28 protein-coding genes (1 of these 28 only partly in view) are annotated in these 43,953 nt (G+C 50.1%); 20 read left to right on the top strand and 8 right to left on the bottom strand.

Annotation, left to right across the window (positions count from 1 at the left end; all coding sequences use genetic code 11):
* Positions 1-264: 264 nt before the first annotated feature.
* Complete coding sequence (locus DDZ15_RS14230; RefSeq protein WP_109647764.1) at positions 265-1,125, top strand: nucleotide excision repair endonuclease; 861 nt, start codon at positions 265-267, stop codon at positions 1,123-1,125.
* A 336-nt stretch (positions 1,126-1,461) separates the two neighbouring features.
* On the opposite strand, the gene DDZ15_RS14225 is transcribed toward DDZ15_RS14230, so the two are convergent.
* A complete protein-coding gene (locus DDZ15_RS14225) occupies positions 1,462-4,242 on the bottom strand; it encodes a hypothetical protein (RefSeq protein WP_109647763.1) in 2,781 nt (926 codons plus the stop codon).
* Between the two features lie 399 nt (positions 4,243-4,641).
* Between DDZ15_RS14225 and DDZ15_RS14220 the strand changes: the two genes are divergently transcribed.
* From DDZ15_RS14220 to lgt, 4 genes are all read left to right on the top strand, one after another.
* The gene (locus tag DDZ15_RS14220) at positions 4,642-5,961 is read left to right on the top strand and encodes an amidohydrolase (RefSeq protein ID WP_242979054.1); all 1,320 of its coding nucleotides are present in this window, start codon (positions 4,642-4,644) and stop codon (positions 5,959-5,961) included.
* A 297-nt stretch (positions 5,962-6,258) separates the two neighbouring features.
* Positions 6,259-7,647 carry a carboxypeptidase-like regulatory domain-containing protein gene (locus DDZ15_RS14215; protein WP_109647762.1) on the top strand — a complete coding sequence of 463 codons (1,389 nt, stop codon included), beginning with the start codon at positions 6,259-6,261 and terminating at the stop codon, positions 7,645-7,647.
* A gap of 240 nt (positions 7,648-7,887) precedes the next feature.
* Positions 7,888-10,821 carry a BamA/TamA family outer membrane protein gene (locus tag DDZ15_RS14210; protein WP_109647761.1) on the top strand — a complete coding sequence of 978 codons (2,934 nt, stop codon included), beginning with the start codon at positions 7,888-7,890 and terminating at the stop codon, positions 10,819-10,821.
* A 585-nt stretch (positions 10,822-11,406) separates the two neighbouring features.
* Positions 11,407-12,426: a prolipoprotein diacylglyceryl transferase gene (gene lgt / locus DDZ15_RS14205; RefSeq protein WP_109647760.1), complete on the top strand. Its 1,020-nt coding sequence runs from the start codon at positions 11,407-11,409 to the stop codon at positions 12,424-12,426.
* A 358-nt stretch (positions 12,427-12,784) separates the two neighbouring features.
* Here the strand turns inward: lgt and DDZ15_RS14200 are convergent, their stop codons facing one another.
* Positions 12,785-13,810, bottom strand: coding sequence for a porin (locus tag DDZ15_RS14200; protein ID WP_158278723.1), 1,026 nt, complete (start codon positions 13,808-13,810; stop codon positions 12,785-12,787).
* Between the two features lie 313 nt (positions 13,811-14,123).
* Between DDZ15_RS14200 and DDZ15_RS14195 the strand changes: the two genes are divergently transcribed.
* The 5 genes from DDZ15_RS14195 to DDZ15_RS14175 all read left to right on the top strand — a co-directional run bounded on the left by DDZ15_RS14195 (position 14,124) and on the right by DDZ15_RS14175 (position 21,932).
* Positions 14,124-16,163: a heavy metal translocating P-type ATPase gene (locus DDZ15_RS14195; RefSeq protein ID WP_109647758.1), complete on the top strand. Its 2,040-nt coding sequence runs from the start codon at positions 14,124-14,126 to the stop codon at positions 16,161-16,163.
* 94 nt (positions 16,164-16,257) lie between these two features.
* Positions 16,258-18,501, top strand: coding sequence for a S9 family peptidase (locus DDZ15_RS14190; RefSeq protein WP_109647757.1), 2,244 nt, complete (start codon positions 16,258-16,260; stop codon positions 18,499-18,501).
* A gap of 18 nt (positions 18,502-18,519) precedes the next feature.
* On the top strand, positions 18,520-18,957 hold the full coding sequence (locus DDZ15_RS14185; protein ID WP_109647756.1) for a nucleoside deaminase: 438 nt from the start codon (positions 18,520-18,522) through the stop codon (positions 18,955-18,957).
* Positions 18,958-19,068: 111 nt separating this feature from the next.
* Complete coding sequence (gene trkA, locus DDZ15_RS14180; RefSeq protein ID WP_109647755.1) at positions 19,069-20,415, top strand: Trk system potassium transporter TrkA; 1,347 nt, start codon at positions 19,069-19,071, stop codon at positions 20,413-20,415.
* Between the two features lie 2 nt (positions 20,416-20,417).
* Positions 20,418-21,932 carry a TrkH family potassium uptake protein gene (locus tag DDZ15_RS14175; protein ID WP_109647754.1) on the top strand — a complete coding sequence of 505 codons (1,515 nt, stop codon included), beginning with the start codon at positions 20,418-20,420 and terminating at the stop codon, positions 21,930-21,932.
* Here DDZ15_RS14175 and DDZ15_RS14170 read toward each other — a convergent pair whose 3' ends face one another.
* A complete protein-coding gene (locus tag DDZ15_RS14170; RefSeq protein WP_109647753.1) occupies positions 21,933-23,636 on the bottom strand; it encodes a potassium channel family protein in 1,704 nt (567 codons plus the stop codon).
* Between the two features lie 180 nt (positions 23,637-23,816).
* On the opposite strand from DDZ15_RS14170, the gene DDZ15_RS14165 reads away from it, so the two are divergent.
* Together DDZ15_RS14165 and rlmN are read left to right on the top strand one after the other, a co-directional pair.
* Complete coding sequence (locus DDZ15_RS14165) at positions 23,817-25,076, top strand: hypothetical protein (protein WP_109647752.1); 1,260 nt, start codon at positions 23,817-23,819, stop codon at positions 25,074-25,076.
* Between the two features lie 2,313 nt (positions 25,077-27,389).
* Entirely contained in the window at positions 27,390-28,505 is a 1,116-nt protein-coding gene (rlmN, locus tag DDZ15_RS14150; protein WP_109647749.1) for a dual-specificity RNA methyltransferase RlmN, read from the top strand.
* Between the two features lie 243 nt (positions 28,506-28,748).
* Here the strand turns inward: rlmN and lepB are convergent, their stop codons facing one another.
* Genes lepB through lepA form a run of 3 tightly spaced genes read right to left on the bottom strand, consistent with a single transcriptional unit; the run spans position 28,749 to position 32,286 of the window.
* Positions 28,749-29,846: a signal peptidase I gene (lepB, locus tag DDZ15_RS14145; protein WP_109647748.1), complete on the bottom strand. Its 1,098-nt coding sequence runs from the start codon at positions 29,844-29,846 to the stop codon at positions 28,749-28,751.
* A gap of 24 nt (positions 29,847-29,870) precedes the next feature.
* Positions 29,871-30,452, bottom strand: a complete 582-nt coding sequence (locus DDZ15_RS14140) for a hypothetical protein (protein WP_109647747.1) — start codon at positions 30,450-30,452, stop codon at positions 29,871-29,873.
* Between the two features lie 22 nt (positions 30,453-30,474).
* Positions 30,475-32,286 carry a translation elongation factor 4 gene (gene lepA, locus DDZ15_RS14135; protein ID WP_109647746.1) on the bottom strand — a complete coding sequence of 604 codons (1,812 nt, stop codon included), beginning with the start codon at positions 32,284-32,286 and terminating at the stop codon, positions 30,475-30,477.
* A gap of 161 nt (positions 32,287-32,447) precedes the next feature.
* On the opposite strand from lepA, the gene DDZ15_RS14130 reads away from it, so the two are divergent.
* Entirely contained in the window at positions 32,448-35,030 is a 2,583-nt protein-coding gene (locus DDZ15_RS14130; protein WP_109647745.1) for a M14 family zinc carboxypeptidase, read from the top strand.
* A 142-nt stretch (positions 35,031-35,172) separates the two neighbouring features.
* Here DDZ15_RS14130 and DDZ15_RS14125 read toward each other — a convergent pair whose 3' ends face one another.
* A complete protein-coding gene (locus tag DDZ15_RS14125; RefSeq protein ID WP_109647744.1) occupies positions 35,173-35,418 on the bottom strand; it encodes a YkoF family thiamine/hydroxymethylpyrimidine-binding protein in 246 nt (81 codons plus the stop codon).
* 134 nt (positions 35,419-35,552) lie between these two features.
* Between DDZ15_RS14125 and DDZ15_RS14120 the strand changes: the two genes are divergently transcribed.
* The 7 genes from DDZ15_RS14120 (at position 35,553) to hisA (ending at position 43,056) form a co-directional block, all read left to right on the top strand.
* Positions 35,553-36,416 (top strand): DUF4382 domain-containing protein, encoded by an 864-nt coding sequence (locus tag DDZ15_RS14120; RefSeq protein WP_109647743.1) that lies wholly within the window; start codon positions 35,553-35,555, stop codon positions 36,414-36,416.
* A gap of 355 nt (positions 36,417-36,771) precedes the next feature.
* Positions 36,772-37,650 (top strand): ATP phosphoribosyltransferase, encoded by an 879-nt coding sequence (gene hisG / locus DDZ15_RS14115; RefSeq protein WP_109647742.1) that lies wholly within the window; start codon positions 36,772-36,774, stop codon positions 37,648-37,650.
* Between the two features lie 75 nt (positions 37,651-37,725).
* Positions 37,726-39,024: a histidinol dehydrogenase gene (gene hisD / locus DDZ15_RS14110; protein WP_109647741.1), complete on the top strand. Its 1,299-nt coding sequence runs from the start codon at positions 37,726-37,728 to the stop codon at positions 39,022-39,024.
* A gap of 193 nt (positions 39,025-39,217) precedes the next feature.
* Positions 39,218-40,288 (top strand): histidinol-phosphate transaminase, encoded by a 1,071-nt coding sequence (hisC, locus tag DDZ15_RS14105; protein ID WP_109647740.1) that lies wholly within the window; start codon positions 39,218-39,220, stop codon positions 40,286-40,288.
* 96 nt (positions 40,289-40,384) lie between these two features.
* Positions 40,385-41,272, top strand: a complete 888-nt coding sequence (gene hisB / locus DDZ15_RS14100) for an imidazoleglycerol-phosphate dehydratase HisB (protein WP_109647739.1) — start codon at positions 40,385-40,387, stop codon at positions 41,270-41,272.
* Positions 41,273-41,407: 135 nt separating this feature from the next.
* Positions 41,408-42,052, top strand: coding sequence for an imidazole glycerol phosphate synthase subunit HisH (gene hisH, locus DDZ15_RS14095; protein ID WP_109647792.1), 645 nt, complete (start codon positions 41,408-41,410; stop codon positions 42,050-42,052).
* A gap of 287 nt (positions 42,053-42,339) precedes the next feature.
* Positions 42,340-43,056: a 1-(5-phosphoribosyl)-5-[(5-phosphoribosylamino)methylideneamino]imidazole-4-carboxamide isomerase gene (gene hisA, locus DDZ15_RS14090; RefSeq protein ID WP_109647738.1), complete on the top strand. Its 717-nt coding sequence runs from the start codon at positions 42,340-42,342 to the stop codon at positions 43,054-43,056.
* Between the two features lie 23 nt (positions 43,057-43,079).
* On the opposite strand, the gene DDZ15_RS14085 is transcribed toward hisA, so the two are convergent.
* On the bottom strand, positions 43,080-43,953 hold the 3' portion of the coding sequence (locus tag DDZ15_RS14085) for a serpin family protein (RefSeq protein ID WP_109647737.1). The gene runs 374 nt beyond the window's last position; 874 of the gene's 1,248 nt are visible here — the last part of the coding sequence; its start codon lies beyond the right edge, outside the window — the gene reads right to left on this strand; it ends in the stop codon at positions 43,080-43,082.

The following is a 43,953-nucleotide window of genomic DNA, read 5'->3' as shown; positions in this document are numbered from 1 at the left end:
TTCAAGGTGCATGGTGCAGGGTGCAGGGTGCAGGGTGCAGGGTGCAGGGTGCAGGGTGCAGGGTGCAGGGTGCAGGGTGCAGGGTGCAGGGTGCAGGGTGCAGGGTGCAGGGTGCAGGGTGCAGGGTGCAGGGTGCATTAAAACTGTTTATAAACTATTTAAATATCAATTTTATTAGTAACTTATAAGCTTATTTTAGACTGCCTTCTGCCTTCTCAAGCCCCCATGACAATACGCTGTCACTCCGCTGGCTTATCCTGAGACATGGACGCGCAAACACCTTCATTTTTTTCGGCAGAACCGCTGCTTGAGCGCAGACTGGGCAGAGGGCCGTTTGATGCGGTTCCCTCTGTACCGGGCGTCTACCGGTTTTATGACCGGAACGGAAACCTGCTTTATGTAGGCAAAGCCAAAAACCTGCGTACGCGCCTCTTCAGCTACAAGCGCGCAAAGCCCGGCCAGGTCTCGCGAAAGGTGTCAGAACTGATCGGGCAAATCCGATCATTTGTGTATGTCGAAACTCCCACTGAGAAGGACGCTCTGCTTCTGGAAAACAGGATGATCCGCGGTGAGCGTCCACCGTACAATCATGCCAATAAAGAGACTGAAACGTACTATTTCGTCTACCTCAGGCCTGATAATGAGGGTCTCGAATTTCGATTGGCCATGCGTATTCATAAGGAGACGGATCCGAAATACTGGCACGGCTGCTACAAGGGCCATGCACCGGTGCGACAGGCGCTGGGATGCCTGCTCCGGCTGCTCTGGATGGCTGAATATGAAATCACCGATCCCATGCACCTCCCCGTGAAGCTGAACCGAAACCTGACACCCATGCGGTTTGCGCTGCCCTGGAATACGTCGGCTTCACCCGCCCTCACAACCGGGCTTCCGGATCTGCTGGAGCTCTGGATTCGAGGTGAAGACGATGAGCTGACCGACTGGCTTGCCGTACAGATAGAAGCAGGACGGCACCTACCCCCTTTTCAGCGTCTGTGGCTGGAATATCACCTGGATCAGATCACCGGATTTTACAGAAAGAAACTGTCCCGGCACCATACGCTTCGTAACGGGCGAAACCGAATCGCGCAGGATGAACTGGATGATCTTCTGGTGAAGGCATGAGGGAGAAGAAAAACGGGAGACGGGAAAGTATTTCGTCAATAGTCATTGGTCAATCCCTTCTCAATACCCAATATTCAATAATCAATACTCACTACTCAATACGATAAGTCCACATGATCATGTAGTGTCTGCAAACCAAACATCGCGTAGATTAATCACAGAGAGTTACACATAGATAGTGATTTACTTATTTGACATAGAGAGAGCACATTGAACTGAGAGCGGCTGTTACCCCCAGCCAGATCCCTTACGATCATCAGAGACGTTTGAGCCCGCCGGTATGAAAGCCGGCGGGCTTTTTTTTGAACCGCCCCGAACTTCGGGGAGGTAAACATTTTATCTGCCGGTTCGGGCGCTGCGCTTGCTGATGCTGAACGAGCTGTTCCTCAGCAGGTCGCCATATCCGTCACCGTCGTGATCCGGATCAAACTGTACATCAAAATGCCAGGCTCCGCCGGTGTAGACAACGGATAGCGTACCGCTACCGGGAAGGTCCTCACCCTGCATCAGGGCACTCAGCTTATAGGTCCATTCATACACGTCATTAGGTGGACGCACTCCCTGCGCGGTGGACTCCACCCACTCCATTTCATCCACAGCCAGCGGATTTTCTTGGCCACCCGAACGGGTACCGGCAATACCATCCCCGCCCCGGCTGGCGATGACGTCAACAATATCCAGACCCGAGTCATCGCTGATACTGAATGTTGCACTCTCCAATCCGTCCAACAGTCCGTCATCGTCTGAATCCGGATCATTATACTCAGGTATGCCATCCTCATCCGAATCAGCGTCCAATTCGGCGGCTGTATCTGCTGACTCTTCTGAAGGAGGATTGTCACCATTATTCGTCATGCCCATAACGATTACTTTCGTTTGTGAGGGTGCAACCTGGTTTCCGGGAGGAGCATTTGGGCTACTTCCGCGATCGTCAGAACGACTATCGGATGCTGCAGACCCTAAATCTGATGCCATAATCTCCAGTTCAAAATGAAACCCATCCGCTGCCACATCGCCATATCCGTCACCGTCCAGATCACCCCCGCCAGCCGCGAGCGCATCCTCAGATTGGTATATCGCATTTGACCCGGCGTTTGTATCACCCTCATAAATGGGGCTTTGACTGCGTCCGGTTCGTGCGCTCCGTTTGCTGATGCTGAAGGATGCGCTTTTCATGAATTCAGGGAACCCATTCTGATCGGTATCCGGTTTTAGATTTGTCGGATCATCTACAGCTATACCGTGAATAGACGGTGGAATGGCTCTTGTGTTTACCTGTCCGTCTGTACCGGTATCACCCGTATCCAAATCAGGATTGGCAATGGCACTGGTACGGTTGCTGCGACTGGAGTTATGATTCTGGGCATCCATCCTCGATGTCATTGTGCTGTCCGTACCCGCATTGCTGCCTCCCCCGTTCAGATCAGGATTGGCAATGGCACTGGTGCGGTTGCTGCGACTGGAGTTGTGGTTCTGGGCATCCATCCTCGATGTTGTTGTGCTGTCCGTACCCGCATTGCCGCCTCCCCCGTTCAGATCAGGATTGGCTATCGCGCTGGTGCGGTTGCTGCGACTGGAGTTGTGGTTCTGGGCATCCATCCTCGATGTTGTTGTGCTGTCCGTACCCGCATTGCTGCCTCCCCCGTTCAGATCAGGATTGGCTATCGCGCTGGTGCGGTTGCTGCGGCTGGAGTTGTGGTTTTGGGCTCCGGATCTCATACCCTTTTGCGAGTTGGTTGAGATCTTCATCGTGGATAGAGACACGCAATACGACCCCGGCTGCATATCATACCGCCAAACCTCTGATACAGCATCGTTTTCGTTATTGTCGCCGCTATCTCCATCGCTGGCCTGGCCTTCATAAAGAGGATTTTCAGTCTCACCGGTTTCTTCATGCAGCGGATTGCCCGGTCCTGCGCTCATGGTAACCGAACCCGCTGAAACAACAGTACCCAATGGGTTGATCAGCCTGGCCATCATATTTGCTTCATGCACAAATTCGCGGTTTCCACCGCGGTCATCCCTCCGAATTTCCGTTCTGGGTCTGTTAGACCGGCTGGAATTGTAGTCCTGTGCCGTTTCCACCGTATCGCCTGGGCGCGGACACTCCCCCTCATCGTTGCAATCACCGGAATCTGCCGGTATCCGGTCATTTCCAGCTGCTGTTGGACAACGGTCTGCCGACGTCACGCATTCGCCCGACGGACAGCGAAATGGCGCGGAAGAGGGACAGGCCGTCGCCGGCGTTGCTGCGGGGTTTCGGGCAGCTATGTCCCTGTGTATAATTCCTTCGGGGTGCAGTCCGCGCGAGGATGATTTCCCGAACCGTATTTTAATCCCTGCGTTGGCAAAAACGTTGGTTCTTGGAGCTGTTTCGGTCCGCTGAACGACCGGTGCATTATCGAATTGAAAGTGCATCTCGTAAACATTATCCATCGGTCTCACGTCCGAGAGATCCCGTGCACTGTAGGTCATCTCCCTGTCGGACAGCTGGTGCTGAATACCCGTCGTTACGTTAAAGCTGAAGCGGTCGCTGAAACCCGGACTGAACTCCAGCTGAAGCTGGGGCCGCAATGCGGTGCTCCATCCCGCATCGGCACTCCCGTCCATTTGGGCAAGTACAATATTCGTGTCAAAACCCGCATTTTCCATCTCACCGGTAGGATCGTTAAACCTTACTGATTGCGTGGGCCCTTCCTGATAGTTCATCGACAGGTCAAGGCCCAGCTTCAAGCTGAAAATACGGCTCAAATTCTGCTCAAATCGCGGGCCTGCGTTGATAAAAAAGGATCTCCAGCGGTCATCATCCTGCTCAGAGACAGTATACTCTTCAAAACCCGTTCTGTACTGATCGGGACTGAAACCCGAGTCAAATCTGTACAGTCCAGCATTGATTCCAACCCCCCATGCACCGGGCATGTAGCTAAAGCCCACCTCGGGCTGAAATGCTGTGCCTGTACCGGAGTTGCCAATCAATCCGCCGCCAACATTCAGATCAAGTGAAAATGGCCGGTCGCTTTGACGCGCACTGGCTGATTGAAGTGTAAAACAGATAAATATAAATGCGACTGCAAACAGGATAAACGGTTCCCGTTTGGAAAATGGTAGAACTCTCATGTCTGTGATGATTTATTTAAAAACGAACTTCAGGTTCAAATCCCGCATTCTGAAGTGATTTATTCGATGGAAGAAATAAGAATGTTTGCATTTAACCAATAAATTGATCCCATGTTAGAGAATTTTACACTTTTCATTCTCATGATATTGGCTTTCTTCATCTTAGGAAAAGATGCATCTATACACTAAACGTTACAATGCAATGGGTGCAGGGTGCAGGGTGTGAATGATTGACGAACAACGAATCACGATAAACGAACTGCGATCTTTTCACTTCTGCCTTTTGCCTTCTGCCTTCTCACTTCTCAAGACTCAAACAACCAACACCTCCACTCAATCCTTGCAAAATTCAAATTCCCGTTGTTAATTCAACTTTCCCATCAATCAAACACTCTCTCCATGCATATTCGAATGACTCTGCTTCTCCTTCTGGCTGCCGTATGTTTCGACTCTTCACCCTTGATCGCCCAGAATGGTTCCGGTATGGACTGGCAAACCTATATCGATTCAAAATCCGAAGAACTCTATGAGAACGTAGTGGAGTGGCGCCGGCACTTTCACCAGTATCCGGAGCTATCGAACAGGGAATTTGAGACGGCCACCATGGTTGCGGAACACCTGCGCTCACTGGGTATAGAGGTGGAGACGGAAGTGGCCCACACCGGCGTGGTGGGTGTGCTGAGGGGTGGTAAACCCGGTCCTGTAGTGGGGCTGCGGGCCGACATGGACGCACTACCCGTAAAAGAGCGCGTGGATATCCCCTTTGCCTCGCAGGCTGTCGGTGAATATATGGGAAATGAAGTGCCGGTGATGCATGCCTGCGGTCACGACACACACATCGCCATCCTGATGGGCGTTGCCGAAATGCTGGCCGCACAAAAAGAGGAGCTCCCCGGAACCGTTAAATTCATTTTTCAGCCGGCTGAAGAGGGAACACCTCCCGGCGAGGAGGGCGGTGCCGAAATGATGGTGGAAGAGGGAGTTTTGACGAACCCGGACGTGGATGCGGTTTTCGGGCTTCATATCTACTCCCAGTCCCCGGTGGGTACAATCACCTACCGCTCGGGAAGCATCATGGCTGCCTCGAATCGGTTTTCCATTGACGTGATGGGGGCCCAGACGCACGGCTCACAGCCCTGGGGAGGCGTGGATCCCATTGTTGCATCGGCACAGATCATCAACAATCTGCAGTCCGTTGTGAGCCGCCAGACGGAGTTAACCAAAGAAGCCGCTGTGATTACGGTTGGCATTATCGATGCGGGTGTCCGAAACAATATCATTCCCGAAACCGCCTACATGGAGGGAACCATCCGCACACTTGACACCGAGATGCAGGAAAAACTGTTTGAGCAGATGCACCGAACGGTGGAATATACGGCCAAAAGCTTTGGTGCTGAAGCCAAGCTGACGATCTATGATGGCTATCCGATTACGTACAACGATCCCGATTTAACTGCCCGGATGGCGCCAACTCTTAAGCGGGTAGCCGGGCCCGAGAATGCCATTGTCATAAATGCAATCACCGGTGCTGAGGACTTCTCCTTCTTTCAGAAAGAAGTGCCCGGCCTCTACTTTTTCATCGGCGGCATGCCGGCGGGAATGAACCCCGAAGACGCAGCTCCGCATCACACTCCGGACTTCTACATCGAGGAAGAGGGTATGAAAACAGGGTTACGGGCAATGGCCAATCTGACGATCGATTACATGATGGAGAACTAGGTTTTGGCTGGTTGTGAGTGGTGAGTGGTTGGTTGGTTGCTTGCCTGATGCCCGGCACGGGGAATGAATTCCCCGCTCGCATGTGCCTTTCTCCGGTCTTTAAGAATAGGATTTCATTCTTACCGGAACCTGGCTCCTGTTGCTCCCGAGACCCCGTGACATGCCGCCTGAAACCTGCTGCCTTCCGTTGGCAACTTCGCAGGCTGATATCTTGCCAGGGAATGCAACCAACAACTATCCACTGACCACCGCAAACTTTCCCCTTGACACTATACTGCATTATTAGTACTTAGTGCAATGCACTGTTTTCGCTACATATTGCCCTTTCTTTATACAGTTGTATTCTGGCAGAGTGCACTCAGTCAGACGCTTCTTGAGGGAAATATTTTAAGTGCAAGCGGTGAGGCTATTCCGGAGATCTATGTAACCGTTATCCCGCCCGGCCCCGCCGATATCTTTACAGATCACCGTTCAACTGTTAAGGCAGACCAAAACGGTTTTTTTCGGGCCGAACTGACCCAAAAAGGCCTTTATTCCATTCGTTTCAACGGCATCTATCATAAATCGTCCTATTTCCTGCTGCTCGCAGACGGGCAGCCATCCCTTCGGTTCACAATCTATCTTATTCCACACCGGTTTAATGAAGGAGAATATTTTGTAAATGATGACTATCTGAAATGGATCCGGGTAACCGGAAATTTCAATGAATACGATTATATGTCCGGATTCTGGTTCCACCATGCAGATGACGGTTCCATTTTTGCATTCATTCCTGCCCAAACCGACACGCTGCGTTACCAGATACGCGGTTTAAGCTACGGATCCGGCTCTCATCCGCATCCTGATGCCGACGGTTACAATCTGCGTGAAGACGGCACGTTTGAATCCGTTTTGCATACCGGCCTGCCGGCCGATTCCGTGGAAATCCGCTATACGCCACGGCAAACCATGCCGTACCAGGAGTTTTACCGGGGATTGGATTTGCAGGGAACCGGACCATTAAGCGCATTCATTGTCTTTGAAAACCCGGATGACCGTCACTGGGTAATGCCCCTGATGCAGATACGACGATTTCCGCAAACTCTTATGGTTATCGAAAACCCAAACGAATCGCAGGTTTCAATGGCCAACCATTTCAGGCTCCTCCTTGATGAAAACAAGCCAAAATTTCCCTACCAACCGGATCGTCAGGTACGACTGAATGAAACTGAAAAGTTCATACTGGATGAGACACTTACCGAAACCCAGCATGGTCTTTTGTACCTTTTATACGCGTCTTTACTGCAGCAGCATCAGATATACAGCGAGTACCGTGCATTCCTGCCCGAACCGCATTCGTCGGAACTTCCCGAATACGACAGGCAGATTCTCATGAAGATTCCAGATACCATTCATCCAACGCATCCTGCATGGGCTATAAACCGTACGCTTCCCGGTTTCCTGCTTCAGATAGTGCCGGATTATGCACCTCTTGCCGCCTATCTGAGCGAAATCATTGCCCTGCATCCGGCGGATGGTGTTGCGGAACAGGCAGCCATTGACCTATTCCGGGCAACCGCATTAGATTATGAGTCGGCCGATAGGGTCCCGGCATTCAGGCTTGCCCTCAACCGCTTTGGCGACAGGCGTATTGTTGCGCAGTTAAGACATCTGTTTAATACAGAAATCGACGGGGAAGGAATGTAGATAGTGGTTAGTGGTTGGTGGTTCGTTAGCCCCGGGAATCCGGAAGCAGTTGGCAAATCCTGAAGTGAATATGTGATAATTCATTGGAAAGGAAATTTCAATTCACAAATCACAAATTCCAAACAACGGACAACCAACGACAGACAACTGACCACCAACAACCAACAGTTGTTTTTTATTCAAAATCGGTTAGATTCATGTGCATGTTTTCATTTCATTCATCTGCTTCGAACTCTGACCATGAAATTTTTTCTCTCACTATTTGCGGCAACCCTTTTTTTTGTATCCGGCCTTTTTGCCCAGGGGTTTAACTCGATCAACAACCGCAACCATCCCTACCTGAAGTGGCAGGTGGCTGAGACGGAACACTTCCGGATCATTTATCCGGAGCGCATTGCGGACATCATACCGCTTGCAGCCTCTATTTCCGAGGCATCCTATGATGCACTCTCTGCCAATCTGAACGTAGAGTTTGAAAAGAAAATCCCCGTCTATCTCTCCGATGAGGATGAAATCGTCAACGGGTTCGCCAACCCGATTGGCAAAGGCTATACGATGATCTGGGTAAACCTGAACGATTACGCCGATACCTGGACAGGAAGCGCCAAGTGGCTTCGTAAAGTGATCGCGCACGAGCTGGGTCACATCTTTCACTTCAAGGCGATCTGGAGCAACATGGGACTCTGGCAATACACCTTTGCAGAACCGCTGCCACGGTTCTGGACCGAAGGGCTGGCACAGTATCAAACCGAGCTGTGGGACTCCCAGCGCGGCGACCGCTGGCTTCGAAAGGCTATTTTCGACAGCAGGCCGGGATTCAATGACGGACAATCTGCCGAAAACGGCCGCCTGATGTACGCATCGGGTAACTCGCAGCTTCGCTATTTCGCCGAAACCTATGGCGACAGTTCACTCGCAAACCTGCTGGCCCATCGTGAAAAGATACTTGGAATATTCGAATACCACGATTTCTATGGGGGTTTCAGAAAGATTGTGGATGGAGGGTATCGTGCATTCTACGAGGACTGGAGAAAGCACATGAACGTCTATTACAATACACTGGCGTCTCAAATGGAGCGCACCGACTCTCTCGATACAGACCGTTTACCGCTTCCGGGGCAATTCTACTCCGACATGGCTTCAAGTCCGAACGACAGCCTCATCGCAGTGCTCTCGCTCACTTCCCTGCAGCGGCCGGTCCGCAGACTCTACATCGTCAACAACGACTCCTCACGGTCAACCAGAATCGTTGCCGAAGGAAGTATCAACAATGATCTGAGCTGGAGCAGGGACGGCAAAACCCTTTTTTACAGCCGCAGAGTGAGGGGCAAAACATCATCCCTGATCAATGATATCCATGCGCTGAATGTTGAAACCGGTGAAGAAAGACGGCTCACGCACAGTCGCCGGGCGCGCTATCCCGTGCCGGGACCGAAACCAGAAACAATCGGTTATGTTGTAAATGAAAACGGTACGGGCAATTTGTTCATCCTCGATCCGGAGACGGGCATTGAAACCCGGGTAACCCGATACACCGGAGATATCCAGATGATTCATCCCGTCTGGGTTGCACGGCAGAACCGATGGCTCTTTCATAAATTTGACGCCGACGGCAGCCGGTATATGGTACTGTACGATCCTGATTCGGACGGTGAGATGCTCCTGGATAACCCGGACCATGACAACCGCCGGTTTGTTTTGAATCATGACGGGTCGAAGGTGGCCTACAACTCGCTGCGCGACGAGGTGCCCAATGTGTTTGTCTATGATTTTGATACCGGTCAGGAGTCGCGCATTACACGTCTTTTCACGGGTGGCGAGGTGTACGGCTGGAGTGCGCCTAGCGATTCCCTGCAGCACGGCTCGCTCCTTGTGAGGGCCAGTGAGACCAAAAGACGCGATCACGCCTGGTGGGTGGATGCCGGCAGGCAGACGATCGATCGAGAGCCCCTTCTCCCCGGGGCCTATGCCACATGGAGAAACAAACAGGCTCCTGAATGGATCCCATTTGACCTTGAACCTGACGATAGCCTTATCATATCAAAGGCACCTTACCGCTCTTTCCGTAACATAACGCACGCTGCAAGCATCGTACTTCCCTATTACGGCGACAGGGAGAACTGGGGCCTTTTCGGCACCACCGGCTGGGTGGAACCGCTGGCCAAACACATGATCGCGGGCAGCGGCAATGTATCCTTTGGCAATGCAGACAACTCCTACGGCCTGCTCAGCTACATCAACAATCAGCTGTACCCAACCCTTTCCGTCAATATTTACAAAATACCCGGCAGCGCCTTTTTCTACGGCGACCGCTTCCTGGTTCAGGAGCTGCGGGGGGGCGACCTGGCCATGAACATGCCACTGGATGCACTGGAAGCGCCCTATCAGAACGGATCCGTGTTTGCGCGGCTTCGTCACGTGCTGGTTAAACCGTATGAGGCCGATCAATTTGACAACACAACCCTGATTCCGCAGCCCGAACGTGCGCGTCAGACCGACCTGACAATTGGTCTCTCCGTAAAGAAGCAGCGGCCCTGGCGCAACAACATTGTACACCCTCTCGACGGGTGGGGTCTGCGTGCCATGATTACCGGAGCGGAAGAGATTCTGGGTTCCGATGTTCGCTTTGCCACAGCCGACCTGAGCGCATACAGCGTATTGCCCGGGTTCGGCCTGCAGCGTCTCTATCTCTACGGGCGTTTTCAGCAGCAGTGGGGAGAGCCGCTGCCGCAGGATTTTATCGGTTTTTCGCGAAACGACAACATCAGCCTGAATCTGCCGGGACAGGTACCGCTGGAACTCTTTTCGGAAGCGGAGCGGGTGCGGGGATACCGCAGCTTCATAGCCGGCGAGCGCGTATTCTTCAGTTCGCTTGAATACCGCATGCCCGTCACGCCCTCGATGGATACATCCATACTGGGTGGCGTGGTTGACCTTGGCTCCACATCGCTCTCACTGTTCACCGATGCCGGCGTCGTTTGGAATGCACGCAGGTCGGACGGTACGATTGGAACGGAAAAGCGCTGGGGTGCCGGCACCGAGCTTAAGAACCGGATCAATCTTCTGGGGATTCGTTTTGCACATGCCATAGGCATTGCTCAGCCCGCAGAAGAGCTGTTTACGGATGCGGATATAGACCTCTACTACCGTGTGAGGGCCGTGGTACCTTTTTGATATATCTTTTAGCTCGCATTTCGCCTCCATAGTTCGTGATCAATCGAAGTTCATTCACGGACAGGGTAAAAAACAGAAGAACAGATGAACGGAGAAACCGAGCAACAGAACAACCGATTAAGTAAGATGGGAAACGTAAGACGAACTGGGATTTACGATGAGTGACTGGTCCCGAATTCTCGGGAGCGATTGATCCCGATGCGGCGCGGGTAAGCTGTAGTTCAAACAGGTATTCAGATGCGCCGCACAACGGCTCGCCGTGCAGTTGTCATCCCGACCGGAACCGTCCCGAGCCTTTCGGGACGGTGAAGTGGAGGGATCCCCTGACCATGCATACCCGTACGTTTTGTCAAGTCTGCCCAAGAACCACGTATGGGGATGTCTCCGCCCCACTCCAGCTTCTGCCTTCTGCTTTCTGCATTTTGCCTTCTGCCTGACACCGTCTCAATACTCAATACTCAATACTCAACATTCACAACTCCCAACTCCTAACTCCTAACTCCTAACTCCTAACTCAAAATATAATCACAGCACATTCCTGCACTCTTTTGTATTTTGGCGCTGACTTTCAAACCAAGCCCGACTATGGACTCATCCAACTACATACACTGGAATGCGGATCCCGTAATCTTTACCATACCGGAATTCGACCTGCCTTTTCAGATTTCGATTTACGGTATTCTGCTTGCCGCCGTACTCATGTGGCTGGGTTGGGGTAAAATAAAGCCCAAACCCACCGGCAAAAAAGGAAAAGGGCAGGCTGAGGAGCCTGAGGCATGGAAAGTGCTTGGGCTGGCCCTGGGAGCCTTCATCCTGGGACAGATACCTTTTCTGTTTATTTCCTCTCCGGGTTTTGATTCAATAGGTCCCATTCAGCCACGCTGGTACGGACTGATGTTTGCCATGGCCTTTATATCCGGTTATACCATCGGCAGCAAAATGTATAAAGACGCCGGTAGAACCCAGCAGGAGCTTGACCGGTTACTGATCTATGTGCTTGTAGCCACCATAATCGGGGCGCGGCTCGGACATGTCTTTTTCTACGAAGCGGAGTTCTATCTCAGGAATATCCACCTCATTCCCCAGGTGTGGACAGGCGGGCTGGCCTCGCACGGTGCTGCGGTGGGTATCATCATTGCCATGTGGCTTTATGCCAGGAATACCAAAAACACCAGTTTTTTATGGGTTGCCGATCGCGTGGTGCCCGGAGTGGCCATCGGCGGCATGTTTATCCGGATCGGCAACTTTTTCAACTCCGAAATACTGGGCGACCCCACTACCCTGCCCTGGGCGGTGGTATTTGAGCGTATTGATATGGTCCCGCGCCATCCCTCCATGCTCTATGAATCACTTTCCTGTGTCATCATCCTGGCGGTTCTCTGGTGGATCTATAACAAATATGACCGCAAACCGCCGGAGGGCGCCCTCTTCGGCACCTTTCTGGTTCTCTTATTTACCGGAAGGTTCTTGATTGAGTTCACCAAACAGACCCAGGCCGACTTCCTGGCCGGTGCCCCCTTCGACATGGGTCAGCTGCTCAGCGTACCCTTTGTGCTGATCGGCGCGTGGCTCCTCTGGAAAAAGGTAGATTGGAAGAAGAACTAGCGAACGGGTTTTGGATTTCAGCGCGAATATGTGAGTGGTTCGTTGTTAGTGGATAGTTGTAGTTGCATTGCCGGGTAGAGATTGACTTTCGCAAATTCAGCCTACTTATCTTTTCTGAATCAATTGCCAATTCAATCGATTCCAGCATTATAGGGCTATTTCCAAAAGAACCGCAGTGAGCGCAGCGATAAACGCGGAGGGCGCGGGCAAATAGTTGTACGTTGCCAATTACGGGATACTGATTAATCAATCATTACCTGTAGCCTGAAGCCATTGTATGTAATTAGTCCAAGGGGTACTCAGAAAATTTGCATCCTGCAACCCGTACCTGACCACAAACCACTAACCAACCCACTTCCTAAAACTGAAACTGAAGATTCGTCTTCACACCAAACTGGTTTTCCCCATTAAACTCCTCAGAACCGAGAAGGGCAAGTCCGTTAATATGAATACTGATGAGGCTGGTCACTTTTCGCTTAAAGGCCAGAATCAACAGATCGGATTCCTGATTTATCACATCATACTCAAGGTGATCCCACCGTGCAATAACCTGGTCCCTCTCGCTGATATTGGTTCCAAGCGTGGCAAAAAAGCCGGAGATGGTCTCCTCGGCCAGAAGCTCAACTGCGTCAAAGCTGGACTGAAGGTACTCAAAGGTTCCAAACAGTGGGTTTTTTTCGAACTGAGCATAGATGCCGTACAGCTCTCGGTCGCCTGCTGAGGTCAGGCCGCTTTTGCCCACACGCTCATTTTCAGTTTGGTTGAAGGCACCGTTCAGGGCAAATTCAAGCGAGTTGCCATCTTCGCCGAAAGTGTAGGAGAGGCGGCCGGTGTAGAGAAATCGTCCATCGTTTTCGTTCTGCAGCCGGTTACCGTTATACATCCCGAATGCATAACCCCAACCGGAGCTTTCACCCAGCAGAGTAATCCCGATTTCCCGGTTGTTCATCGTGGCCCCAACCTGCCGGGCACGGTCAATAAAGTCGGTGATGCCGGGATTTGGGTCAAGATCGGCACTGAGTCTCGGCTTGAACGAACCCACCTGAACTTCAAGCTGATCGGAAAAAGTGTATCCCAAACGTGCATCCAGAATAGTGGGTGAATCCGTGTACTCGAGTTGAAGCCGGTAGCTAAAATTTCCATCCAGTACACCCCTGAAACCCAACCTATTGGCATCCAGCTCAAATCCGTTCGAATCGTTGAACTCTCTGTCGGTGAAGGTCACATTTCCAAACGTCTGCATGAGAAAGGTTACATTGAACTCTTCCGATTTCAGTTTCTCTTTCATGCGGTCACCCAACGGTTCATCCTGAGCCTGAAGATTGGGGGCGGACAGAAGTATGATGAGTAGTATTGTTGAGAAATAGGTTAGCTTGATTGACATGGTTGAGTCTATATTAATTTCATTCTGATTCTGTTGCGAGCAATGGTTCAACGTACAAACCTGCTGATGAACTCTGAAATATAAGAACAGTTGGTCGTGCTGGAAAGTGAAACCGGGTTGAGCCCGCTTCCGTTCAAATCGGTTCGAATGATACCCTGGCCGTGAATCAGGCATGAAAGGCCGGTTTGCAATCTATGTTCACGATGTATGGTTCTTTTAGCATTCCAGCCGCCTGAAACGTACATTAAAAGAGTACTGCAATTCGTTACTTCCAAAATGCCAGTCAGTTAAAAAGGTGTAGAGTACCTTCAAAATGTCCTGTTGCAGCCATAAACAAATACAAAACGGCGAAACCAATGATGCCCTTAATGAATACCGGGGCTGGTTCACAGCAGCATCCACCGGTGGACTCATCCTGGGCGCGCTGGCTCAATTCACCTCACTGCTGCCCGGTTTTCTGGCAGTACCGTTTTTCATCATTTCATACATCGGCGGCGGGTATTTTGGAATCATCGAAACCGCGAAAAGCCTCAGAAGCTTTCAGCTCAACATCGATTTTTTGATGATCGCCGCGGCCGCCGGGGCCGCGTTTCTGGGAGAGTGGATGGAAGGCGCTATTCTGCTCTTCCTGTTTTCCCTGAGCGGCACCCTTGAGAGTTATGCACTGGGCAAAAGCCGGAATGCCATCAAGTCTTTGATGGAACTACGTCCCAACGAAGGATTGATTCGCCTGCCCGACGGAACGGAAACGCAGGTGCCCGTGGAGGAGATGAAGCCCGGTGATATTGTGATCGTCAAACCCGGTGAGTACATCCCGATAGACGGCAAGGTGATTAAAGGCCAATCCGCAGTGAATCAATCGGCCATTACAGGCGAAAGCATCCCGGTTCCAAAAGAGAGAGGGGATACGGTTTTTGCCGCCACGCTGAACGAGAATGGAGTGATAGAAATTGAGGTCACCAAGTCGGTCAGGGATACGACTCTGGCAAAAATCATTTCACTGGTTGAAACCGCTCAGCAAAACCGAGCCAAAACACAGCATTTTCTGGATTCCTTTGAACCGCGCTATGCGGTTACGGTCGTATTCTCGGTATTGCTTCTGATTTTTATTCCATGGCTGATTATGGGACATGATTTTGACAGTACCTTTTACCGGGCCATCACGGTACTTGTGGTTGCCTCGCCCTGCGCTCTGATTATCAGTACTCCCGCTTCCATTATTTCTGCCATCGCCAATGGTGCCCGAAACGGTATCCTTTTTAAAGGAGGAGCCTATGTAGAACAAACGGTAACGATAGACACCATTGCATTTGATAAAACCGGTACCCTGACGATCGGTGAACCGGCGGTTACGGACCTGATCCCTGCTCCTGACGGAACCGTCTATCCAAACCAGGTTACAGAGCTGGAAAACCGCCTTCTTGCGATAGCAGCCGGTTGTGAGCAGTACTCCGAACACCACCTGGCAGGTGCAATACTGCGGGAAGCGGAACAGCGTGGAATAGCGCCCGCAGATGTTGAAAATATGAAGTCGACACCCGGACAGGGAGTGCGCGCCAGCATGAACGGCAGTTCGGTAGCTGTTGGCAACCTGACCATGTTTAACTCACAGATCAGCAATGAGAGCTGGAGTGATGAACTTCTGGCAAATGCCCATGAATTGCGTAAGAACGGAAAAACGGTGATTTTTGTCGCCCAGGATCAAAAACCACTGGGGTTGATTGCACTTGCAGATCAAATACGTCCGTCTGCACACGAAGTAATCAGTCAATTGAAAAATCAAGGAATACAGAATATTGTGATGCTCACCGGCGACAATATCGGCGTGGCTAATGCCATCGCAGAACAGCTGGATATCGATCGGGTATATGCTGACCTTCTGCCTGAAGAGAAAGTGGAGAAGCTGAAAGAATTGAAAAAAGAGGGTATTGTAGCCATGGTGGGCGATGGCGTAAATGATGCCCCTGCTCTTGCAACAAGCCATCTCGGAATTGCCATGGGTGCGGCCGGAACCGATGTAGCCCTCGAAACGGCCGATGTTGTATTGATGGGCGACGATCTCACGAAACTCCCGTACCTTATCAGTCTCTCTCGTAAAGCCCGTAAGGTAGTCTGGCAAAATATCATATTCAGCCTGGGTGTTATCGTAATGTTGCTGGCGGGTGTGTTCTTAATCGACCTGCCTCTCACCCTTGGGGTTGTGGGCCATGAGGGAAGTACGCTGATTGTAGTGCTGAACGGACTGCGTCTTTTGAAAAGAGATCGTCACTCAGCAGACAGGCATCAGCCCAAAAAACCGCGGCCTGCCGAAACACCGGCGACAGACAGGCTGACGGCAAAAGCTGCTCTCTGATGTCTTCTTTTTATATATTCCGGACAATTATTGAGCCCACATCCGTTATTTACTACGAATTTCATCCCACAATCAAAGATCATACACTGGATACATGAGAAGTTTATTCCTGAAGCGCACCCCTCTGTTTTTTATTCTGTTCAGCCTTATCACAACGGTATCGGTCAGTGCACAAAGCGACCGCCAGAGCTATCAGAGCCTTCAACACGCACTTTTTTCGGCATCTCAGCTAACCGGGGAGCAAGGGCCTCAAAATGTGATATGGATTGAGGGCGGGGAACGATACTCCTATATGGAACGTGATCCCCTGACCGGTGAAGTTGAAATACGCGCCTACAATCCTTCAACCGACGAGGACGAACTGATTTTTCAGACCTCACGCCATAACTTTCCCGGAACCAACACACCTTTTCGCTTCCGCTCCTTTCAGTGGTCGTCTGATTATCAAACACTGGTTTTTCAAACCAATTTTTCACCTATTTACCGCTATTCGGGCACCTCAGACTATTATTACTATTCCCTGGAAAATGAGAGCATGGAACTGATCGCCGGTGCCGCCTTCACGGCCGAGCTTTCACCCGACGGGCAAAAAGTGGCGTACCATCGGGATGGTGAACTCTATATTTTCCGCCTGGATACCGGAGAAGAGATACAGCTTACAAACGACTCTGCCAATCACTTTTACAACGGACGTTTCGGGTGGGTTTATGAAGAGGAATTTGGCAAGGTGCAGGCCTGGAAATGGTCTCACGACAGCCGATACATCGCTTTCTGGCAGACCGATGAACGGCATGTGGAGCGATTTGTCTCCACTAACTATGAAGGCTCCTACCCTCAATACACCGATATCCCCTATCCAAAGGTTGGCTCCGAAAATCCAATTGTAAAAATCGGAATCATCGACACGCAGACGGGTAATCGTCAGTGGGCCAACATTGAAATCGGTGACGGACTCATACCACGAATCTACTGGACTTCCGATCCTGACGAGCTTGCAATCGTTTGGATGAACCGTCAGCAAAACCACCTTAAGCTCTATTTTCACAATGTGGAAACGCGCATGGCTGAACTGATTATGGAGGAAAAAGACGAGAATGGCTGGATTGATGTATTCGATTTCTTTGCAGGCATTGACGACTATTTCTTTTTTCCTGAAAACAGGCAGGAGTTTTTCTGGATTTCGGATCGTGACGGATACAAGCATCTGTATCGCTACAGCTACGACGGTAAGCTCATGAACCAGGTTACCGAAGGCGACTGGCGTGTTACAAACGTGTTTGCAGTCAATGAAGAGAAAGAACGCCTTTACTACGAATCAACAGAGGAGAGTCCCCTGGAGCGTGACCTTTACTCCATCGGCTTCGACGGCACAGGAAAAGAACACTATACGCCCGACTCCGGCTATCACTCCTTCAGCATGGGACCCGACGGCACCTATTTTATCGATACATGGTCGAACACCGAAACGCCTGTACAGGTAGACCTTCGCAGTACAGCGGATGGAGGCATCTTTCTGAAAAAGCTTGTAGACAATGAAGCGGTTAACAGTTACATCAATGAGTATGCCTACTCACCCCGTGAGCTTTTCTCATTCACTTCAGCTTCAGGAGTTGATCTGGACGGATATCTCATTAAACCGCCTGATTTTGATGAAAACAAATCGTATCCGCTGGTCCTCATGATATATGGCGGTCCGGGCTCCCAGGGAGTGTATAATGCGTTTGAAACCAATGCATGGGCTCAATACCTGAGCCAGCAGGGATATGTGATTGCCAACGTTAATAATCGCGGCAGCGGCGGGTACAGCAAAGAGTTCGAAAAGACAGTGTATCGGCGGCTTGGAATTCTTGAAGCGGAAGATTTTACTCACACCGCCAAATATCTGGGCTCATACCCCTGGATTGATGAAAACAGAATAGCCATCCGGGGTCACAGTTACGGCGGCTATATGGCTGCTCTTACCATGGTGCTTCATCCGCAGACTTTCAAGGTTGGCATAGTTGGCGCACCCGTTACCGACTGGCGGCTCTACGACACGATTTACACGGAACGATACATGGGTCTTCTTACCGATAATCGCGATAACTATCAGAACGGATCCGTTATGGCCCATGCGAGCAATCTGCAGGGGAACATGCTGGTTGCGCATTCATCCATGGATGAAAATGTTCACGTCCAAAATACCATGCAGATGATTACAGCTTTCACCAATACCGGCAAGGATGTGGATCTGAGGATCTACCCGCCCGGCGCCCATGGTGTAGCCTACAATCAGCAGAGCTACCTGCTGCTTCATCAGGTATACACATCGTACCTAAACCGGCACCTGAACCCCTGACAGGAAGAGTTCCGTTTTATGCTTAAGCCATATTTGAGTCATATGCATGCCGCTATTGAAGCTGCTTCAGCCGGCAAAACGCCGTTCGGTGCTGCAATTGCCATGGGAGATGAACTTTTTGTCACCGCTGCGAATAACACAACATCCCTGCACGACCCTACCGCCCACGCTGAGGTAATGGCCATCCGCAAAATGGGATCGCAAATTCAGAAAACCGACCTGTCCGGGTTTACTCTGTATACCACTTGCGAGCCATGCCCCATGTGTGCATCCGCTGTTGTGTGGTCTGGCATTGGTACGGTTTACTATGGGTGTACTATTCCGCAAATAAGCACCAGAATGGATCAGATAACCCTCAGGTCTGATGAACTGAACCGATACAGTTTCCGTAATGTGGACTGGATCGGTGGCGTATTGGTTCAGGACTGCCTGAAACTTCTGAACAGATATTCATAACCGCCTTCTCACCGAATGCTTTGGATGCATTCTGATGTAAACCCCGATTTATTTAATCACTCAAATGTGATACATTTGCTTGAGACAGACAACCTGTAGCTATATTCTGTTTTGAAAATACTAATTGCCGGGGCCGGCGAAGTTGGTTTTGAACTGGCCAAGGTTCTTTCCGAAGAGCAGCAAGACGTTACCGTAATGGATGAACGCCAGCAATGCATCCAGCGTGTAACTGAAAACCTGGATGTTTTGGCAGTAGAGGGCAATGCCACATCACCCAAAAGCCTTGTAAAAGCGGGTGCCCGGCAAACCGACCTGATGGTGGCCGTTACAAGCGTTGACGAGGTAAACATCATTGCCTCAACCATGGCAAAACGGCTGGGTGTAAAAACAGTCATTGCACGGGTCCGGAACCAGGAATTATCGCAGCCCGATGCCCCCATTACCCCCTCCGAACTGGGCATTGATGTTTTGATCCATCCTGAGGAGAGTGCCGCAAACGAAATTCACCAGCTCATTAAGCGCGCATCGGCAACGGATGTGGTTTCACTGGCCGACGGCAAGCTTCAGCTTGTGGGGGTGCGCGTTGAATCAGGTTCAGAAGTCGTAGATCAGACTCTTGAGGAGCTGGCGGCCGACTACGATTCACTGCCCTTCCGGGTGGTCGCAATATCCAGAAGGGGAAGTACAATTATTCCGCGTGGCGACAGCCGTCTCATGGCACTCGACCATGTGTTTATCATTACACGAACGGATCATGTTAAACGGCTGACCGAGGCCACTGGCCACCGGGATGTGAAGCTTCGCCGTGTGATGATTGCGGGTGGCAGTGATGTGGGCCGCATACTCGCCAAAAAGCTCTCCGCCGACAAACAGAAATGGGATATCAAACTGATAGAACCCGATAAGGAAGCAGCGGAAGGTATTGCGCGAAATAATCAGGATATCCTGGTACTGAACGGCAACCCAACCGATCCGAATCTGCTTGTAGTTGAGGGAGTTCAGGAAATGGATGCGTTTATTTCGGTAACGGATGATGAAGAATCAAACATCATCTCATGCCTGATGGCAAAACATCTGGAAGTGCGCAAAACCGTTGCCCTTGTGTCGAAGGCTCAGTATGTGCCACTCAGTCAGACGATCGGGATTGATGCTATTGTCAATGTAAAAGCGGCGGCTTCAGATGAAATTCACAGACAGATCAGGCAGGGACAGATGCTTACGGTGAAGGCACTTCACGGAATCAAAGCTGAGATCATTGAAGTGGTAGCCGGGAAAAATTGCGGGATGCTGAAAAAACCTATTCGTGATCTGCAGCTGCCCGAAGGCGTTGTGATCGGCGGTATCCTGAGAAACAAATCGGTGGAGATTGCCACCGGAAATTCGGTGATCCGCGAAAATGACAGGGTTATCATCCTGGCGCTGCCCAAAGCCATCAAAAAAGTGGAAAACCTTTTCTGATCATGATTGAACGCCTTGAAATCGGAGTTAACAGGCCCAGGATTGATCTGAAACCTGTAACCGGTATTCTCGGAGGGTTGATCTTTTTTCTGGGAGCTTCTATGCTGGCCCCTGTATTGGTCGCACTGCTATATGATGAAGCATCCTGGAGCGCATTTCTCCTGACCGCCGTTTCCGCCATGGCCGGCGGTGCATTTCTTTTTATTGTATTCCGACCCAAACACGAAATCAGGATCCGGGAGGCTTTTCTTATCGTATCGCTTGCCTGGTTTGTCGGTTCACTGGTTGGAGCATTTCCCTTTACGCTTAGCGGCACGCTCGATTCCTATACGGATGCAGTTTTTGAAACAATGAGCGGCCTCACCACCACCGGCGCCACAATCCTGGGCGGAGCTACCAGTCATGGCTTTGTAAATCCGGCCATTGAAAACATTGATAAAAGCCTGCTTTTCTGGAGATCCCTGTCGCACTGGCTGGGCGGTATGGGTATCATTGTGCTCAGTCTGGCCCTGCTTCCGCTGCTCGGTATCGGCGGTATGCAGCTCTTTCAGGCCGAATATTCGGGTTCAAAATCGGACAAGCTTACGCCCAGGGTTCAGGAAACGGCATTTCTTCTATGGTCCGTCTATATCGGGATGACAGCCGTTCAGTTTATACTTCTTTGGGCTCATCCATCAATGGATTGGTTTGAAGCGATTAATCACGCCTTTTCCACGCTTGCCACCGGAGGTTTTTCCACAAAAAATGCGTCCGTTGCCGCCTTCGACTCGGTATATGTCGATATCATCATTACCGTATTCATGTTCCTGGCCGGTATCAACTTCGCAATGCACTACCGGTTATTCTCAGGCAATGCTTCAGGTTTTTTCAGAAACAGGGAAATCCGATTCTATACCTTTCTGACCGTCATTTTTATATTGGCAATATCCGCGGCACTCTGGATTTCAAACAGCTACTCCATCGGCGACGCTTTTCGCTACGGCAGTTTTCAGGTTGTCTCAATTATTACCACCACGGGTTTCGGATCGGATAATTATGCCATATGGCAGCCGCTCGCATCCTTTCTCCTCTTTCTTCTCTTTTTTACAGGGGGATGTGCCGGTTCTACCGGAGGAGGCATCAAAATGATCCGCATTATGATCATTACAAAGAACATAGCCAGAGAATTTCGCCAGCTGATTCACCCTCAGGCCGTTATCCCGGTACGTATAGGCGACCGGGTGATTGAGACGCCAATCCTGAAAACCATTCTGGGGTTCTTTGTACTGTACTTTTTCATATTTGCCATCGGCTCTCTGATCATGAGTTCACTCGGTTTTGATCTTGTCTCTTCGATGGGCGCAAGTATTGCAAGTCTTGGGAATATCGGCCCCGGCTGGGGTGAATTCGGTCCGATTGACAATTACGCGCATGTACCTGCCTTCGGCAAGTGGGTTTTGACAATTCTTATGCTGATTGGCAGGCTTGAACTGTTTACCATACTGGTGATCTTCACGCCCTGGTTCTGGAGAAACTGATTACTTTTCGTTGTTTTTTTCGTAACGGTAGTTAAAATCATTCTCACCCTCAGGTGAACCGATCAGTATCAGCTCTTCACCGGCCTTCATTCGATGGTCGGGGGCAGGGCTCACGAGCATTCCCTTGTTGTTACAATTAATGGCAAGAACCGTACAGCCGGTCTCCTTTCGTATATCCGACTCGATGAGTGATTTGCCTGCAAGCGTCTCCTTTACCTTGTGATTAAAGATATTCAGCCCTTCAGCGAGCGTCAACACATCCTGGCCTTCCAGAATATTAAAGATGGAATTGGCACCCATCGTCGCGTACGACATCACGAAATCAGCGCCCGCACGGTGCATCGTGTTAATATTCTTTTCGTAGGTAGCACGGCTGATAATCTGCATATTTGGGCAGAGTCTGCGGCTGTAGATGGTAAGGTAGATGTTGATATCATCATCATGCGTTGTAATTAGTGCCGTATGCGACTCCTCAATACCTGCTTTTTTCAACACTTCGTGATCTGCAGCGTCACCCAGTATATATTTCTCCTTGTCACGGATGCGATCCGGGTTTTTATCGATAATCCGGTAGTCAATATGCCTCTCTTCAAGCGATTTGGCTGCTGCACGTCCCACACGTCCCGCACCGATAATCACCACGGGTTTGTCGGAAACATGGTAGATACTGACCAGCTCGTCGTAATTTCGAAGCTGTTCAACCGTACCTGCAAGAACCAGAACCGTTTTATCTGTGATCAATGTATCGGGCATTGGCTGTGAAAATTTGCCCCGCTCCCAGATACCGACAACACTGGCTCCTGTCGACTCACGAATGCGGCTGTCTTTAAGGGTTTTCCCGACCAGCGGTGTTTCCTGTGCCGTCGATTCACCAATCACCAGTTCATCAATATGCCCAATTACGTGAACGCGCGCATTGCCTCCAAGGGTTCTGCGGGCCAGTGAACGGCCCAGAATTTCACCCATTTGCAACACATAATTCGCTCCGGCAAGCTGCAGAATATCAACCGAGTCTGAAGAAACCGCTGTGGCAACAATCTTTGTATTCTTGTTGAATTCACGAACCGTAAAGGCAACGTTGGTATTCTCTGTATCGGCACCGGTAGCGACTACAAGGTTGGCCTTTTCAATGCAGAGGTTATGGTATGTCTCATAGTCAGTGGGATCGCTGTTTACAACCGTATAACCCGCATCAGCCAGGTCCAATGCTTTTTGAAGATCGGGCTCCAGAATAGCATACTCAATTTTATAGGCGGCCAGCTTTCTGATCAGTGCTTCCGTAATGGCATCCAGGTTTGTGATGATCACATGGTCGTGCGTACCCTGGGGCAGCTTCTTTGGCGCACGTGCCTGGTTCATGGCTTTCATCCATGGAGCATAGAAAAACTCGATGAACGTAAACGGCAGCATCACAAGCAAGAACAGCACACCGGAAAAAAGAACCAGCATGGAATAAGCGCGGCCCAGATCGGATGAAAACACTATATCGCCAAAACCGAGAGTCGACATGGTAACAAGAACCCAGTAAAAACCTGTAATCCAGCTATGCTCCTGCCCCTCGTAAAGAGATACGTAATGGAAAAGAATGGAATAGGCCACATACATCAGTACCAGAACCGCAATAAATTTGAGCAGTTTTACAACATTGGTACGGGTACGCCTGTTGGCAAAAAAGTAGGAAAGTTGTGAGCCTAGAAATTTCAAATGGCAAAAGTCTGGGTTATCCTGAACAGATCAGGTAGAAGTAAAATATTCCAAATTGTTTGTGTTTAAAAATTTTTACCCTTTGTAACGTCGTAAAAGCTGATTCATTGGAAATTCTAACCTTAGAATGGTTACCTTCCCTGCCTGCGTATAATCACCTGCAATACTCTAAAACAGACAGTGAACCGCTCATTATCAGCCATTTTTTTTCTATTTCTGCTCTTTTACTGCAGTACTGCAGCGGCACAGTCAGTTGACGGGCCGGATCCTATTCCGAATGTTTTTCTTGACTGCAGAGCCTGCGATGTCAATTACATACGTACCAACATAACATTTGTGAACTATGTAAGGGATCAGCAGGACGCCTCCATCTATTTGCTGATCAACGATCAGTCGACGGGAGGCGGCGGCCGCGAATATACCCTCGTTTTTTCTGACCTGACCGTGGAAAGCTCACAATCTGATACGCTCAGGTACGTCTCTCCAAGCACAGACTCAGGTGATGAACGGCGTATTGGCCTGAACCGGTACATTAAACTCGGTTTGGTCCCTTTTGTTGTGAATACGGTGGCTATGAATAATCTTGATGTTTTCTTCGATGCCCCCGGCGAAGGTGAGGATATTCAGACTGAAGAGATTGACGACCCATGGAATAACTGGGTATTTGATATCAATATGCGATCCAATATCAGCGGACAGGAGCGTGAGCTGAATGCAGGCTTTTTCAGCGGACTAGAAGCGGAACGTACTACGCACATCTGGAAAATACGCTTTAATGCACGCGGTGAAATAAACCGCAGGCGGTTGGACCTGAGCGACCGGACCCTGAATATCAACCGCGACTGGGGAAATACCTGGGGAATGGTCGGGTACAGTCTGAACGACCATGCCACGGTTGCACTGTTTGGAAGTGCCAGGTTCAGCCGGACCGGAAACATTGCGCTTAATACATACATTGCACCGGCTGTTGAGTACAACTTCTTCCCCTATTCAGAATTTCAGGAGCGGCGTTTTGTGATTCAGTACCAGGTAACGCCTATGTTTCGCAGGTACTTCAACACAACCATCTTTTTTAAGGATCAGGAGACCATTATGTCGCAGGAGCTGAGTGCGCGGCTTCGATATGACCAACGATGGGGACGCATTGATATACGGGCCGCCGGAAGCCACTTTTTTCATGACACCTCCATTAACCGTTTTGAGGTGAACCCATCCTTCAATATTCGCATTGTTCGCGGGCTTTCCCTGAGCCTTTCCGGACGTTACCGGATCATCAATGATCAGCTGGCCCTTCAGCTGCCCAGCGACGTGGATCCCAATGATCCCGAATCCATCCTTCGCGGTGTTCAGCGTCCTACCTCCTACGATTATTCCATTTCATTTGGATTCAGCTACACCTTTGGATCGATCTACAACAATATTGTAAATCCGAGATTTTAGGGTTTTGGTTGTTTGTTGGTGGTCAGTGGTCAGTGGTCAGTGGTTTGTTGTTGGTAGTTAGTTGTTCGGTGATAAAAGTTCGCAGTTCATTGCCTGTTACTTTTATCCAAAAAAGTATATCAGGCCTTTTTCAGAACACCCCACCACATATTCAACGCCATCCGGCGTTGTCGGGATCAGTTGCCTAACCCTCCCCGGGCTTCCGCCCGGGGCTATTGACCTTAATCCGCCATCCGGCGGATTGGGCTTGGAGCTGGCACAGCATTGCATATCCATAAGTATTCCATTTGCATGCATTCAACCCGAATTCCGCAGCACCAAAATCCAGAAGAGGGATTTCGGCCACAACGGAGTACCCTTCCGACCAATCGATCTGATTTTATGCCACCGGACGCCGGGGGGCGTCCAATCTTATTAGCCCCGGGTGAAACCCGGGGTAAACGAAAGCCAACATCCGTCAACACCGGAGGTGTTGAACAGCACGTAGTGGCACGAGCACGGCCCCTGGTAATTTCAGGCACCTTATCCTCCCCTTGTTAGTAGTTCGGTGTTCGCAGTTCGTCATTCGTCGTTCGCAGTTCATTTTTCATTTCTTTTGCCTAAATAGTTACTGCAACCCATTTAAAGGAATGCGGCTACCACCACATATTCAACGCCATCCGGCGTTGTCGGGATCAGTTGCCCAACCCTCCCCGGGCTTCCGCCCGGGGCTATTGACCTTAATCCGCCATCCGGCGGATTGGGGATTTGGACAGATTTCGAAATCAGTACCCCAGAAAAATTTTGCCCCTCAAGTCATGTAATAAATCAGACATCTCAAGAAAAGGGATCAATACCTCTGATACTGAAAATTTTCTTAATTCTATTTTTGGCGGCATCTTATATCTACGACTTCAAACACCGATTATCCCATAACGGACGCCGGGAGGCGTCCAATCTTATTAGCCCCGGATGAAACCCGGGGTAAACTTGCATGCATTCAACCCGAATTCTGCAGCACAAAAGTCCCGATGGGAATTCCGGCCACCACGGAGTACCCTTTCGAATCAATTACCCTGATTACCATATTACGGACGCCGGGAGGCGTCCAATCTTATTAGCCCCGGGTGAAACCCGGGGTAAACGAAAGCCAACATCCGGCAACACCGGAGGTGTTGAACAGCACGCAGTGGCACGATCACGGCCCCGGATAATTTCAGGCATCTTATCCTACCCTTGTTAGTAGTTCACAATTCGTCGTTCGTCGTTCGTCATTCGCAGTTCATTTTTCATTTCTTTATCCTAAAAAGTTTCTGCAACCATTTTAAAGAAATGCGGCCCCTACCGTACATTCAACGCCATCCGGCGTTGTCGGGATCAGTTGCCTATCCCTCCCTGGGCTTCCGCCCGGGGCTATTGACCTTAATCCGCCATCCGGCGGATTGGGCTCGGTACAGGCACAACATTGCATACCCATGGGTATTAAACTTGCATGCATTCAACCCGAATTCCGCAGCACCAAAATCCACAAGAGAAATTCCGGCCACAACGGAGTACCCTTCCGACCAATCGATCTGATCTTATACCACCGGACGCCGGGAGGCGTCCAATCTTATTAGCCCCGGGTGAAACCCGGGGTAAACGAAAGCCAACATCCGGCAACACCGGAGGTGTTGAACAGCACGCAGTGGCACGATCACGGCCCCGGATAATTTCAGGCATCTTATCCTACCCTTGTTAGTAGTTCACAATTCGTCGTTCGTCGTTCGTCATTCGCAGTTCATTTTTCATTTCTTTATCCTAAAAAGTTTCTGCAACCATTTTAAAGAAATGCGGCCCCTACCGTACATTCAACGCCATCCGGCGTTGTCGGGATCTGTTGCCCAACCCTCCCCGGGCTTCCGCCCGGGGCTATTTACCTTAATCCGCCATCCGGCGGATTGGGCTTGGAGCTGGCACAGCATTGCATATTCATAAGTATTCCATTTGCATGCATTCAACCCGAATTCCGCAGCACCAAAATCCAGAAGAGGGATTTCGGCCACCACGGAGTACCCTTCCGACCAATCGATCTGATTTTATGCCACCGGACGCCGGGAGGCGTCCAATATTATTAGCCCCGGGTGAAACCCGGGGTAAACGAATGCCAACATCCGGCAACACCGGAGGTGTTGAACAGCACGTAGCGGCACGAGCACGGCCCCGGGTAATTTCAGACATCAACGATTATCCCCTTTGCCGCACATTCAACGCCGCCCGGCTGAAACTCCCGGACCATTATGGCTCCTCCATCACACATTGTTGTTTCCGCAGCATTGTTCGTATCTTTGATCCATGAATTCTGAAGCTACCACCACCGAAAAAAAGAGAGACCTCAAATCCCTCACAAAGCAGGAATTAACCACCTTTCTTGAAGGACTCGGACTGGCCTCCTACCGGTCTGATCAGGTTTTTCAATGGCTTTATCAAAAGGGCGTCAGCTCGTTCGACGAGATGACCAACCTCTCCAAAGACCTCCGGGCCAAACTGCCTGAACTGGCTGAAGTCCGGCGGCTCACTATTTTCAACCAGCAGGAGTCGAAAGACGGCACCATTAAATTCCTCTTTCAGCTCGACGATCCGAATGACTATAAGGTTGAAGCCGTCCTCATCCCTGATTTTTATCCCGACGGTGCCGCCAACCGGCTCACCGTATGCGTCTCCTCGCAGGTAGGCTGCATGTTCGGCTGCTCCTTCTGCGCCACCGGCAAAATGGGCTATTTCCGGAATCTGACGCACGGTGAGATCGTGGACCAGGTGCAGATTATCAACGAAATCGCTGAAGAACGATATGGAAAAAAAATAACCAACGTCGTATACATGGGCATGGGCGAACCGCTTCACAATTACAAGGCTGTTGTAGAATCGGCCCGGATTCTCTCTGACCCTATGGGCATCGACCTGTCCCCAAGGCGAATCACCGTCTCCACGGTAGGGCTAACCAAACAGATCAAGCAGCTGGCCGACGAAGAGACCGGTGTAAACCTGGCCATCTCCCTGCATGCCGCCGATGACGAGAAACGAAACAAGATTATGCCGATCAATGAATCGCTGAATCTGGAAAAGCTGGAGGAGGCGGTTACATACTATTTCCAAAAAACGGAAAAACCGCTCACCTACGAATACCTTCTGTTCGATGAATTCAACGATACACGCAGGGACGCCCTGAATCTGGTCAAAATCGCCCGATGGGTCCCATCGAAGGTCAACATCATCATGTACAACAGCGTGGCCGGGGTCACCCTGAAACGGGCCAGGGAGGAGCGGCTGAATCAGTTCATGAAAGTGCTTGCAGACAAAGACGTGACCGCCACCGTTCGCCGAAGCCGCGGGGACGATATCGATGCGGGATGCGGTCAGCTTGCTATCCGTGAAGGACAGAAGAAGGGGAAGAGCCTGGTGAAGGAATAGGGAGTTGGGAGTATTTGGAGTTAGGAGTGCCTGGGATAGTTGGCAACTTAAATTCCAATTATCAAATCACAAATTCCAAACGCCTTCCTTACTGGAATTTCACTCGAAATACTGCTAAATATTCCCCTTTTGGAATTTGGGATTTGTTATTTGGTGCTTTCCTGGAGCTTGTCGCCTGCAGCCTGCACCCTGCTGCGTGCTGTTTGCAGTCCCGACCCCTCGGGATACCCTGTACCTTGAGCCTTAACTATGAATGAGATCAAACATCCTTCCCACCCGTGGAAGCCATCGTTCGCCGTCCCATGAAAAGTAGATCATTCCTGCTTTACCGATCACGTGGTCGTCGGGCACAAAACCCCAGTAGCGGCTGTCTTCGCTGTCGTCGCGATTGTCGCCCATCATAAAGTAGTAGTCTTTCTGTATGGTATACAGATTGGTCTCTTCCCCGTTGATGATAAACTGCCCGTTATCCTGCTGCACGGATACACGCTCGTATCGCTCCAGAATGTCCTGGTAGATGTTCCAGTTTTCGGGAGTAAGCTCCACCTGCTGTCCGGCATAGGGAACCGTGAATTCGGGAATATGATCATGATTATTGAACCCTCTTGAAAAGTTAAAGCCGCGGCGGCTGAAAATGTTGAAATCCTCGGGGAGCACAAATTGCTCTACGCTTTCGATTTCCGGCCAGCTCTCCATCTCACCGGCCAGTTCGGACGTCAGGTTCAGGATATACTCCCCGTTGCCGCTTTGAACTACACTTCCGCCCGCTTCCCGCACCTTTGCGGGGCTAAGCCGAACCCCACCACGGGTGATGGCACGATAATTGAACATAAGTGTCTCATACTGTTCGGCGCGCTCACCATTCACGTACAGATCCTTGGCATCCACCCGAAGGCGGTCACCCGGCATACCAACCGCACGTTTGATATAATTCGTTTTTGCGGAAATCGGAGCAACATCGATCGGATAGTTAAAAACCACGATATCATTCCGCTTCACCTCGCTGTAGCCCGGAATTCGGAACCAGGGCAGATTGATTCCCGGTACATAAATTTCCGTAAAAGGCACCGACACGGTCATCGGTGTGCGGGGACCGTAGGCCAGTTTGGTTACAATCAGAAAGTCGCCGGTAAGCAGGGTTTTCTCCATCGATGGAGTTGGAATTCGATATGCACCAAAAAAGAATGTTCTGAGAATGATAGCCGCTACGGCTGCCCAGATCAGAGCGTCAAGCCACTCCCTCGCCCAGTGTTTGGCTTTTGCATCCTCTGCTTTTTCCTTGTCACTCCGTTTTCTGTTCCAGAACGACTCTTTTTTTGTCAGATCTTTTTTTCTGCTCAACGCTTTTTCATCCTTTTTTTATCATTATCGAAGTGAAGCAGGCCTCTCAATGGCTTCATGATTAAACTCCCCGTCCCTGTATTCAACCAAATACCACTGGTCTCTTTCCGGTGAATAAAAATAGTCGGAAAAAGATGCCAGTTCTCCATATTCATTCATGAGCATTCTGTTCAGCGTACGCTTCACCTGCGGCATCATATCAATGTAACGGCTTGCACCCACGTATACCAATCCGTTCTCAAATGGACCGTCAAGGTCGAGCAGCATCAGCGGAATACGGTCGTCAATGATAAACCAGTATTCGAACTGCACCGCTTTCCCGGGCCGGAAATTACGGTTGTTGATCAGATCACCGATGGTTTGCGTGGGTTCCCCGAAAACGGCCTGCAGACGCGACCGCAGCTCAACCGTTGGAATGCGATCGATGGTGGTCGAATTGTACAGGCCCTGACCGGTCCAGCTGATATCCGCAAACATCTGTTCGAACTTAGCCCTTTCTGAACGTTCAACCTTTTCAAATACGGGATCATCAAACTGAGCATACAGTGATGGTACTGCAAAGAGACAAAAAATTATGAGCAATATGTATTTTCGGAGCATAAACATCGGTACTGTCTGATTGGTTGTTCTATCGGTCATCTTCATCCATAGAGAGAACGGCCAGAAACGCCTCCTGCGGTATTTCAACGGTTCCAACCTGTTTCATTCGTTTTTTTCCTTCCTTCTGTTTTTCGATCAGCTTACGCTTTCGGGTGATGTCGCCGCCGTAACACTTGGCCGTAACATCTTTTCGGAGTGCTCGGATGGTGTCGCGCGCAATTACCCTTGAACCGATCGCCGCCTGTACTGCTACTTCATACTGCTGACGCGGAATAAGTTCCTTGAGCTTGGCGCAGATTTTGCGTCCCTGCTCATATGCCTTTTCGCGGTGGGTGATACTTGAGAGTGCATCCACAGGATCACCGTTCAGCAGGATATCCAAACGTACCAGATCACCCTTTCGGTATTCAAGAAGTTCATAATCGAGTGATGCATACCCGCGGGTACCGCTCTTCAGTTTGTCGTAAAAGTCAAAAACCACCTCAGCCATGGGCAGCTCATAGGTTATTTCAACCCTGTTACCCTGCATAAATACCTGGTTTTTATAGACCCCCCGTTTATCCTGGCAGAGCTTCATTATGGGGCCGATATAATCAGCCGGTGTGATAATACTCGCCTTGATATAGGGCTCCCAGACGGTTTCCACTTTTCCCGCATCGGGCATTTCACTGGGATTGTCGACCGTTTTCTTTCTCCTCTCTCCTTTGTGATTGATCTCCACCTCATACTGTACGTTCGGCACTGTGGTAATGATATCGATATTAAATTCGCGGTCGAGACGCTCCTGTACAATCTCCATATGCAGCATCCCCAGGAAGCCCGCACGGAATCCGAACCCGAGCGCCTTGGATGTTTCGGGCTGGTAGGACAAGGAAGCATCATTGAGCTGCAGTTTTTCGAGAGCCGACCGCAGATCTTCAAAATCCTCTGAATTGGTGGGAAATATGCCGCTGAACACCATCGGTTTCGACTCCTGGTAACCGGGTATCGGTTCGTCGGCACCGTTTTTCTGATGGGTAATGGTATCCCCCACCCGTGCATCCTGCAGTGACTTCACGCTGCCGATCACGTACCCCACATCCCCGGCTTTTAGCTCGGTACACGGCTCCTTTTTCAGTTTGAGATAACCGATCTCTTCTGCATCATACTCCTTGTGGGTAGCCATAAATAGCATGGGATCGCCTTTTTTGAGAGAACCCTGCATCACCCGCACATAGGCGATCGACCCGCGGTAGGTATTGAAAATAGAGTCAAAAATGAGTGCTTTAAGCGGTTTGTCAATCTCCTGCTTCGGGGCCGGTATGCGTTCCACAATGGCCTCAAGAAGATCTTCAACACCCTCTCCCGTTTTTCCCGATACCCTCAAAATGTCTTCGTATTCGCAGCCTATCAGATCGATTACCTGCTGGCTGATGTTCTCCGGATCGGCACCCGGAAGATCAATTTTGTTCAAAACGGGTATAATCTCCAAGCCCTGTTCAATCGCCTGATAGAGGTTCGATATCGTCTGTGCTTCCACCCCCTGTGCTGCATCCACCACCAGAATCGCTCCTTCACACGCCTTGAGAGCCCGCGACACCTCATAGGCAAAATCGACGTGCCCCGGTGTGTCAATCAAATTGAAGATGAATTTCTCCTTGTTCGGGCGGACATACTCCATCCGGATGGCGTGGCTTTTGATGGTAATACCGCGCTCGCGCTCCAGGTCCATATCATCCAGGATCTGTTCCTGCATCTCCCGTTCGCTGATGGTTCCCGTGCGCTCAAGCAGACGGTCGGCCAGCGTGGATTTGCCGTGATCAATATGTGCAATAATGCAGAAATTTCGGATTTGGGTCATTCGGACAGGGGAAAAATGCTAAACTTTCTAAAGGCAACAAATATACAAAGTTGAAACGGTCATTGCATTTAAATGTTATTTGCAGGTATTTACGATGAAGATTTCATTTCAACAGAAATTCACTCTCTCACTGGCATTAACCAAACATTTCCCGGATCATCATGAAACTGAATCACTTCCTGTTATTGATACTACTCATTCTGCCGTTTCAGCTACATGCGCAGGTACAATCTTTCGAAGAGGTCGTGGGCCATGCCTCGGGTGAACGCATCACTCTTTCCCATCAGATTCTGGATTATCTGGACTACCTTGAGGAAGCGTCCGACCGCGTTACCCTGCTTGAAATCGGCACCACATTCGACCACCGCTTGCAGGTAGCCGCCATCATCACTCATCCCGACAACCACGATCGTCTTGATGAAATACGGACAAATGCACAGCGTCTGGCCGACCCCAGACTCACATCACAGTCCGAGGCCGATCAGATCATCGCTTCCCAGCCGGCTGTTCTTTACCTGGGCGGATCCATTCACGGATTTGAGCTCTCCGGCACGGAGGGCGTGCTTCGCATGATCGAACACTATACCACGGCTAACGATTCGCAGACCATGGAAGAACTGCGTAATACGGTAATCATTGCCGATCCGGTAATCAATTCGGATGGCCGCGACACCTTCGCACAGTTCAACCACCAGCATGAAGGACGCATCACCAATCCCGATCCGGCACACTGGTCAAACGACTTTACAGGGTGGGAAGGGCTGAAATTCCGCACCGGCCACTATTATTTTGACCTCAATCGCGATTGGTTTGCACACACCCATCCGGAAACAAGAAACCGCGCAGCCATTCTTCAGATGTGGAAACCACAGGCTGGTGTTGACGCGCACGAAATGGGTTCAGAGCGAGAATTTTACGTGGACCCCCCAGCCGATCCGGTAGCGCCATTCTTTCCTGAGTATACCACCCGATGGTTCCGCGAGTATGGGAAGGCACATGCTGCCGCTTTCGACCGTGAAAACGTTGAATACACAACAGGTGAAATTTTCAATTTCTTCTACCCCGCCTATTTCACATCCTATATGACCTATCAGGGGGCTGTCGGAATGCTCTATGAACAGGGGTCATCACGCGGATTCGCCTGGGAATTGAGCGACGGCACCGTGCGGACTCTTGAACAGGCGGCCTTTCAGCAGTTTACGGCGCTGCGCGCTATGATCGGTCTCTCAAGCGAGCGGCGTACGGACATCCTTGCCGACTACTACCGCTCTCACGTCGAGGCACTCGATATGGGCAGCACGGGAATTGTACGGTACATCATTAAACAGGAAGGAGATCCGGCCCTGGTTGCCTATGTTATCAACCTGCTTCAGCGAAGCGGCATCGAAGTGGATCGCCTCGAATCTGAGGTAACCCTGCGCAATGTTCTTGACCGTGAAGGCAACGATGCCGGTTCACAGACCTTTGAAGCAGGCACCTATGTGATTGAAGCGTCACAGCCCCGCATGGCTTTTATCCGCAGCCTGCTCGAGCCACACGTGCCGATTCCCGAAGACTTTCTGGAAGAAGCACGCGAACGGGTGAACCGTGGAGAAAACCCCCGGTTTTACGACATCACCTCCTGGTCTCTCCCGCTGCTCTACAATTTGCAGGGTTTCAGCACCTCCGATTCGAGAAGCCTTTCTGTTGAACGAGTGACGCAGCCCGTTGAAAACCCCGGCGGAATGACAGACCAGATGGCAGAGTATGCCTATCTGATCAGCGGAAACCAGTCGAAATTACTATCCGCGATCATTCCGCTGCGCGAGCGGGAGATCCGGTTGCACATCATATATAAGCCAACCCGGATCGGCGGCACAGAGTACCCCTCGGGTACGCTTGTAGTACGAACCGACGGCCGCAGCGAAGAGGTTCACTCTGCTGTTAGGGAACTGGCGGAACGGTTCGACCTTGATGTGGATGCCGTTGACAGCGGATTGGCAGACCCCGGTTTCCCTCCGCTTGGAACCATTGAGGGTAACCGTGTTCAGAAACCTGAAATTGCCATCCTCGGCAACTACCCGATGCAGGGATACTCTTTCGGATGGGTCTGGCACACGCTCGACCGGGTTTATGAAATTCCGCACACCATCATCAATACGCGGAGTATTGAGTCAACGCCGATGGAGCGATTCGATGTGCTGATTATGCCTGAAGCCGGAAGCTCCGGAGAGCTTGAAACCTACCTGGGCGAAACAGGAATGGAGAGAATCAAACAATGGGTCAGGGATGGCGGGACCCTGGTAACACTGGGTTCGGCTACCGAATTTACCCGGAGCAGGCTGGAACTGGGCGAGCTGGAGTCTTGGTACGATGCTGAAGAAAACCAGGATGTTCAGCGCATTTCGGTTCCGGGAGCATTTGTAAAGGCTGAGCTTGACCGTAATCAATGGCTTGTATCAGGGTATGAAACGGATATGCCTTTGCTGATCAACTCGAGCAGACTGTACAAAATGCCGGAGGGTCCACCGTCCCCCGCACGCCGTGCACCGGTTCAAATTGCCTCCGGCGATGATATCCGGATATCCGGCCACATGTGGCAGGAGAATCTGGAACGTCTGCCGGGCGCGGTTTTCGCCTATGAACAAAGAATCGGCTCCGGGAGAGTGATCATGTTTGCAGAAGATCTCAATTTCAGAGGCTACTGGAGAGGAACAAATCGCCTGTTTCTGAATGCGGTCATACTTGGCCCGAGTGCTCCGTGAGGAGATTAGACATGAGTATTGAGATGATGCAGGGACATGTATTGTTCAATCTGCATCATCTCAATTTGATTATTGTGGAGTCCGAATTCCGAAGATTTATATCTCACAACTCAAGACTCATGACTCATGACTCAAACTTTCCCTACTCCTTCGTAGGACTCAAAAGCTCTACATGGAACCGGAATTCCTGGCCTTCCAGGGTCATCTCATCATAGATTTCGCGAACCAGATCAAACACCACATCGGTATCACCCTTGATGCTTGTTGAGAGAAGATTTACATCCACCTCCACATCGTGCTGGGCTACAAACTCAATCAGGTCCTGAACCTGCTCTTTCGGATGATCGGTGTAGAGAGGGATATAGGTAAGCTGGGCTATTGTTTTCATCTTAGGATTTGCTAATACTTTTTTGAAAAATCGCGGTTATCATTAACGTATAAATATGGAACATAACAGGAGAATTCGGCTTAAAATAGGCCGAAACGCGACCAAAACACAAAAAATATAGAAAGAGAAATCTTATGAAGATTGTAAACAAACTGATGCTCGCAACCTTTAGCCTGGTGTTCGTTTTCGCTTCCTGTGAAAGTCTGGAAGTGAACTCCGATAACAGTGACGAACCCGGTACCATGCGCGTGTTTTTAACCGACGCCCCGGCTGACTACGAATCAGTGGTCATAGACATCCGCGAAATCCGAATTCACAAAAATGAAGATGCCGTGATGGAAGAAGACTCGGATTCTGACGGAGACAATGACGGAGAAGATCAGGAAAGTGACGGCGAATGGATTATTATTTCCGATGAACCGCAAAAGGTAGATCTTCTGCAACTCACCAATGGTATAACCGAATTTTTGGGTGAAACAGAACTTGAAGCAGGCACCTATTCCCAGATGCGCCTGATTCTGGGAGATGAAAACGAAATTACCGTGGATGGTGCGACAAAGAAACTGACAACACCCAGTGCGCAGCAGTCTGGCCTGAAGCTTAACATTCATGCCGAAGTGGAAAGCAATGCCGTTTATACACTGCTGCTGGATTTTGACGCCAGCCGCTCTATTGTAAAAGCCGGAAATTCCGGTAAGTACCTGCTGAAACCTGTTATCAAGACCGTTGATCTTGCACGAACAGGGGCCATTGCCGGGACTGTAGAACCGGCCGATGCAATGCCTTGGGTTTATGCTATTGCGGATGAGGATACCCTCGCCGGAACCCGCGCGGACGAGCTGGGCGAGTATCTGATGATTGGCCTGCTGAGCGGCACCTATGATGTGGCTGTATTCCCGGACACTACCGTATACGACCAGATACGTGTTGAGGGAATTGAAGTCTCTGCTCCGGATACAACCGTTGTTGATACGCTAAGCCTCCAGGAGGTGCAATAAGTCGATTTTCTGATTGATAAAGGTGCCTTTTTATGAGTAGGAACGGCAGAATCACTGCTGTACCCGCTCAAAGTGCAATACCCCGATAGCCCGGTTCCTCCCATTGAACCGGGCTATTTTTTTTGGAATGATTTGAAATCATAAAGTTGTTTGACTCGCATGTTGGCTTTTAAAATTGAACTCCATACCTTTATTGCGTGATGCAACTACACACACATACCACTCTCTTTTTTCATCGCCATCACGGCAGCCACGGGCATTTTGTGCACTGATTCAGTTTATATACTCCTTCCTTTTTCTGCCCTTTTATCGATTCTGACACAACTTACTTATTTAAACTATTACTGATTTTCCAATGAGAACTCTTGATTCGACTACATCACTTCGAATTGCCGTACAAAAAAGCGGACGGCTAACCGACAAAACCCTAAACCTGCTCGAAGGTATCGGCCTTCATTTTGACGACTATAAGCGAAGTCTGCTCGTAAAATGCCTGAACTTCGACGTGGAACTGCTGCTGATCCGTGATGACGATATTCCGGAATATGTAGAGGATGGCGTCTGCGACCTCGGATTTGTGGGAGCCAATACCGTTGCAGAAGACGAAGCCGACGTTACCATTCTGCGGGGACTGGGCTATGGCGTATGCCGGCTTGCGATTGCCATTCCCAAAAACGGATCCGCCCAAAACGTGGAAGACCTGGATGGAAAGAAAATAGCCACCAGCTATCCGGTTCTGACACGTAAATTCTTTGAGGATAAAGGATTGAATGTCGATATCATCACGCTTTCAGGGTCTGTTGAGATCGCTCCCCGCCTCGAAATTGCTGACGGAATATCAGACCTTGTTTCCACGGGAGGCACCCTTAAGGCCAACGGACTGGTCGAAATTGAGAAGATATTTGATTCCGAAACCCAGCTCATTCAAACCAACAAGCCGCTTTCTGAAGGCAAACAGAAGATGATCCGGAAGATTCTGCAGCGAATTGAGGGCCACAAGAAAGCATCTCAAAGCAGATACATCATGATGAACGCCCCTGAAGAGGCCGTTCCGAAGATCAAGCAGATTATTCCGTCACTGAAAAGCCCTACCGTTATGCCTCTGGCAGATAACGGCATGGTTGCCATTCATACGGTTGTACCACTCTCTACATTCTGGAACGTGATGGAAAACCTGAAGGAAGCAGGTGCCACAGGAATTGTGATGCTGCCAATTGAATCAATGATTGCTTAACTACAGTACTAAAGTATTGAGTAGTGAGTAGCGAGACAGCATTTACTCAATACTCGATACTCAATACTCACCAATATGAAAACATTCAACTACAACTCCCTCTCACCCGAACGGATTGAAGCGCTGATAAAGCGACCAAAAATGGATTTTGCATCGGTATTCGGCCGGGTACAGCCGATACTGGACGCCGTGGAAGAACGGGGCGACGAAGCCATTCGCACCTACACAAAAAAATTCGATGGCATTGATCTCGATTCCGTGACAATTGATCCGTCAGTCGCTGACGTTTCACTCGATGCTGAAGCAAAGGAGGCTATCGATAGGGCGATGAGCAATATTTTCCGTTTTCACAGGGAACAGGGTACTTCACGGATTGATGTGGAAACCATGGATGGCGTTGTCTGCAGCAGGGTTGCACGTCCCATAGAACGTGTGGGGCTTTACATTCCCGGCGGCACCGCTCCTCTTCCCTCTACAGCCATGATGCTGGGTGTACCGGCAATGATCGCAGGCTGCAAAACCATCGTCATCGCTACACCTCCCGATCAAAACGGCAATATTCCGGCCTCCATTCTTTATGTGGCAAAAAAAGTAGGAGCCCAAACCGTGGTAAAAGCGGGTGGTGCTCAGGCCATCGCAGGAATGGCGTTCGGCACTGAAACCATTCCGAAAGTGGACAAAATCTTCGGCCCGGGCAACCAGTATGTAACGGCTGCCAAAATGCTGTTGCAGAACAGTGAAGCAATGGTAGCCATCGACATGCCCGCAGGCCCCTCCGAGGTGCTTGTGGTTGCTGATGCATCAACCGACCCCGAGTTTATTGCGGCCGACCTTCTTTCCCAGGCTGAACACGGATCCGACAGCCAGGCTGTTCTTGTGATAACCGATGATGCTGATCTGGAGGCGATACACAATGCAACGGTTAAACAGCTCAACGCGCTTCCCAGGAAGGGTTATGCGGCGGATGCCCTTGAAAAAAGTTTTATCCTTACGGTTGAAAACACGATACAGGCCATGGAGTTTTCGAATCGGTATGCACCCGAACACCTTATTATCAGTACTGAAGATGCCGAGGAATTGTCTGAGGAGGTGGTCAATGCAGGCTCCGTATTTATCGGCCGGTGGACACCCGAAAGCATGGGTGACTATGCTTCCGGCACCAATCACACCCTGCCCACCTACGGATATGCACGAATGTACAGCGGTGTTTCGCTACACAGTTACCAGAAATTTATTACCATGCAGAAAATTTCGGAAGACGGGCTACGCAGCCTGGGACCCGTAGTCGAAACACTTGCAGAAATTGAAGGCCTTCAGGGGCACAAAAATGCGGTGAGTATCAGGCTAAACAAGCTAAGCAAGGCAATGAGATAAAAAAAATCCCCTCTGGAGAGGGGAAAAGTGAAAGTAAAGTGGCGCAGCCGGCTTTACTGAACGAGGGGTGTGTCCCCATTAAGGCTCCTGAATCAGTTCAACCCACCCCTTCCCATAAGGATTCATACGGGGCAAGAGGGGACTTTCTTAAAATCTGAAATCATAAATTTTCAAACAACAATCAACAATCCCGATGCCAAACGATTTTAACATCGAATCACTGGTTCGAGAAAATATCCGCAACCTGACCCCCTATCGCAGTGCTCGGGATGATTTTGAGAAGGGGACTCTGCTTGACGCAAATGAAAACAGCTACGGATCCGTTGTCCGGAATTCACTCGACCTGCACCGGTACCCGACACCCACTCATAACCGCCTGCGAAAAAAAATTGCGGCCTACCGGGATGTGGACTTTGAAAATATTTTTTTGGGTGTTGGAAGCGATGAGCCCATCGACCTGCTCATGCGCATTTTTTGCGAACCGGGCAGAGACTCTGTCATCATTACACCTCCCACTTACGGCATGTACCGGGTTGCAGCAAACATCAACAATGTGGGTGTTAAAGAGGTTCTGCTGACCGAAAACTTTCAGCTGAAACCGGATAAAATCCTTGAATCAGCTGATGATTCGACCAGGCTTCTGTTCCTCTGTTCTCCAAACAATCCCACCGCAAATGATTTAAAGCGGACAGATTTACTGAAGCTCGTTACACAATTTCCCGGCATTGTGGTTATTGACGAGGCCTACATTGATTTTAGCCGTCAGGAGTCGATGGCTTCCATGGTTCAGCAGTATCCGAACCTTGTAGTTTTGCAAACATTTTCTAAAGCGTTTGGCCTGGCGGGAATCCGCCTCGGTATTGCCATCTCCAACCCAGAAACGATCGGATACATGCTGCGGGTGAAAGCACCCTACAATGTAAACAAGCTCACTGCCGATGTGGCGCTCAAGGCGTTTGATAATCCGGACCTGCTGAAGCACAACATTGAAGCAATCAGGGAAGAACGCGCGTATATGTCCGAACAGCTGGAACACAGTGATGCCGTGGAAAAGGTATATCCATCAAACGCCAACTTTCTGCTCTTTAAAATCAAAAACGCGGAAAAGGCTTATCAAAAATTGGCTGAAAAAGGCATTATTGTCCGTTACCGCGGCAATGAGCCGCTTTGCAACGACTGCTTGCGTGTAACAATCGGGCTGCCGGATGAGAATATTCGTTTTTTAAAGGCGCTCAAAGAGGTTTTGGATCACGTTCAGTCGTAAATTGACGTGAGATTACCTGTATGGATTCACAAAGAATAGATTGTTGAACATCCGAATTCCGTCGAACGGAGATTCCATTACACAAAGTCCATTATCATGAATATATACATTCACTCATCAGCACTTGAAACCGGACCGGACTCCATGCTCCCCGGGGGTGCGCTTTATGGAATTGCACACCTGATACAATCCGGCTCTGAGATTTCATTCGATGAAGAAGCTCTTGATGCAACCAACCTTACCCTGATGCACAATGAAGGTATCCGAAATGCAGGGTTTGAAGCAGCAAAAACAGATGGCATCATCAAAAGAGATGGTCAATATATATTCGAAACAGACGGATCGGTAACGGAACAGTCTGAGAGCTGGCCCGGTCTGGTACGATCGATTCTGTTTCCGTCTCGCACCGCATCCCTGAACCGGAAAACAAAAGAGACCGATATCTCTCTCTCGCTTAATCTGGACGGTACCGGAAAAAGCAGCATAGATACAGGCCTCAGCTTTTTTGACCATATGCTCGATCAGATCGCAAGACACGGGCTGATTGATCTGGAGCTCCGGTGCAGTGGAGATCTTGACGTGGATGAACACCACACCATAGAAGATACAGCCATCGCACTGGGCCAGGCGATCAGGCAGGCCGTATCGGAGAATAAGGCGGGAATACAGCGATACGGCTTTGTGCTGCCCATGGACGAAGCAGAGGCAACGGTTTCAATCGATTTGTCTGACCGTCCGTTTCTGCGCTGGGAGGTGGATCTGAATAGAGAGTACGTAGGTGATTTCCCCACCGAAATGTTAGAACACTTTTATTACACTCTTGCCATGAACGCAAAGGCTACACTCCATGTTAGGGCTGTCGGAAAAAATGAACACCATATTATTGAGTCGGTGTTTAAAGGCTTTGCAAGAGCACTTCGCTTTGCAATCAGCCGCAATGAAAGAATTAAGGGCATTCTCCCTACAACCAAAGGAACCATTTGAGTGAAAAGGCAAAAGTGATAATGGACTTTCTGGCGACATGCGAATCGACACTGTAACATAATTAAACCAGACAGCTGAATGCTTATAGCTGACAGCTTCCTTCTTTTCACTTTTGCCTTTTCACTTTTTACTACTATGATCGGAATCATCAAATATCAGGCCGGAAACCTTGCATCAGTGCAGAACGCACTGGATCGCCTCGGTGCGGAATATTTTACATCCGACGATCCTGAGGAGCTGGAGAAGGCGGATGGAATTATTTTTCCGGGTGTGGGCCATGCCGCTGCGGCCATGGATAATTTACGGTCCAGGGATTTGGATGTCTGGCTGAAACAAACCAAAAAACCGGTTCTTGGTATCTGCCTGGGAATGCAGCTGCTGTATGAATCATCTGAAGAAGGAGACTGCATTACGCTGGGTGTGGTTCCCGGCCGGCTAAAAAAGTTTGATGCATCCGAAGCAAAGGTGCCGCACATGGGATGGAACCAGTTTCAGCCCCTGAAGAAACACAGCCTGATCAAGGGAATCAGCAATAAACAGTTTGAGTACTACGTGCACGGCTATTATGCACCGGCCAATGAATACACACTTGCCACGTGTAAATACATAACCGATTTTGCAGCGGTTGTTGCAAAGGAAAATTTCATGGGCGTGCAGTTTCACCCCGAAAAATCAGGCCAGGTGGGCTCTCATCTCATCCAGAATTTCCTCGACCTTGTACACGAGTCCTCCGAATCCGGGCTTAGCGAGAATGGTCACAGAAAAACGGCCCAAAAGTAAACCGTCAAGGTTTGGTGAAACCAATCTTAAGAATCCGGGGAAAGCAACCCGGACTATCTCCCGGGAACTGATGCAGATCCGGAATTCATTATTGCCCCGGTATATCTACGATCAATCCGGCAGTTCTGCCCAAACCTTATGGAGAAATCAAAACACCCTATATCAAGTTCTTGTCCCAAACTCATGTTATCTTATCTCTCCGGTTCCCCGTGATTCCGCTCTGCCGCATTTCCGGCCTGCCGGCTTCAATTACACAACCGCAAACAGATTTAATTTAATATCAACAGATGAAGATTATTCCAGCCATCGACCTTCTCGACGGACAGGTCGTTCGCCTTCAGAAAGGCGACTATGAGAAAAAAACCATCTACAATCACCTGCCGCTCGATGAAGCCTCCCGGTTCAGGGATGCCGGATTCACTCATATCCATGTTGTGGACCTGAACGGTGCCAAAAGCGGTGAGTTTGAGAATTTGCCGATCATCCGATCCATGATCACGGAGCTGGGCCTCTCGGTGCAGACAGGCGGTGGAGTGCGGTCCAGGGCAGATATCGACACGCTTCTGGATGCAGGAGTCAGCGGAATTATCTGCTCCTCCATGGCCGTTAAAAAACATGATGAATGGCTTCAGGCGATTGGTGACCATCCGGATGAGATGATTCTGGGACTGGATCTGAAAGATGGAAAAATGGCTTACGGCGGCTGGCTGGAAACATCGGATGAGCCAATTGAAGCATTCCTGAATCCGATGATCGATGCCGGTCTGAAAACCGTGCTCAGTACCGATATTTCCCGCGACGGCATGCTGAGCGGTCCAAACGTAAAGATGTACAACGACCTCCAGAAACGATTTCCTCAACTCAACTGGATAGCGTCGGGCGGCGTCTCGAACCTGTCGGACCTGGTGACTCTGCAAAACAACAGCCTCTACGGGGTTGTGGTCGGCAAAGCCTATTACGAGGGCCACATCCGCCTCGAAGAGATGGCAGAAATCGGCAGCTGATCAAATAGAAGATCCCATTCATATCAGGGATTGCGCACTACACCCATAAAGAGATTCGTACCGCTCTCCCTCTCATGAATGATAAACGCGAACGGGCGGTCCACGATCATCTGCGGAGGAAGCGACTCTATTCCGAATCCAACGCTTGTGACGGCTGCCGCTTCGGTTCCTTTTTCATCCACGCGGATAAAAGTTTTATGCTTCACCTCGTCGATGTACAGATTTCGGGGCGACACATCTGCAATACCCTTGAAGTTGGCTTCGCTTTTATTGAAAGCCGTGTCCATTCCCATCGCCTTCAGGATATCGTTGTACTTGATTTCGTATTCAAATTCGAACTTTGGAAGCTCCAGGGTGATTTCGCGCGAGTCGACGGTAAGATTCGACCGCCAGTTATCCAGGCTGGCTGAGGTTACATTCTCTTCCACAAACTGCCCGATCGGCATATCCGGATCAGCCGGCATCAGTACGGACATGGTAAACAGGCTATCGCCATACGGAATCTCGGCCATCCGCACTTCATCCGAGAAATAGAGTGCAAAGCGCCCTTCCTGGTGCATCATATCCACTTCGGTTGTTTCGCCGCTTTCAAGAGAAAAGTCTGCCTTTCGGGTATCCTCCACATCAAATGGTCGCAGCCAGTCGCCCTTAAAGTAGAGCGCATTGATCAGAAACATCACCATTTGCGGTTCAATCTGTTTAACAATCTCTTCAATAAGTCCTTCCGTATTCTCATTCACCCAGTTGTTAATGATATCAACCGATGCGGGGTCGTCAAAATCGATCCCTTCAACACGGGCGTCAAAAAAGTCACGCATTGAATCAAGAAACTCTTCCTCTACCGGCAACCCGTTTTTGTACCAGATAGAGTTTGCAATCCTGATGGTCACTTGAGGG

This window comes from Rhodohalobacter mucosus (assembly GCF_003150675.1).
Taxonomy (GTDB): domain Bacteria; phylum Bacteroidota; class Rhodothermia; order Balneolales; family Balneolaceae; genus Rhodohalobacter; species Rhodohalobacter mucosus.
The sequence above is the reverse complement of the archived record's forward strand: the minus strand, read 5'-3'. Positions and strand labels throughout refer to the sequence as shown.

Coding starts and splice junctions, on each gene's coding strand:
- DDZ15_RS14190 (WP_109647757.1), top strand. CDS start 16,258: ATGAGAAGTTTATTCCTGAAGCGCACCCCTCTGTTTTTTATTCTGTTC.
- DDZ15_RS14200 (WP_158278723.1), bottom strand. CDS start 13,810: ATGTCAATCAAGCTAACCTATTTCTCAACAATACTACTCATCATACTT.
- DDZ15_RS14210 (WP_109647761.1), top strand. CDS start 7,888: ATGAAATTTTTTCTCTCACTATTTGCGGCAACCCTTTTTTTTGTATCC.
- hisD (WP_109647741.1), top strand. CDS start 37,726: ATGAAAACATTCAACTACAACTCCCTCTCACCCGAACGGATTGAAGCG.
- DDZ15_RS14225 (WP_109647763.1), bottom strand. CDS start 4,242: ATGAGAGTTCTACCATTTTCCAAACGGGAACCGTTTATCCTGTTTGCA.
- DDZ15_RS14175 (WP_109647754.1), top strand. CDS start 20,418: ATGATTGAACGCCTTGAAATCGGAGTTAACAGGCCCAGGATTGATCTG.
- DDZ15_RS14215 (WP_109647762.1), top strand. CDS start 6,259: ATGCACTGTTTTCGCTACATATTGCCCTTTCTTTATACAGTTGTATTC.
- hisH (WP_109647792.1), top strand. CDS start 41,408: ATGATCGGAATCATCAAATATCAGGCCGGAAACCTTGCATCAGTGCAG.
- lgt (WP_109647760.1), top strand. CDS start 11,407: ATGGACTCATCCAACTACATACACTGGAATGCGGATCCCGTAATCTTT.
- hisG (WP_109647742.1), top strand. CDS start 36,772: ATGAGAACTCTTGATTCGACTACATCACTTCGAATTGCCGTACAAAAA.
- hisA (WP_109647738.1), top strand. CDS start 42,340: ATGAAGATTATTCCAGCCATCGACCTTCTCGACGGACAGGTCGTTCGC.
- DDZ15_RS14195 (WP_109647758.1), top strand. CDS start 14,124: ATGTCCTGTTGCAGCCATAAACAAATACAAAACGGCGAAACCAATGAT.
- rlmN (WP_109647749.1), top strand. CDS start 27,390: ATGAATTCTGAAGCTACCACCACCGAAAAAAAGAGAGACCTCAAATCC.
- DDZ15_RS14140 (WP_109647747.1), bottom strand. CDS start 30,452: ATGTTTATGCTCCGAAAATACATATTGCTCATAATTTTTTGTCTCTTT.
- hisC (WP_109647740.1), top strand. CDS start 39,218: ATGCCAAACGATTTTAACATCGAATCACTGGTTCGAGAAAATATCCGC.
- DDZ15_RS14220 (WP_242979054.1), top strand. CDS start 4,642: ATGCATATTCGAATGACTCTGCTTCTCCTTCTGGCTGCCGTATGTTTC.
- hisB (WP_109647739.1), top strand. CDS start 40,385: ATGAATATATACATTCACTCATCAGCACTTGAAACCGGACCGGACTCC.
- DDZ15_RS14230 (WP_109647764.1), top strand. CDS start 265: ATGGACGCGCAAACACCTTCATTTTTTTCGGCAGAACCGCTGCTTGAG.
- lepA (WP_109647746.1), bottom strand. CDS start 32,286: ATGACCCAAATCCGAAATTTCTGCATTATTGCACATATTGATCACGGC.
- DDZ15_RS14120 (WP_109647743.1), top strand. CDS start 35,553: ATGAAGATTGTAAACAAACTGATGCTCGCAACCTTTAGCCTGGTGTTC.
- DDZ15_RS14185 (WP_109647756.1), top strand. CDS start 18,520: ATGCTTAAGCCATATTTGAGTCATATGCATGCCGCTATTGAAGCTGCT.
- DDZ15_RS14130 (WP_109647745.1), top strand. CDS start 32,448: ATGAAACTGAATCACTTCCTGTTATTGATACTACTCATTCTGCCGTTT.
- DDZ15_RS14125 (WP_109647744.1), bottom strand. CDS start 35,418: ATGAAAACAATAGCCCAGCTTACCTATATCCCTCTCTACACCGATCAT.